The 57,671-nt window shown below is 48.6% G+C and carries 61 protein-coding genes (2 of these 61 cut by a window edge); 48 read left to right on the forward strand and 13 right to left on the reverse strand.

The genetic code is table 11. The features are described 5' to 3' along the window. The 5 genes from FC96_RS07930 to FC96_RS07950 form a co-directional block, all read left to right on the forward strand. Positions 1–60, forward strand: the final stretch of a protein-coding gene (locus tag FC96_RS07930) for a hypothetical protein (protein WP_156403195.1). 423 nt of this gene lie to the left of the window's left edge; the window shows 60 of its 483 coding nt (coding positions 424–483); the start codon falls outside the window, past its left edge; the stop codon is at positions 58–60. Positions 61–223: 163 nt separating this feature from the next. Then, positions 224–799 carry a DUF2975 domain-containing protein gene (locus FC96_RS07935; protein ID WP_054660917.1) on the forward strand — a complete coding sequence of 192 codons (576 nt, stop codon included), beginning with the start codon at positions 224–226 and terminating at the stop codon, positions 797–799. A 40-nt stretch (positions 800–839) separates the two neighbouring features. After that, positions 840–1,037, forward strand: coding sequence for a helix-turn-helix domain-containing protein (locus tag FC96_RS07940; RefSeq protein WP_056942668.1), 198 nt, complete (start codon positions 840–842; stop codon positions 1,035–1,037). Positions 1,038–1,080: 43 nt separating this feature from the next. Continuing rightward, entirely contained in the window at positions 1,081–1,767 is a 687-nt protein-coding gene (locus FC96_RS07945; protein ID WP_056942610.1) for a YjjG family noncanonical pyrimidine nucleotidase, read from the forward strand. Positions 1,768–1,783: 16 nt separating this feature from the next. Further along, complete coding sequence (locus tag FC96_RS07950) at positions 1,784–3,157, forward strand: DUF2252 domain-containing protein (RefSeq protein ID WP_056942611.1); 1,374 nt, start codon at positions 1,784–1,786, stop codon at positions 3,155–3,157. A gap of 47 nt (positions 3,158–3,204) precedes the next feature. Here the strand turns inward: FC96_RS07950 and FC96_RS07955 are convergent, their stop codons facing one another. The 5 genes from FC96_RS07955 to FC96_RS07975 all read right to left on the reverse strand — a co-directional run bounded on the left by FC96_RS07955 (position 3,205) and on the right by FC96_RS07975 (position 5,497). Continuing rightward, on the reverse strand, positions 3,205–3,606 hold the full coding sequence (locus FC96_RS07955; protein WP_054660915.1) for a pyridoxamine 5'-phosphate oxidase family protein: 402 nt from the start codon (positions 3,604–3,606) through the stop codon (positions 3,205–3,207). A gap of 79 nt (positions 3,607–3,685) precedes the next feature. Beyond that, complete coding sequence (locus tag FC96_RS07960) at positions 3,686–4,081, reverse strand: iron-sulfur cluster biosynthesis family protein (protein WP_054660913.1); 396 nt, start codon at positions 4,079–4,081, stop codon at positions 3,686–3,688. Positions 4,082–4,114: 33 nt separating this feature from the next. Next, complete coding sequence (gene yaaA, locus FC96_RS07965; protein WP_056942612.1) at positions 4,115–4,879, reverse strand: peroxide stress protein YaaA; 765 nt, start codon at positions 4,877–4,879, stop codon at positions 4,115–4,117. 1 nt (position 4,880) lies between these two features. Beyond that, positions 4,881–5,123, reverse strand: coding sequence for a YdeI/OmpD-associated family protein (locus FC96_RS07970; protein WP_054660911.1), 243 nt, complete (start codon positions 5,121–5,123; stop codon positions 4,881–4,883). Positions 5,124–5,296: 173 nt separating this feature from the next. Then, positions 5,297–5,497 carry a cold-shock protein gene (locus FC96_RS07975; RefSeq protein WP_054660909.1) on the reverse strand — a complete coding sequence of 67 codons (201 nt, stop codon included), beginning with the start codon at positions 5,495–5,497 and terminating at the stop codon, positions 5,297–5,299. Between the two features lie 301 nt (positions 5,498–5,798). Here FC96_RS07975 and FC96_RS07980 point away from each other — a divergent pair, with 301 nt between their 5' ends. The 13 genes from FC96_RS07980 to FC96_RS08040 all read left to right on the forward strand — a co-directional run bounded on the left by FC96_RS07980 (position 5,799) and on the right by FC96_RS08040 (position 17,591). Beyond that, a complete protein-coding gene (locus FC96_RS07980; protein WP_054660907.1) occupies positions 5,799–6,173 on the forward strand; it encodes a fluoride efflux transporter FluC in 375 nt (124 codons plus the stop codon). Next, the gene (locus FC96_RS07985; protein ID WP_056942613.1) at positions 6,167–6,517 is read left to right on the forward strand and encodes a fluoride efflux transporter FluC; all 351 of its coding nucleotides are present in this window, start codon (positions 6,167–6,169) and stop codon (positions 6,515–6,517) included. The genes FC96_RS07980 and FC96_RS07985 overlap by 7 nt, the downstream gene beginning before the upstream one ends. A gap of 140 nt (positions 6,518–6,657) precedes the next feature. Next, a complete protein-coding gene (locus FC96_RS07990; RefSeq protein WP_054660903.1) occupies positions 6,658–7,128 on the forward strand; it encodes a glutathione peroxidase in 471 nt (156 codons plus the stop codon). A 98-nt stretch (positions 7,129–7,226) separates the two neighbouring features. Next, positions 7,227–7,784, forward strand: a complete 558-nt coding sequence (locus FC96_RS07995; protein ID WP_056942614.1) for a TetR/AcrR family transcriptional regulator C-terminal domain-containing protein — start codon at positions 7,227–7,229, stop codon at positions 7,782–7,784. Positions 7,785–7,917: 133 nt separating this feature from the next. Next, complete coding sequence (locus FC96_RS08000; protein ID WP_056942615.1) at positions 7,918–8,475, forward strand: TetR-like C-terminal domain-containing protein; 558 nt, start codon at positions 7,918–7,920, stop codon at positions 8,473–8,475. 110 nt (positions 8,476–8,585) lie between these two features. Beyond that, entirely contained in the window at positions 8,586–10,280 is a 1,695-nt protein-coding gene (locus FC96_RS08005) for an oleate hydratase (protein ID WP_056942616.1), read from the forward strand. Between the two features lie 179 nt (positions 10,281–10,459). Then, the gene (locus FC96_RS08010; protein ID WP_056942617.1) at positions 10,460–11,071 is read left to right on the forward strand and encodes a cation efflux transmembrane domain-containing protein; all 612 of its coding nucleotides are present in this window, start codon (positions 10,460–10,462) and stop codon (positions 11,069–11,071) included. A 61-nt stretch (positions 11,072–11,132) separates the two neighbouring features. Next, positions 11,133–12,110: an aldo/keto reductase gene (locus FC96_RS08015; RefSeq protein ID WP_054660895.1), complete on the forward strand. Its 978-nt coding sequence runs from the start codon at positions 11,133–11,135 to the stop codon at positions 12,108–12,110. A 331-nt stretch (positions 12,111–12,441) separates the two neighbouring features. Continuing rightward, positions 12,442–13,809 (forward strand): Nramp family divalent metal transporter, encoded by a 1,368-nt coding sequence (locus FC96_RS08020; RefSeq protein ID WP_056942618.1) that lies wholly within the window; start codon positions 12,442–12,444, stop codon positions 13,807–13,809. Positions 13,810–13,862: 53 nt separating this feature from the next. Beyond that, positions 13,863–14,477 (forward strand): TetR/AcrR family transcriptional regulator, encoded by a 615-nt coding sequence (locus FC96_RS08025; protein WP_056942619.1) that lies wholly within the window; start codon positions 13,863–13,865, stop codon positions 14,475–14,477. Between the two features lie 127 nt (positions 14,478–14,604). Continuing rightward, positions 14,605–14,949 carry an ArsR/SmtB family transcription factor gene (locus tag FC96_RS08030; RefSeq protein WP_252192326.1) on the forward strand — a complete coding sequence of 115 codons (345 nt, stop codon included), beginning with the start codon at positions 14,605–14,607 and terminating at the stop codon, positions 14,947–14,949. A gap of 430 nt (positions 14,950–15,379) precedes the next feature. Beyond that, positions 15,380–16,762 carry a branched-chain amino acid transport system II carrier protein gene (gene brnQ / locus FC96_RS08035; protein ID WP_082593461.1) on the forward strand — a complete coding sequence of 461 codons (1,383 nt, stop codon included), beginning with the start codon at positions 15,380–15,382 and terminating at the stop codon, positions 16,760–16,762. A 226-nt stretch (positions 16,763–16,988) separates the two neighbouring features. Next, positions 16,989–17,591, forward strand: coding sequence for a hypothetical protein (locus FC96_RS08040; protein WP_056942621.1), 603 nt, complete (start codon positions 16,989–16,991; stop codon positions 17,589–17,591). 89 nt (positions 17,592–17,680) lie between these two features. Here FC96_RS08040 and FC96_RS08045 read toward each other — a convergent pair whose 3' ends face one another. Together FC96_RS08045 and FC96_RS08050 are read right to left on the reverse strand one after the other, a co-directional pair. Next, positions 17,681–18,331: a phosphatase PAP2 family protein gene (locus FC96_RS08045; protein WP_056942622.1), complete on the reverse strand. Its 651-nt coding sequence runs from the start codon at positions 18,329–18,331 to the stop codon at positions 17,681–17,683. A 20-nt stretch (positions 18,332–18,351) separates the two neighbouring features. After that, entirely contained in the window at positions 18,352–18,762 is a 411-nt protein-coding gene (locus FC96_RS08050) for a peptide deformylase (protein ID WP_054660883.1), read from the reverse strand. Positions 18,763–18,915: 153 nt separating this feature from the next. On the opposite strand from FC96_RS08050, the gene FC96_RS08055 reads away from it, so the two are divergent. Continuing rightward, entirely contained in the window at positions 18,916–19,872 is a 957-nt protein-coding gene (locus tag FC96_RS08055) for an aldo/keto reductase (protein ID WP_056942623.1), read from the forward strand. A gap of 95 nt (positions 19,873–19,967) precedes the next feature. Here FC96_RS08055 and FC96_RS08060 read toward each other — a convergent pair whose 3' ends face one another. Then, positions 19,968–20,957: a ketopantoate reductase family protein gene (locus FC96_RS08060; RefSeq protein ID WP_054660881.1), complete on the reverse strand. Its 990-nt coding sequence runs from the start codon at positions 20,955–20,957 to the stop codon at positions 19,968–19,970. A gap of 547 nt (positions 20,958–21,504) precedes the next feature. On the opposite strand from FC96_RS08060, the gene yjeM reads away from it, so the two are divergent. The 3 genes from yjeM (at position 21,505) to FC96_RS08075 (ending at position 25,487) form a co-directional block, all read left to right on the forward strand. Further along, positions 21,505–23,001: a glutamate/gamma-aminobutyrate family transporter YjeM gene (yjeM, locus tag FC96_RS08065; protein ID WP_056942624.1), complete on the forward strand. Its 1,497-nt coding sequence runs from the start codon at positions 21,505–21,507 to the stop codon at positions 22,999–23,001. Positions 23,002–23,137: 136 nt separating this feature from the next. Beyond that, a complete protein-coding gene (locus FC96_RS08070) occupies positions 23,138–23,905 on the forward strand; it encodes an ABC transporter ATP-binding protein (protein ID WP_056942625.1) in 768 nt (255 codons plus the stop codon). Next, positions 23,898–25,487, forward strand: coding sequence for a hypothetical protein (locus FC96_RS08075; protein ID WP_056942626.1), 1,590 nt, complete (start codon positions 23,898–23,900; stop codon positions 25,485–25,487). Before FC96_RS08070 ends, FC96_RS08075 begins: the two co-directional genes overlap by 8 nt. Positions 25,488–25,583: 96 nt before the next feature. Here FC96_RS08075 and FC96_RS08080 read toward each other — a convergent pair whose 3' ends face one another. After that, entirely contained in the window at positions 25,584–26,303 is a 720-nt protein-coding gene (locus FC96_RS08080) for a hypothetical protein (protein ID WP_054660874.1), read from the reverse strand. 30 nt (positions 26,304–26,333) lie between these two features. After that, on the reverse strand, positions 26,334–26,810 hold the full coding sequence (locus tag FC96_RS08085) for a GNAT family N-acetyltransferase (RefSeq protein WP_054660872.1): 477 nt from the start codon (positions 26,808–26,810) through the stop codon (positions 26,334–26,336). Positions 26,811–26,968: 158 nt separating this feature from the next. Between FC96_RS08085 and FC96_RS08090 the strand changes: the two genes are divergently transcribed. From FC96_RS08090 to FC96_RS08110, 5 genes are all read left to right on the forward strand, one after another. Beyond that, positions 26,969–28,087 carry an aminotransferase gene (locus FC96_RS08090; RefSeq protein ID WP_056942627.1) on the forward strand — a complete coding sequence of 373 codons (1,119 nt, stop codon included), beginning with the start codon at positions 26,969–26,971 and terminating at the stop codon, positions 28,085–28,087. 208 nt (positions 28,088–28,295) lie between these two features. Further along, on the forward strand, positions 28,296–30,185 hold the full coding sequence (locus FC96_RS08095) for a glycoside hydrolase family 2 TIM barrel-domain containing protein (protein WP_056942628.1): 1,890 nt from the start codon (positions 28,296–28,298) through the stop codon (positions 30,183–30,185). Further along, entirely contained in the window at positions 30,166–31,122 is a 957-nt protein-coding gene (locus FC96_RS08100; protein WP_056942629.1) for a beta-galactosidase small subunit, read from the forward strand. The genes FC96_RS08095 and FC96_RS08100 overlap by 20 nt, the downstream gene beginning before the upstream one ends. 185 nt (positions 31,123–31,307) lie before the next feature. Next, the gene (locus FC96_RS08105; RefSeq protein ID WP_054660870.1) at positions 31,308–32,009 is read left to right on the forward strand and encodes an ABC transporter ATP-binding protein; all 702 of its coding nucleotides are present in this window, start codon (positions 31,308–31,310) and stop codon (positions 32,007–32,009) included. Positions 32,010–32,018: 9 nt separating this feature from the next. Then, on the forward strand, positions 32,019–34,574 hold the full coding sequence (locus tag FC96_RS08110) for an ABC transporter permease (protein ID WP_056942669.1): 2,556 nt from the start codon (positions 32,019–32,021) through the stop codon (positions 34,572–34,574). 175 nt (positions 34,575–34,749) lie between these two features. Here FC96_RS08110 and FC96_RS08115 read toward each other — a convergent pair whose 3' ends face one another. Together FC96_RS08115 and FC96_RS08120 are read right to left on the reverse strand one after the other, a co-directional pair. Further along, positions 34,750–35,454, reverse strand: a complete 705-nt coding sequence (locus tag FC96_RS08115; protein WP_054660868.1) for a matrixin family metalloprotease — start codon at positions 35,452–35,454, stop codon at positions 34,750–34,752. A 235-nt stretch (positions 35,455–35,689) separates the two neighbouring features. After that, entirely contained in the window at positions 35,690–36,004 is a 315-nt protein-coding gene (locus FC96_RS08120; RefSeq protein ID WP_054660866.1) for a DMT family transporter, read from the reverse strand. A 216-nt stretch (positions 36,005–36,220) separates the two neighbouring features. Here FC96_RS08120 and FC96_RS08125 point away from each other — a divergent pair, with 216 nt between their 5' ends. The 4 genes from FC96_RS08125 (at position 36,221) to FC96_RS08140 (ending at position 41,376) form a co-directional block, all read left to right on the forward strand. Then, positions 36,221–36,835: a CBS domain-containing protein gene (locus FC96_RS08125; protein ID WP_056942630.1), complete on the forward strand. Its 615-nt coding sequence runs from the start codon at positions 36,221–36,223 to the stop codon at positions 36,833–36,835. A gap of 245 nt (positions 36,836–37,080) precedes the next feature. Further along, entirely contained in the window at positions 37,081–39,723 is a 2,643-nt protein-coding gene (ppdK, locus tag FC96_RS08130) for a pyruvate, phosphate dikinase (protein ID WP_056942631.1), read from the forward strand. A 291-nt stretch (positions 39,724–40,014) separates the two neighbouring features. Further along, the gene (locus FC96_RS08135) at positions 40,015–40,476 is read left to right on the forward strand and encodes a GNAT family N-acetyltransferase (RefSeq protein ID WP_056942632.1); all 462 of its coding nucleotides are present in this window, start codon (positions 40,015–40,017) and stop codon (positions 40,474–40,476) included. A 165-nt stretch (positions 40,477–40,641) separates the two neighbouring features. Further along, the gene (locus FC96_RS08140; protein ID WP_055679803.1) at positions 40,642–41,376 is read left to right on the forward strand and encodes a glucose 1-dehydrogenase; all 735 of its coding nucleotides are present in this window, start codon (positions 40,642–40,644) and stop codon (positions 41,374–41,376) included. Between the two features lie 122 nt (positions 41,377–41,498). On the opposite strand, the gene FC96_RS08145 is transcribed toward FC96_RS08140, so the two are convergent. Further along, complete coding sequence (locus FC96_RS08145) at positions 41,499–42,503, reverse strand: aldo/keto reductase (protein WP_056942633.1); 1,005 nt, start codon at positions 42,501–42,503, stop codon at positions 41,499–41,501. A gap of 135 nt (positions 42,504–42,638) precedes the next feature. Between FC96_RS08145 and FC96_RS08150 the strand changes: the two genes are divergently transcribed. From FC96_RS08150 to FC96_RS08230, 17 genes are all read left to right on the forward strand, one after another. After that, positions 42,639–43,346 carry an AzlC family ABC transporter permease gene (locus FC96_RS08150; protein WP_056942634.1) on the forward strand — a complete coding sequence of 236 codons (708 nt, stop codon included), beginning with the start codon at positions 42,639–42,641 and terminating at the stop codon, positions 43,344–43,346. Then, positions 43,333–43,659: an AzlD domain-containing protein gene (locus tag FC96_RS08155; protein WP_056942635.1), complete on the forward strand. Its 327-nt coding sequence runs from the start codon at positions 43,333–43,335 to the stop codon at positions 43,657–43,659. The genes FC96_RS08150 and FC96_RS08155 overlap by 14 nt, the downstream gene beginning before the upstream one ends. A 387-nt stretch (positions 43,660–44,046) precedes the next feature. Continuing rightward, positions 44,047–45,243, forward strand: coding sequence for an ABC transporter substrate-binding protein (locus FC96_RS08160; RefSeq protein WP_055679804.1), 1,197 nt, complete (start codon positions 44,047–44,049; stop codon positions 45,241–45,243). A gap of 22 nt (positions 45,244–45,265) precedes the next feature. Continuing rightward, a complete protein-coding gene (locus FC96_RS08165; protein ID WP_055679805.1) occupies positions 45,266–46,144 on the forward strand; it encodes a branched-chain amino acid ABC transporter permease in 879 nt (292 codons plus the stop codon). 51 nt (positions 46,145–46,195) lie between these two features. Then, positions 46,196–47,113, forward strand: coding sequence for a branched-chain amino acid ABC transporter permease (locus tag FC96_RS08170; RefSeq protein ID WP_191976662.1), 918 nt, complete (start codon positions 46,196–46,198; stop codon positions 47,111–47,113). Continuing rightward, positions 47,110–47,892, forward strand: coding sequence for an ABC transporter ATP-binding protein (locus tag FC96_RS08175; RefSeq protein WP_056942636.1), 783 nt, complete (start codon positions 47,110–47,112; stop codon positions 47,890–47,892). The genes FC96_RS08170 and FC96_RS08175 overlap by 4 nt, the downstream gene beginning before the upstream one ends. Further along, positions 47,886–48,596 (forward strand): ABC transporter ATP-binding protein, encoded by a 711-nt coding sequence (locus FC96_RS08180; RefSeq protein WP_055679806.1) that lies wholly within the window; start codon positions 47,886–47,888, stop codon positions 48,594–48,596. Before FC96_RS08175 ends, FC96_RS08180 begins: the two co-directional genes overlap by 7 nt. A 2-nt stretch (positions 48,597–48,598) precedes the next feature. Continuing rightward, positions 48,599–49,222, forward strand: coding sequence for a CBS domain-containing protein (locus FC96_RS08185; RefSeq protein ID WP_055679807.1), 624 nt, complete (start codon positions 48,599–48,601; stop codon positions 49,220–49,222). Positions 49,223–49,315: 93 nt separating this feature from the next. Continuing rightward, positions 49,316–50,002 carry a DUF975 family protein gene (locus FC96_RS08190; RefSeq protein WP_162253152.1) on the forward strand — a complete coding sequence of 229 codons (687 nt, stop codon included), beginning with the start codon at positions 49,316–49,318 and terminating at the stop codon, positions 50,000–50,002. A 260-nt stretch (positions 50,003–50,262) separates the two neighbouring features. Further along, entirely contained in the window at positions 50,263–50,781 is a 519-nt protein-coding gene (locus tag FC96_RS08195) for a TetR/AcrR family transcriptional regulator (protein WP_055679809.1), read from the forward strand. A 149-nt stretch (positions 50,782–50,930) separates the two neighbouring features. Next, the gene (gene deoC / locus FC96_RS08200) at positions 50,931–51,581 is read left to right on the forward strand and encodes a deoxyribose-phosphate aldolase (RefSeq protein WP_056942637.1); all 651 of its coding nucleotides are present in this window, start codon (positions 50,931–50,933) and stop codon (positions 51,579–51,581) included. A gap of 12 nt (positions 51,582–51,593) precedes the next feature. Next, positions 51,594–52,787 carry a phosphopentomutase gene (locus tag FC96_RS08205; protein ID WP_056942638.1) on the forward strand — a complete coding sequence of 398 codons (1,194 nt, stop codon included), beginning with the start codon at positions 51,594–51,596 and terminating at the stop codon, positions 52,785–52,787. A 12-nt stretch (positions 52,788–52,799) separates the two neighbouring features. Further along, complete coding sequence (deoD, locus tag FC96_RS08210) at positions 52,800–53,516, forward strand: purine-nucleoside phosphorylase (RefSeq protein ID WP_056942639.1); 717 nt, start codon at positions 52,800–52,802, stop codon at positions 53,514–53,516. Positions 53,517–53,541: 25 nt separating this feature from the next. Next, positions 53,542–54,498, forward strand: a complete 957-nt coding sequence (locus tag FC96_RS08215) for a sugar-binding transcriptional regulator (RefSeq protein WP_056942640.1) — start codon at positions 53,542–53,544, stop codon at positions 54,496–54,498. A 22-nt stretch (positions 54,499–54,520) separates the two neighbouring features. Further along, positions 54,521–55,819 (forward strand): pyrimidine-nucleoside phosphorylase, encoded by a 1,299-nt coding sequence (locus FC96_RS08220; protein WP_056942641.1) that lies wholly within the window; start codon positions 54,521–54,523, stop codon positions 55,817–55,819. A gap of 123 nt (positions 55,820–55,942) precedes the next feature. Further along, positions 55,943–56,884 (forward strand): Dyp-type peroxidase, encoded by a 942-nt coding sequence (locus tag FC96_RS08225; RefSeq protein WP_055679810.1) that lies wholly within the window; start codon positions 55,943–55,945, stop codon positions 56,882–56,884. Between the two features lie 99 nt (positions 56,885–56,983). Then, positions 56,984–57,671, forward strand: the 5' portion of a protein-coding gene (locus FC96_RS08230; RefSeq protein WP_056942642.1) for a VanZ family protein. 437 nt of this gene lie beyond the right edge of the window; the window shows 688 of its 1,125 coding nt (coding positions 1–688); the start codon lies at positions 56,984–56,986; its stop codon lies beyond the right edge, outside the window.

Genomic DNA, 57,671 nt, shown 5'->3' on the forward strand with positions numbered 1-57,671 from the left:
CACACTTACACGAAGACCCCCAAGTTCACGGTCGTTAAAGCAAATCACGCGTTGAGTTAAGCGCAGAATCAAGACAGGTAATCAGCGATGGTTGCCTTTTTTTGTGCGTTCCACAAGATCCAATAAAATGATAAGGTTAGCCTGTATAATCGAAAAACAATACTTGATTATCGATAAACGATATATCATAATGAGGATATAAAAGTTCATTGGAGGGATTTTTATGTCTAAGAAGTTAAAGATTGGGTTGCAAATTGTCTCATTTTTTCTGTATTTTGGGTTGATTGGTGCGGCCTTGCAGTGTTTGACGCCATTGGGGTCGTTACTTCAATTATTTTCTGGTAGTGCGGCAAATGATATTTTGCATGATAGCGATTACTTAGTTATTGGTAATCATGCCCATTTATCGGCAACGACCATTAGTCATTTCCCTGAAGTGCCCTATGGTATCTGCACCACGATTGGGTCAGCGCTTTTAGGGATTGGCTCATTGTATGTGACCTGGGCCCTTCTTCAAATTATCGCTAATATGAATCGAGGAAAATATTTCACGGTTGAAAATCAACATTGTATCAAAAATATTCTAATTTCATTGGGCTTCTTCTGCGGTGCAACCACTTTTCTAGCTGCTGCGAACCAGATGACGGAGAGCTATTTATTCCGGACCAATGTTGGTTACCAAGCGGCAACTTGGTCTGATATTGGAAGCTATTTATTTTTAATTATTGTGGTTGGTTTAATTTACACCGTTTTTAATCAAGCCCTTTCTATGAAAAAAGAACAAGACTTAACGATTTAGGTGGTGATGATGGGTGATCAAAATTACGCTGAACGTTGTCATGGCGAAACGCAACATTAATACTGGTGAGTTGGCAAAATTGGTCGGGATAACGCCGGCTAATATTTCAATTTTGAAAACTGGTAAAGCGAAAGCAGTTCGGTTTAGCACGCTCGAAAAAATTTGTCAGGTTTTAGATTGTCAGCCTGGCGATATCATGGTATATGAACCTGACCCTTTTAAGTCGGTCGAAGAATGAAGTTTTGTGCTACACTAACAACAAACAAATTCGGAGGCTAACCATGGCATATAACACCCTGTTATTCGATATTGATGATACCCTGCTTGATTTTCAAGCTTCGGAAGCGGCGGCACTGCGGCAGTTGTTCGTTGAAATGGAGCAGCCGTTGACAGCGGCAGACGCAGCTTACTATCACCGCGTCAACGCTGAGCTATGGCAGCGGTACGAAAGGGGCGACATTACCCGCCCAGCGTTACTCATTGAACGGTTTAACCGGTTGTTTGAGCATATGGGGCAATCTGGCGTGGATGCGCGTCAAGCAGAAGCGACTTATCGCCGCCATTTGGCAGCAGGGCACACGGTGTTGCCATACGCCCGAGAGGTGTTGCAGACGTTGACGCGTGATCATCAGCTTTACGTGATAACGAACGGGGTTGCTGCAACTCAGCGGCGCCGGTTGCGCGAGTCAGGGTTAGTTGACTATTTTAACAAAGTCTACATTTCGGAAGTGGTGGGGGCTAAGAAGCCGGATCCCCAGTTTTTTGAATCGGTTGCGGCCGATATTACGCACTTTGACAAGCAACGGGCGCTGGTGATTGGCGACTCGTTGTCCTCAGACATTTTGGGTGCGGCGCAGTTTAACGTGGATTCCATTTGGTTCAATCCTGCGCGTACGGTAAATGCCAGTGATGTGCAGCCCACCTTCGAAGTGGCTGATTTACGTCAGATTCCAAAGATTGTTGGCTAAGGGTGGAGGATGAGTGATGGCAAAGACGACGAATGCAATGTTTGATATCGAACAGGTCACGATGAACACGCCCATGGACGTGTTGATCAAAAGGGGGCGGGATAACGCGATCCAAACCGATCCGGCAAAGTTAGCCCAGATGATTCCGGTAGCGCGTGATCCCTGGAAACGGATTCAAAAAGTGGAAAATAAACTCATTAAGGGCTTAATTCCCATGCGTCATGAAAAGATGGGTGCTGATATTTTTTCCTTTTACCGCGGTACAGCGGAGCTCATGGCGGGGGATTTAAAACAGCAGGTGAACACCAATATTCCAGTAGTAGCCTGTGGTGATGCCCATCTGGGTAATTTTGGGTTCTACGCCAGTCCTGAGCGGCAGTTAATTTTTGATTTGAACGACTTTGATGAAGCACACATTGGGCATTGGGAAAATGACCTCAGACGATTGTTAGTCAGTGTGAAGCTAGCTGGAAGTCTGAACGATTTTGCGGGTGAGCAGTTGGATCATTTGGTGAAAAAAGCGGTCAAGAGTTACTGTAAAGGCATTGATTATGCGATGTCGTTAAGCACCCTGGACCGGTTTAATTTTTCGAGTGAAATCGGCAACCTTGCGGAGAATCTCATGGGGTTTCACGATTCAGATGATATGATTGAAGCCATCACAAAACAAGCGACGAAGCGCACATCGTCGCAGGTGATCAAAAAATACACGACTACGGATACGACTGGTGAACTGCACTTTGTCGAAGACGCGCCCCAGACGGTTCACATTGATGAAAAAACCTATGCCCAATTGGTCGCCGGCTATGAAGAATACCGCCGGACCGTGGCAGACGACGTTGCCCTGTTGCTCACTCAGTATCATTTAACCGATATTGCCCGGCATAGTGTGGGGGTCGGGAGCTTTGGGACTCGCTGTTACTTACTGCTGCTAACGGCTAACGATGGCAGTCACTTGGTCTTACAAATCAAGGAGGCGTTGCCGGTGAGAGATGCGTTTATTCCTGAAGCAGCCGATCTTGAGCTTCACCGGGAACTAAGCGAGGGCCAACGAATTATAGCGGCTCAAAAAATTCTTCAAACCGCGTCGGATGCGTTCATTGGCTACTTCAACGCCGGGAAACGGAGCTATTATGTCCGTCAGTTCCGGGATATGAAGGCTTCGGTGAAGCTGAATGAACTGTCTTGGAAATGGTATAAAAAATATGTCAAAACCACCAGTTTCCTGTTGGCGGTCGCCCATAGTCAGAGTCCAACGGCCCCGATGATCAAGGGGTATTTGGACAACTGCGATGGTCTGCCGGAAGCGCTCGCCAATTGGACGATGCAGTACGACGAACAAGTCAAGACGGACTACCAACGATTTTTGAGTCAGGTAGCGGATAGATAACGATACTAAAAGCCCCTCGTCGGCAAATGTCGATGAGGGGCTTTTAGTTATTCGTGATACAACTCGCCAGCTTTTGGCCCGGCATCGAGGGTCCAGATGGTGTCAATGTCGATGACAACAGCGGCAATCGGTGCGGGCAAATTGTTGGCCTTGGAGAAAGCGACGGCATTGTCGAAGTAGTCGCCTTCCGTGTAAGGCGTTGCGTGACCGCCAAACCGATACCCTCGCAGGTTTGCCTTATTAGCAAAGGCGGCCAAAATCTTGCCGTTGGCCTTGATGTCTGAAAAGATGACTTTACCCGTCATTTCATTGTAAATTAAGCGGTGATCATCCAATACTCGCAGACTCATCTTGGGTCCAAGGTCTGGTTCCCCGTTCTCATCGACGGTTGCCAGGTACCCTAAGTTGTCACTCACGTATTGCTTCATTTCATCAGTTAACGTTGCCATGTTTAATTCGCTCCTCACTATTCATGATTGATGTTGCCACCATCATAAGGGCTAGCGAATTAAAGTCAAGAAAAGCGTTCTAGCAACTTTCGCCCTTGGCGACGATCCCTTGGTTGAAGGCGGCAAGGACTGCGGCGCCATCCGCAATCTCAACGGCACTGTCAAGCAGGCCAGCGTTATCTCGTAGCTGGATTTGATGATTTTTGTAGTCCAATACAAGGCCAGGCCCCATGAATGCCGCATCATAATCGGAAGTCTTCAGAGACCAGTCCGCATCATTTTGAATCGAGAGGGGGTAGCGCGCGTCCGGAGCGGTTAGCACAATGAGAGAAAACTTAGCCCCAATCGTGCACGCGCCGCCGGAAAGAGAGTATCGGCCACCACCATCATCGGTAATGAGCAATAACGGTCGGTCGCTGAGTCGTTTGTCAGCCATCAGCTGTTGCATCGATGGCGTCACGTGTAAGTTGAGCATGGTGAATCCTCCTCTGACGTTTTTTGGCGCGATTCACCGCTGGTGGTAAGGGGCCGCCGGTTCAACAAACGTGAGGGTGGTCGCAGTGGATCGGGTCGGGTCGAATTGAAAGTGTGCGTGGTGAAAGGCTCGGAGTTGGTCGACAGTCGTGACGTTGTTTTCGGCCATGTACCGGACCATTTCACCCCGGGCCATTTTAGCGTGAGTCGCGCGGGTCTTGAGCTGACCGTCAATGAGGCTACCGAATTTGACGGTGATGAGTTGGTCGTCAGCCTGCATGTACGGCGTAATTGCGGCGGCGTATTCTTTAGACGCTAGGTTCACGACCGGCCCCTGATCAAAATGCAATGCGGTGTAGAGCTTAGCGCCCCAGAAATCATAAAGGTTGGCGCTGTGATCAATCTGAATGGCTGACCGCATCTCTAAACGATAGGGCACAATCCCGTCGAATGGCCGCAGGATGCCGTAAAATCCACTAAGAATGCGGAGGTTTTCTTGAACGTAGGCTAAGGCTGGCGCCGTAAAAACTCCAGGTGCCATGTATTGGTATTGAATACCAGAGTAGGCGATGAGTGCCGGGGTCAATTGACGGGTCAAATCGGTGTGTTGGAGCACTTCAAAGGCCGGTTGGGCGAGTTTGTCACTGGCATGCCACATCGTTTTCGCCTGTTCGTAGGTTAGGGTCTGCATGACGGCCAGAATGCGTTGCGCCTCTGCCAGGTATTGGGGGTGGTCCGCAACGTCGAAGCTATCCTGATCAACGACCATTTTCTTGGCTGGCGCAATGATGATCTTCATCTTACTTTGCCCGCTGATCGTAGGCGCGCTTTGACTTGAATCCGGCGTTAAAGACCGTCTTCATTTGGTCAATATGGCGTTGCTTTGTTGCCTCGGTTGCGGTACCGAAAATGAAGCGGGCCCACTCGCGTTGGTAGCCGGGTGTTAAGGCGTTGAAAAACTGTTGCATAGTGGCGTCATCGCTGAGTAACTGGGCGACGTCAGGGATGTTTTGCTCGTATTCTGAAAGTGGTTTTTGGGCCACGGGAGTCACGTCCTTTCTCGTTGAATTTACTGTAGCAATTTACCGGTGATTGGTCAAATCACTAAAAAAAGCCCAAAGGTGGGCTTTGTTGGGATAAAATAGGCGGCTGCGCTTAAAAAATGACGTAAAAAAACACCCGGGCTCAAATGAGCTCCGGGTGTCCCAGCTAATCATTAAGCTGGCGTAACGTTAACAGCTTGTGGGCCACGATCGCCGTCTTCAACGTCCAAAGTAACCTTTTGGTTTTCTTCAAGCGTCTTGTAACCATCAATGTTGATGGCGCTGAAGTGAACGAATACGTCTGAACCGTTGTCCAAAGTGATAAAACCAAAACCCTTGTCGCCGTTAAACCATTTAACAGTACCTTGTTCCATAAGAATGAAACCTCCGTTGCGCATAGCGCGAAATATTTTGCATTGATTACTCTGAATAAAGGAGTCATTCTCGCGAACAAAAGCCTTGTTTCGAAGTTAATGAATACATTACTAAGTAACTTAACATGGTTAGCACTAAATAGCAAGGCCGGACGCTCGCATTTTTGTGGGTCAGTTTGTTGTAACGTGACTGGGACGCTCTTTTGGCAGCCTAACAATTAATTAACTTTATTTTGATATTGCGCATGGGGTGGTCGCGCGATACGCTAACTAATGAGAAAAATGGAATGGAGGAACACGAGTGAAAAAGATAATTGCAATTGCGGGGTTCGGGTTTTTAGGCGCTTTGTTACGCCTCACCCTTACTCAGTTAGCGGGTTCTCATCACGCACTCATGACAATTTTGATCAACGTGGCCGGGTCGCTGTTACTAGCCGTTGTGACCGGGTTGTTACCGCTCTGGCTACCGGTATCTGACACCATTTTAACCGGTTTAAGCGTTGGCTTTGTCGGGACCTTCACGACTTTTTCGACCTTTTGTGTGGACACCGTCACTTTGCAGCAACCGTGGGGAGCAGTTTATTGGCTGATTAGTCTTGCCCTTGGCTATGGCGCCGCTTGGACGGGGGTTACTTTAACGGACCGGGCAATCGCCAGGAGGAAGACTCAATGGTAATGAACGTTATCGTCATGAGTTTGGCTGGCACCGTTGGCGCGGTCCTTCGATACGGGGTCACCCGGGCCGGAAATGTGTTGTTCAAGACGGTTCGGCTGCCAGTTGCCACGCTAGTGATCAACCTCGTCGGGGCCTTTTGTCTGGGACTAGCAGTGAGCCACTTGAATTCGGCGAGTTTAAGCTGGCAGTTGAGTAGTGGATTTCTTGCCGGGTTCACCACGTTTTCAACGTTTACCAATGAAGTCGTGACCCTGCATAAAAAACGCCCCTCAATCGCCTTCGGGTACTTTGTTTTATCATCTGGGTTAGGGGTGGCGGCGGCCGTCGTTGGGCTGATCGTTTAAGAAAAACACCTGTTAGGGTTAGGCCCCACTGAACGTCACTGGCTTGAAAAATAAATCTTAATTGTGGTCAATTGAATTGGCTTAAAATGGTCAAAGTAGGGTAAACTACCATTAAGAAATAATACGAGAGAAGGGTGACAATGACAACAATTTATGAGTTTAAGGAAACTGAGATGAACGGCGACGTTTTGGATTTGAGTCGCTATCGTGGTCAGGTCGTGTTAGTTGTGAATACCGCTAGCAAGTGTGGCTTGGCCCCACAGTTGGAAGGGTTAGAACGGCTCTATCAGACTTATCAGGACCAGGGGTTAGTTGTTTTGGGGCTGCCGTCAAATCAGTTTAAGCAGGAGTTGGCTACCGACGCGGAAGCCAGCGATTACTGTCAGGTTCACTACGGTGTCACCTTTCCCATGACCAAGCGAGTGCGGGTCAATGGTGCCGAAGAGGACCCGCTATTCACGTATTTAAAAGCCGAGTCTGGTCACGGCAAAATCAAGTGGAACTACACCAAATTTTTAATTGGTAAGGATGGCCACTTGCGACACCGATACGCACCAATGGCCAAGCCGGCAAAAATCGAGCCGGCGATTCAACAAGCGTTAAGGGAGTAGGGGCCTTAGCAACATGTTGGTACAAGTAACTGGGTGAATCTAAGATTAAATCTGGGGGGATTGCGACAAATTATTAGGAGTCCGGGGGGACAGTAGATATGAGGAGTGCACAAACAAGACAGCGATTAGCTGAAGCGTTGAAAGAATGTATGACAACAACGGATTTAAAGAAGGTCACAATTGAGATGATCGTCGAAAAAGCGAAGGTGACACGGACAACTTTTTATTATCATTTTGGCGATGTTCATTATCTGTTAGCCTGGATATTTGATCAAAACATCGTTGATCAACTGCAGCAGTCAGCCGAAAACAGTCGGTGGCAGGATGATTATCAATTGATGCTTGACTACGTGGCCGAGCATCGGCAATTTTGCTTGGCCTGTTTTCATTCTGCTGACCGTCAATTGTTAATTAATTTTTTGTGGACGTTGGCCAAACAGTTGATCCGAAAGACGGTTTCGGAGGTGAAACAGCACCCCGATAAAGAGGTCGAAGAGGCGGTTGCCGATTTTTTGGGTGGTGCCCTTGTGATGCAAATCGAGCAGTGGCTGACAGATGAGTTAACAACTAATCAGGCAGTGTTGATGCGGCGGGCTGAAATTGTCATGGCGGGGACGGTTCACCGAATAATCAGGAGAAAGCGACAGCCATCATAGCTAATTTCAGAAAATTTGACCTGGTATTGACTGACCGGCGCATGAGCTCGATTCGACGCACAGTTTCAGAAGAATTGTGCATTGTTCAGCCAGTCTTGACCCGATAAAATGAATGAGCAAGGGGGCGATCACCGTGACGGTAGATTCCACCAAACGGCGGTTGGCGGCCGCGCTAAAAAAATGCACGGAAACGACGCCGCTAAACAAGATCACAATTGAAATGATTGCCGAAACGGCACAGGTGACACGCAACACCTTTTACTATCACTTTAGCGACCTCCACGACTTATTAGCTTGGACGTTAGACAACGATGTGATTGTTGAATTGGAACCCTACACGAAGCTCAGTCGGTGGCAGGATGGTTATCGACGGATGTTGGATTATGTGGCGTTGAACCGGCACTTTTGCTTGCAGTGTTTTCGATCATTAGACCGGCAACTTTTGGAAGATTTTTTAGTCTCGGTAGCGCGGCAAATGGTTCAAGGCGTTGTTCGGGATGCAGCCGTCAGCGTCGATGAAGAAGTTGAAGCGGCCATTATGGACTTCTATGGCGGGGCCATTGTGATGCAATTGGTCCAGTGGTTGGCCACGGGGCTGCAGGATGATCAAGAAGTATTGTATCACCGTGCGGAAATCGGTCTGGATGGGGCCATTGAAAACGCAATTCGACAGGCGACTAAATCTGAATAACGGGGTTTTTGGGCAAACCGGCAAGGTTGCCCATTTTTTATTGGCTGAAACGGTCCTATAATGAAGGTGTAAAAGGTTGAATTGTCAATTAATTATCTGGAGGGATTCCTATGATTAAACATAAAGCCGTTATGATTGGTGCCGGGCTAGCGAACCTGGCCGCTGCTGTTTACCTGATTCAAGAAGGTCACTGGCAAGGTGACCGCATCACGTTTTATTCGATTGATGATCACGGGTCAAACGACGGCGCGACCGTGGCCGATTTTAAAGATAATTATTGGAATGAGAACCATCCACTCGAAAACCAACACGGGTTCATTGCTCGTGGGGGACGGATGCTGAACTACCGGACGTACGTTGACCTCATGGACCTGTTGGACCGAGTCCCATCCGTGACTGAACCGGGGATGACGGCAGCTGAGGATACTCGTGATTTTGATCGAAAACACCGGACGTTTGACAAGGCACGCTTAATGTCAGCCGACCAGGGAATTATCAATGGTGGTCATTTGGGGCTAAATAATCATGACCGCCTCCTATTAAGTAAGCTGGTGTTAATGCCGGATTCAAAGGAAGAACAACTGGATAATGTGTCGATTGCCGACTACTTTAAGCGGTCCCCGCACTTTTTTGAGACGAACTTTTGGTTGATGTGGGAGACCACCTTTGCCTTTCGGACGCAAAGTTCAGCTCAGGAATTACGCCGATACATGCATATGATGATCTATGAATTTACGCAAATTGAGCATTTGGTCGGGGTCAATCGGACCCGGTATAACCAGTTTGAAAGTATTATGAATCCCATCATTAAGTACTTGGAAGCCCAGCACGTGACGTTTGTGTTGAACCGCCGCGTGATGGACTGGCAGTTTGCCACAACGGCCATGCAAGACGAAATCAAGGTGACGGGGTTGGAAATGCAAAATATTGAGACCGGTGAATCAGAGCACGTGGCGGTGGATGACGATACTGCAGTGTTCTTCACCAACGGCTCAATCACCGATTCGGCGACGTTTGGTGATCTCACGCATCCAGCTGCTGAAAACATGGACTATGGCGCAGCGTCAGGTCTGTGGAAAAAGGCGACGGATCATTTCTACAATCTTGGCAATCCAGATAAGTTCTTTGCGGACCGAAACGCTAGCGAGTGGGTGAGCTTTACATTGACGACGAAGAACCACTTGCTGTTAAACGAAATTACTAGAATTACGACTCAGGTCCCAGGCAACGCGCTTAATTCGTTTGTTTCTACGCAACCCATTACCCCACTTGGACAACGGGACGTTAACATGTCGATTGTTGTCCACCACCAGCCCCACTTTACAAGCCAAAAGCCTAACGAGTCAGTCATTTGGGGTTACTTCTTGTACCCACGGCGGCGTGGTGAATTTGTGGATAAGGCTTATATTAAGATGACCGGCGAAGAAATGGTGGCCGAATTGCTGGGTCAGCTATCGAAAGTAGATCCTGGTCCTGGTAACATCATGGACAAAAAGGCAGCGATTATGGATAGTGTTGTCAATAACATCCCGGTTTACATGCCATATGCGTCGGCCCTCTTTAATAACCGGGCTAAGAGCGACCGACCAGAAGTGATTCCAGCGCATTCCAACAATCTGGCGTTTACCGGTGAGTTTGTTGAACAACCGTATCAGATGGTCTTCACGGAACAAAGTGCGGTGCGGTCGGGTGAAATTGCCGCCTTTCACTTTGCTGGTATTCCGATGAGTCAGCTGGTTGAGACGCCACGATATGACCGCGATCCCAAGACTTTGGCCCGGGCAACTAAGAAAATGATGATGTAAGGGACACACAGAGATTTAACAAGTCACGGCATAAAAGCCGAGGTCGATTTGAGTAGGTTCTCAAGTCGACCTCGGCTTTTATCTGGAACCAAGGAGACCCGCCAAAAAGCAGTTGCACCCACGTTACACATGTTGTAATATTCATATGAATAGATAATCATATATAACGGGGGTAAATCATGACAAATTCTGGACAAGCAAAACTCGTCACGAAAAGTTTAACAATCGAGTATTTATCAGTTGGCTGGATGACATTTGAATTCTTAGTTGGGTTCTGGTCGGGGTTAAAGGCTGGCTCGATTTTACTCATTGCTTTTGGGTTGGATAGTTTGTTGGAAATCATTTCGGGTGGGGCGTTAATTTGGCGACTCAAAAAGGAGGCCAATGGGGCTGGTCAACCTGAAATCGAGCGAGCAGAGCGGCGGTCGGCTCGCATTGTGGGCAGTGTGCTACTATTATTGGCGGCTTATGTGACCATTGTGTCGATCACAAACCTAGTCACTCATGCGGCTGCAGATACAAGCTTTTCAGGGATGGCTATCGCGGTGGCGTCAGTCATCTTGATGCCAATCTTGACCATTCAAAAGCGCCGGTTGGGCCAGGCCCTTCATTCGCCAGCGCTCATTGAAGACGGCCTGTGTAACATCACTTGTGCGTACATGGCAGCGACCGTCTTGATTGGCGCCATTCTCACGGCGTTACTTGGCTGGTGGTGGACTGATTCTCTGGCTGCTTTAGTCCTAGTCTACTTTATCGCTAGCGAAGGCTGGGAGGCCTTTTCAGGCGACTAGTTGTTGACGGCAATCGGAGAGCATGGTATGACAGAGGAAACAAATCTATGGAGGCGTCGGCATGCAAACACGGCATTTTGGAAAAACCGGCTTTGAAATTAGTGAGGTTTCGTTAGGAACCTGGCAGTTAGGGGGAAAATGGGGTGCTCCGTTTGACCCGCAGGATGCGCAAGCAACACTTCAGGCCGCCTACGACCATGGGGTTAACTACTTCGACACCGCTGATGGTTATCAGGATGGTGAAAGTGAAAAGGCGGTCGGCCAGTTCGTTAAGACCCATCCTGATGTGCATTTTTCAACTAAAATCGGCCGTAAGGAGATGCCACTAACAGCAACGCATTTTGATCCAGATCACATTAAACGCTACGTCGACGCGTCATTGCGCAATATGGGCCTCGATAGTCTGGATCTGGTGCTCTTGCACTGCCCGCCAACGAGCGTTTACTACCAACCTGAAACGTTTGAAACCCTTGAGCAGTTGAAGCGTGAGGGTAAGTTGAAAAACTATGGCGTCAGCGTTGAAAAAGTCGAAGAGGGGATTAAGTCGTTAGACTACGGTATTTCAGCTGTTGAAATTATCTTCAACATGTTCCGGTTGCGGCCCGCTAACCTGTTCTTCGATCTTGCTAAGCAACATGACGTGGGTGTCTTGGCCCGGGTACCATTGGCTAGCGGTCTGTTGACGGGCCGTTACACACTGGAAACGGCCTTTGACAAAGCCGACCACCGGAGCTTCAACCGGGACGGGGCCGCCTTTGACAAAGGTGAAACCTTCTCTGGAGTGGACTACGCGACGGGGGTGAAGGCAGCCGATGAGCTAAAAGCGCGTCTTGGGACGGATGACTTAGCTGGTATGGCGCTTCGCTATATTCTGATGTACGATGCAGTGTCGGCAGTTATTCCGGGAGCTAGCAACCCGAATCAGATTAACCGAAATACAAGTGCCGCAGCATTACCGGCCTTGACGAGCGAGCAAATGGCCGTTGTTCAAGACGTGTATGATCACTATATTAAAAATCCGGTGGCGTATTTGTGGTAAACCGCGTCACAACGGGTACCGACCGACTTCTGAGGAGGTCGGTTTTTTTTATTGTTGAAAAAAGTTTGGTACCGACAACTTTTTATTGGAAACTGATGAAAAATATTTTTAAATGCTTGTATTATTTGAAAATGGGTGTATATTGAGTGTTGGAAATTGAGCGAGCGCTCAAAATTAGAATTAGCCCTGACATTTGAGCGTAGCGAAATAGCCGCATTAATCAGGTTTCAATCCGTGCCGATATGGATTGAAAGTCGATTAATTCGTCCATTTCACGAGTCGTTTCAAATTAGTGCCGAATTTCTAAACCAATAGAAAAGAGGTTTTTCTCATGAAGGACACCACAATGAAGACGAAGCACCTGACCACGACTGACGGGACAAACAAGAGTCTCGATGAAGTGAACGGTAGTGTTGAAGTCCCTAAGAATGCTGGCTTTTTCAAGACGTTAGCGGCTTACACTGGCCCTGGCATTTTGATTGCCGTTGGTTACATGGATCCGGGGAACTGGATCACCTCAATTGCCGGTGGTGCGCAGTACAAGTACCGGTTGTTAGCTGTTATTTTGATTTCAAGCTTGATTGCCATGATGCTTCAATCCATGGCAGCTAAGCTGGGTATTGTCACGGGTAAGGATCTCGCCCAAATGACGCGGGAAAAGACCAGCAAGTCGATGGGGTTCATCCTCTGGATTATCGCTGAATTGGCCATTATGGCGACCGATATTGCCGAAATTATCGGGTCTGCGATTGCCATCAAGCTGTTGTTTAACATCCCATTGATTGTGGGGATCTTGATTACCACCGCAGACGTTTTGATCTTGTTACTGTTGATGCGGCTGGGGTTCCGTAAGATTGAGGCTATTGTGGCCACTTTGGTAGCGGTCATATTGATGGTTTTCGCTTACGAAGTGTTCTTGGCCGAACCAAGTATTGGCGGTATTTTGAGCGGGTACATTCCCACCAGTGATATTTTGACGAACCATTCGATGCTTTACTTATCACTTGGGATTATCGGCGCCACGGTCATGCCGCACGACTTGTACCTGGGGTCATCCATTTCACAAACCCGGAAGGTGGATCGGCGAAACCGCGATGAGTTAGCCAAGGCTGTGCGGTTCTCCACGATTGATTCTAACTTACAATTATTCTTGGCGTTCATCGTTAACAGTTTGCTGCTGATTTTGGGAGCTGCTCTGTTTTATGGCACGCACAGTTCACTGGGCCGCTTCGTTGACCTGTTCAATGCGTTAAATAACAGTCAGATCGTCGGCGCTATTGCCAGTCCAATGTTGAGTATGTTGTTCGCGGTTGCCCTGCTATCGTCAGGCCAGAGCTCAACGATTACCGGGACTTTATCCGGTCAGATTGTGATGGAAGGCTTCATCCGAGTTAAGGCTCCGCTGTGGTTACAACGGCTCATTACGCGACTGCTCTCTGTGACGCCGGTCTTGATCTTTGCCATTTACTACCACGGCAACGAAGCTAAGATTGAAAACCTATTGACGTTTTCTCAAGTATTCTTAAGTGTGGCCCTGCCATTCGCCATTATTCCGCTGGTGATGTTTACGAGTAACAAGAAGGTCATGGGCGAGTTTGCGAACCACGCTTGGATTAAGTACGCTTCTTGGCTCTCTGCCATCGTTTTGATCATCCTTAACATTTACTTGATTCTCCAGACGTTGGGGGTCATGGCTTAACAAGAAAATCGACGCACAAGTCGTCGATTTTTTGATATTGTCAGGAGGTTATGATGAAAAAAAGTGAAGCCCAACGGACGCTGATTTTAAAAACTGCTCGTGAGTTGTTTGCCAAAAAAGGGTACAACGCGACTACAACCCGGCAAATTAGTCGGACTGCCAAGACAGCTGAAGGGTTGTTGTATTATTATTTTCCCCACGGCAAACAAGAAATTTTGGAAACCATTGTTCAGTCAGGAGTGAGTCATCGGCTCAGCTTGTTTAAAGCAGCTGAGGTCAAAGCCGAAGGCCAGTCGTTAACGCAACAAATCATGGGGATTTTTGAAGCGTTATGTGACGCATTTCAAAGTGAAGCTAGCTATCAATCGTTCATTATTACCATTCGGGAGCGCTCGGTTTTATCGGGGACCCAAGCAGAATGGATAACGCAAGCCATTGAGATGGTCGGCAATCATCTCAGCCACTTATTAGCGACCGATCAGGCCTATGCCGGCCTCCCCGACCAGACACGTCTGAACCTTGCCAGCATTATTGCCGCTATCTTTCAAAAGGTGTTTTACGATGAGCTTCTCATTCGAAATCTCCAGACGATTTCGCCAGCCGCTCGGCAGACGGTTGCGCATGAATTAGCATGCCTGTTTCAAATGATGCCTCGCGCCAGTTCGTGAAAATTAGGGTTGGTTAGCCAGAAGTTTTGGTGCTAACCGACCCTTTACTATTGCCAGGATTTGGCGCAGGTGGGGCCGATAAAATGCTATAATGAGTGACAACGTTATCGGTAGCGGAGGGATCAAATTGACGAAGGAACAATCGTTATCAGAAATTGATTTAATTGATGATCAGCGCTTGAAAGAATCGGAACGAATTTTTAAATTGTTGAGTAATCCGACTCGGCTACAAATGTTAAAAGCGCTAGAAGAGCGAGAATTAAACGTTAGCGAGCTCGGCGAACTGTTGGGCCTGGAACAGTCAGCCGTCTCACACCAGTTAGCCGCGTTGCGCAAACACCAGCTAGTTTCGGCTGAGCGCGTGGGCAAGGCCAACTATTACCAACTAGATGATCCGCACATCTTAGACGTGGTTAACGAGATGTTGGAACACGTGGATCACGTGATTCGGGGGAAACGGCACGGGCAGTAACTCTGAGAAGTATTGTTTAAGCAGGAATTCGGGATATGATGAAATTTAATTTAAATTTCTCATTGACATCTCATTAATTTCGAGTATTATTATCACCATACAATATTTAAATATTTTTGATTAAAGACTACGCGTAGAAGAGTAGTTATCAGGAATGTTCAAAGGGAGCCCTGATTAGTGAGACGGGGTAACTGAACTGATAATGAAAGTAATCTACAAGTCGTGGCCGCGACGGAATTCCGAAGTGGCCGCTGGGAGTGCGCCCATTACAGCAATGAAGTATCGTCAGCGGATTGCGCATCCGATTGACTGTACTTTCTAAGCTGACCATCGTGAGGTGGTCAGAAAACAAGGTGGTAACGCGTGAAAACGTCCTTAGCGAAAGCTAAGGGCGTTTTTTAGTTATCCCCCACTAACAGGAGGAATCAATATGAATAAAACGTTAACCAAACGCCAATACTTAATTTTAGGATCATTACTTTTCGGTTTATTCTTCGGTGCTGGGAACCTGATTTTTCCCATTCATTTAGGTCAGTTAAGTGCTGGTAACTGGGGACCAGCCACCATTGGATTTTTGCTTACTGCTATCTTATTGCCCCTTTTATCCATTCTTGCGATTAGTCTGACGCGGAGCAACAGTGCCTACGACTTGGCCTTACCCGCAGGCAAGAAGTTTGCGTTATTCTTTTTGATCCTGATTCACCTGACGCTTGGAATCCTAGTGGCCTCACCACGGACGGCAACCACCACGTTTGCCATTGGCATTCAACCGTTTTTACCAAAGCAATTTGACCAAATCGGGTTACTGATTTTCTCCGCTTTGTTCTTCGGTATCGCTTACCTGTTGTCGTTTAACCAGAGCAAAATCACAGATTATGTGGGAAAGCTATTGAACCCAATCCTGCTTGCCTTGTTGGCCTTTATCTTCTTCATGGCCTTCATTATCAAAGGTGATCTGCGACACATCAATATTTTACCCACTGGAACCGGGGCCAATGCTAATCTGATTAACGGGTTTCTACAAGGGTACAACACGATGGACGCGCTAGCAGGTCTTGGATTCGGGGTCACGATTATTGCAGCCTTGAAACTGTTCGGACTGACCAGTGCCAAGGATCGTTCCAAAGCAGTCGCTAAGGTTGGGGCAATCAGCATGGGCCTCGAGTCCCTCATTTACATCTTTTTAATTGCGCTGGGTGCTTCGAGTTTGAAATACCTTAAGCTAACGCCTGAAGGGGGCTCAGCCTTCACCCAAATTATGACCCATTATACGGGGCTCGCTGGGACCGCGATTTTAGGAGCTGTGACGTTTTTGGCCTGCATCACCTCATGTATTGGTATGATGGCGGCGCTGTCGCAGGACTGGGGAAACCGGTTCCCACGGTTGGGGTACCACTTTTTCCTAACGATCAGCTGTCTCGGTGCTTTTATTATCGCTAACTTTGGGTTAACCCAAATTATTTTATATTCGACACCTTTGCTTTCATTTATTTATCCGTTTGCCATGGCGCTCATCTTCTTAGGTATGTTACACCCGTTTATCGGCAAGAACCCGTTGATTTACAAAGCAACGATTGCCTTAACGACTATTCCCGCCATTTTAGATGGCATTCATACGTTACCACCATTCTTTGCTAACATGAGCTTTTTCTCTTCAATCAACACTTGGGCCGGCCATACGGTGCCACTCTTCAATGTGGGCTTGGATTTCTTCCCATTCATGTTGGTTGGCCTGTTGGGGAGCTGGATTATTGCCAAGTTAATGAACTTGACGCCTGCTCCAACTTTAGGCTCTGAGAAAAACAAGATCTAGTTGTGATCACACATAGAACATCATTTGCCAAGTTTTGGCACACATACTGGCGGTTCGCCAGACTGAACAGCGTAGCGATCGACTTGCCTGCAAGTCGGTCGCTATTTGCAGTTAAGAGCTGAGTTGTCGGGCCTCGTGGGGTCACAGTTTCGCCCATTGTGTGTATTTACTTCGGGCCCAATTATCCTTAGGATGGAAGGGAGACTTCAATCCAGGAGGCGTTAACGTGATAACCTACAGTGATATTGATTCAGAATTTGTCGCCCTTAGCCAACAAGACCGTTGGCAACTATTGGTTAAAATGTTTCGGGACCGCGATTTGCGGCGGCAAATTAACCAAACAACGCTTATCAATAATGATCGCCAAAAACGGTGGCGAGAAGCCCGTCGACTTGCAAGTCAGGCGGCTGGCCGATGGGCCCTGATTTTCACGTTACTGGTCATTTTGGCCTATCTTGTCATTTCACGGAACTGGGCTGGTTTGACTCAATTAACCAGTGTGGCTGCCGTACAGACGGTTAGCCAGTCAACGACGTGGGCCATTGTTGGTATCTGGGGGCTTGGCCTCGCGCTGCTAGTGGCCTACGGTTACTTGATGAAGGATGGGTTTAAGGTTTACTACCTGATGTTTGCCAACCAGGAAATTAAGGCGCTGGCCCAGTTGCAAACAAACGCGGTGGATAGTGAGTCCGTCTACGCGTTATTTGCGGAGTTGAATGCCAGCGGTTATCCTAAGTTTGCAAAATTAGTCAAAGAAAACCCGTATGAAACGGGCCGCCGTCCTGCGAATAATGGTCCTGATTCTCTATTAGACCGTTTGAAACGGTAAAAGATTCTTCAAATAAAAGGGGTGCCCTGCCAAACCGATGACGGTTTATAGCAGGGCGCCCCTTTGTTTTACTGATTCAGTTGGCGTTCTTAAAACCGGTGGGTGCCAAACCGGGACGGAATGTGGAGAAGTTCAAACATTAATTCCGTTGTTTCAAACCAGGCCCAGCCAAAGAAGAGTCCCCCGATAATATCGGACGGAAAGTGAACTTGTAAGTACATTCGCGATAGTCCGACCAGCCCGACCCAGACAATCAATAGGGCGGCTACTATTACACGGGTACTTTGGTGTTGTAGCACGATGGCGATAATTTCCCAAAATAAAATAGCAATGAGCACTGCATTGAACGTGTGGCCGCTCGGGAAACTGAAGCCGGTAGCTGGCACCATTTGTTGAAGCGGTCGCGGTCGGGCGACTAAGACTTTGACGCCGTGGACAACAAGATTTCCTAAGACGATAAAGACGATGGTTTTGAGGGCGAGCGGATTTTGCCGCATTAGCCATAGTGCGATGGTAATGGTCAGTCCTAAAATCATCACGGTCGTCGGATCAGCCATTGCTGTCACCACGTTAAAGAATGTTGTGAGGCCAGGCCGGCCATTGGCCCTCAGAATCCTTAAGAATTGATGATCCAGATGCCGAAGCGGTTGAAAGCGGCTGACGACAATCGTTGTCCAGACGGCTACCGCCAGCCAGCTAAGGCCAAACACACTTAACCGGTACTTTGATATTTGTTTCAAGATAATGCCCCCCAGAGATGTTAGATTAAGATACCGTTGCAGTGGTCGAGCTCGTGTTGAATGATTTGGGCTGTAAAATCGGTAAACGTTTGGTGCTGCGACGCAAAGGCGGTCGTTTGATACGTCACGGTGATTTGTTGATAACGCGTCGTCTGGCGTTGTCCAGCCAGGGATAAACACCCCTCAGTGGTTTGGTACGGGCCACTTTTAGCCGTGATGGTCGGATTGATCATGGCGACCGGGAGTGGGCCGATGAACAGCGCAATGATGCGTTTATTTTGACTAATCATATTCGCTGCTAAGCCGACTGCTTCGGCTTTGTGGGCAACTAAGGTATCGAGTAAATCAGTGACAACTTGGCGGTCAGCTGGTGTTGCGACCACGGATGGTTGTTGTAATGTCAGGGTGTTTTTATTAATGGGTCGTTTCATAGCGCGCCTCCCAGAGTGAACTAGGTCTATTATAGGGGGAGTGATTCGGCAAAAGCAATTTAAATTGGGGTAAAGATGGTGGGCATTAATCGGCGGAATGCGTGATATACTATGGGTGTTGTAGCTAAGCTATTTTGAGAGGAGCGGTTATCAATGAAACAAGTAAAACTTGGTGGGCTTGACGCTTTAGAAACGTCGGCCGTTGCTTTAGGGATCATGCGGATGACGGCACTTGATAGTGATCAGGCGGCTAACGTCTTGGAAACAGCGCACGACCACGGCATTACCATGATTGATTCAGCTGATATTTATGGTAATGGGCACTCTGAAACCGTCTTTGGCGAAGCCCTTAAAAAGACGAGTCTGAGCCGGGATGACTTTGTCATTCAATCCAAAGGTGGCATTGTTTTGGATCCAGAGCGCAGCCACGGTGATTTGGTATTTGGCCAACGTTATGATTTTTCAAAGCAACATTTGATTGACGCTGTCGATGGTATTTTGAAACGGATGGGGGTCGATTACCTGGATAGTTTTCTCCTTCACCGGCCTGACACCCTAATGGAACCTGAGCAAATCAGTGACGCTTTTGACACGTTGACGCGGGCCGGGAAGGTTCGGTATTTTGGGGTATCCAACTTTAACCCCCGGCAAGTTGATCTCGTTCAGGCCGCGCTTAACCAACGATTGATCATTAATCAGTTGCAATTTAGCTTGATGCACAGTGGGATGGTCGACTTCGGCATTCACACTAATATGAAGGATGACGGCAGCGTTGATCACGACGGTGGAATCCTTGAGTATAGTCGGTTGAAACAGATGACCATTCAAACCTGGTCACCGTTCCAGTTCGGGATGTTTGGCGGGCCGTTCATCGATAATCCTAAGTTTCCAGAGTTGAACACCAAGTTGCAAGCCTTAGCTGATAAGTATGGTGTCTCTAAGAACGCCATTGCCACGGCGTGGATTCTTCGCCACCCAGCTAACATGCAAGTGTTACTGGGGACCATGACGCCAGCGCACATTACGGATTCGGCTAACGGTGGTGACATTGTGTTAGACGCGCAAGAGTGGTACGACTTGTACTTCGCGGCTGGGAATACGTTACCGTAAGCCTTAGCAAAACAAACAACAAAAGAATGCGGAAAACTTGGCGCCACCAAGCTTTTCGCATTCTTTTTAGGGTTGCAAATGGCGTTGACCAGTCGTTACGCCGTTAACTGGCGCTTCTCAGCCGCTGATAGTTGAGCTAGTTCGCGTTGCTTGCCCCGCTCAGCCAAGTGAACTTCGTGAGTTAAGAACGCGTGGGTCTTAGCCTCATAGCGGTACTTGCGCCCGAGCTTAACGAGGTAGCCGTTGATATAGTCGACTTCGGTTGGCCGGTAGTGGTGCATATCCTGATACATGGATGGGTAATGGAGGGGGTTGGCAACCTTGCTGACATAGTTAACACTGTCCAGTTCCTCCTGGCGGGTATTGAGCATCTGAACGCCGGCCCGTTCGCACACGTCGTAAGCTTCATCGATGAGCTGACGGCTCATGTCATTGGCACCTTCATAATCAGCATATTCACCCATGGTCATCTCAAACATGGTGCACAGCGTGTTCACCACGGAGTTGAAGACGACTTTGGCTAATAGGGTGCCCATGAAGTTCGTGGTCAGGTTAGGGTGAAAATGAGCTTTATCCAATTGACCCACAAGTTGGTGGGTAAAATCATCGGGTTGTTCGGTGTAGTTTGCTAGGTTCATGGACCCAGCACCGGGCTTACCAATGAAGTCCACGTCGCCGGGGCCGTTAAGAACGGTGGCGACTAGCGCTGTGCCGGCGATCACCTTGCTGGGTTTGAAATAATTTAAGAGCTTTTCGACGTGGCCCATTCCGTTCATACAAGTAAAGGCGTACTGGTTGGGCTTAAAGAAGTGCGCACAACGCTTCAGCATGTCGTCAAGTTGCATTTGCTTCATAAAGAAGATGTAGCAGTCTGGATTGCCTGCGTATTCTTCAGGATAGTAGACGTTGACGGGGACTAAATGGCGGTCTTGATGGTCCCGTGACACATAAACGCCGCCTTGCTGGCGCATCTTTTCCACGTGAGGCTGCCAGCCATCCACAAAGTCCACGTCATTGCCTGCTTCCTGTAACAAAACGCCGTATCGTAGGCCCATTGCGCCTGATCCCACTACCGTAAATTTCATATGTTGTCACTCCCAATCAATAATTTCAATAAAACGAAAAAGTGCCCTTTAAGTCATACTGACTTAAAGGGCACTTGCGTACGTTACCACCTTTAATTTTACCCACTTGTCGCCAAGTGAGACTTAATCTGCCAACACAGATTCAGGATGATATCGGAGGATGACTCCGTCTTTTGTTACTAGCATGGCGTTTACAAAAGATGCTACGAGGTGATTAACCATGTCGGTTTCCCGCTCTCACTATCCGGGATCGCTTAAATGACTGGTATGGGTCCTCGTCAACGCATTCGTTTTATTAAGTTGGGTTCAGTTTAACACGAGAATGAGAGATGTCAAATCTTTTTTTAATCTTTAAGCCATTTATTTGGTTGTTTTTCACCGGAGACGGCTTTAATTAAGACAAACGGGGGAACCTTAAGTTCTTAAATGGCAGTGCGATAAAATACTAAAAGTTTTGCCATAAGGATTGCCTGTCGCACCCCAGGGGATTAACCTAAATGAGTTAGAATAAATATGCAAAAAACTTGCAAAATAGGGGAAGACGTTAATGACCGAAAAAACAAAACAGATTTCGCTGCTTGGCTTAATCATGATGCTGTTTACAACGATTTATGGGTTTGCGAACACAACCGTTGCCTACGACCAAATGGGCTACGCAAGTATTATATGGTATGTAATTTCAGCGTTATTATTCATGATTCCAAGCTCACTCATGTTTGCTGAATACGGGTCTGCATTTAAGGATGCTAAAGGGGGAATTTATTCCTGGTTAGCCGCGTCAATTGGGGAGCGCTTGGCCTTCATTGGCACGTTTATTTGGTTAGCTTCCTGGGTCGTTTGGATGGTGTCGACTGCCGCCAAGATTTGGATTCCATTTTCAACCGTTTTTGCGGGTCACGATGCCACGCAAAGCTGGACGGTCATGGGATTGTCCTCCACACAGGTCATTGGTGTATTGGGGATTTTCTTAATTCTTGGGCTCACCTGGTCGTCCGTTCGGGGCGTTGAGACGATTACTAAGTTTGCGTCTGTGGGGGGGTTTTTTGTTAGTCTGTTGACGGTGGTCTTTTTACTGGCAAGTCTCATTGTCTGGTTCAGCAATCATGGTCAGTTAGCGGAGCCAATTCACGGCATGAAGAGCTTCCTTCAATCACCGAGCACCGCCTTTCAGTCACCGATTGCCCTTGCTTCCTTTGCAGTGTACGCTGTCTTTGCCTATGCTGGAGCAGAATCTTTGGGTGGCGTGATTGATAGCGTGAAGCACTCGGAAAAAAACTTCCCTAAGGGACTCATTATCGGGACCATTTTCATTACAGTTGCCTATTCGCTGATCATCTTCATGTGGGGTGTCAGTGCAAATTGGCAGTCAGTGGTCGGTGCAAAGGGGGTTAACCTTGGAAATATTACTTACGTGTTGATGAGTAATCTGGGGTCGATGCTTGGTCACAGTCTTGGCCTGTCAGCAACGGCAGCGATGGGATTAGGTGCTGCGTTTGCTCGGTTTACCGGCCTAAGCATGTTTTTGGCTTACATTGGGTCGTTTTCTGTGCTGGTTTATTCACCTTTAAAATCGTTCATTATGGGCTCGAATCCTGATTTTTGGCCGAAAAAAATGACGCAGGTTAACCAAAATGGCATGCCAGCCTTTGCCATGTGGGTTCAAGCTGGGGTGGTCGTTATTTTGATTGCGCTAGTATCCTTCGGTGGTGCAGCAGCAGCCCAATTCTACACGATTTTAACGGACATGGCGAACGTGTCAACGTCGTTTCCATACCTGTTTTTAATTGGGGCTTTTCCGTTCTTCAAGCGGCGTCAAGATCTCGATTACAGTTTCCACGTTTACAATAATCGATTCGTGACCAACCTTATCGTGACGGTTGTGATGATTGTGCTAGTGGCTGGGATTGGCTTTAGTTGTGCGGAACCGTTGATTCAACACGACTACGTCACCGCCTTTTGGACCATTATCGGACCGGTCTTCTTTGGCTTGGTAGCCTGGGGATTCTTACAGTATCAGCAACGGGCCAAGCGCCAGTCGCGGTAACTAAAAAAGTAATGGGCGGCCAAACCGGCTAGTAATAACCGGTTTGGCCGCCTTTTTATCGTACTAAGCAGGGATTGAGCATTTACAGGGTGGCGCCCATCTGGCACAATGAGCGTCAAAGGAAGGAAGCGATCTCATGATAAGGTTCCAACATCTTAGTAAGCATTACGGTGATAAAGTTGCCTTGGCTGACTTGAGTCTGACGATTCCAAGCGGGGAGATTTTTGGCTTTCTTGGTCATAATGGGGCGGGAAAATCAACGACATTAAAAAGTTTAGTGAGTGTGATTGCGCCCACTAGTGGGACGATTAGCGTTGACGATTTGGATTTGGCAGGCAACCGGTTAGCGGTTAAACGCAAAATTGGCTACGTGCCGGATAGTCCGGACTTGTTTCTGGAGTTGACCGCTGGTGATTACTGGGACTTGCTAGCGTCGGCCTATGAGGTGGATCCAACGGCTCGGGCGCAGCGCCAAGACGAACTGGTCCGGTTATTTAATATGCAAGATAGCATTAGTACACCAATGGCCGATTTTTCTCATGGGATGCGCCAAAAAGCAATCATCATCGGGGCGCTGTTGCCAGATCCCGATGTTTGGATTCTAGACGAACCAATGACTGGCTTGGATCCCCAGGCCGCTTACGATTTAAAACTGCTGATGCGCCGCCATGCTGATGAGGGGAAAACGGTGGTGTTTTCAACCCACGTTTTGGCGACTGCTCAGGAACTTTGTGATGAGCTAGCGATTCTAAAATCGGGGAAGTTGATCTACAACGGGCGAGTTGATCAATTACTAGCCACGATGCCTGATGAAAATCTGGAAAGCATTTACCTCAAGCTAGCTGGGCGCCCCGAAAATGACGAAGTCTGGCGGGAATTGGAAGGGGCGGACCAGCATGAATAAAAGTGTCTTGGGTCAGTTGATTCGAATCAATTTACTCTACGCCAATCCGCAATCAACCCAAAAGCTTCGGCAACGATCGCGTAGTAATCGGCGACTGACATGGGCGTTGGTTCGGCAGTACGTCTTAGCGGGGTTGATGCTAGCGGTGCTGTATGGTTTTTTACTGACGATGGTTGATCTGGTTCGTAATAAGGGCCTGTTCGATAACTTTCTTGGCGTGTTTGCAATTTTTTCCCTGAGTCAGGGCATTTCAATTATTAATAACGTCTTTTTTGAGAGTAAGGATCAGGCGGCCTACTTGCCGCTCCCCATCAGTGCTCGGCTCGTTTTTCTCGCCAAAATGATGGTGGTGCTGATTGCCGTGGCGCCGATGACACTGCCAATTTTGTACGTATTTGTGGCCACCGGTTTCAAAGCGGCAGTTAACCCAGTTTTAGCCGTTGTCGTTGGTCTGTTATTGTTTGGATTAGTGGTGGCGCTGATGACGCTGCTTGGGGCCTTTATCGTTTTTGGGCTAGCGCGAACCAAGTTGTTCCAACAGCACCAAAAGTTGGTCACATTCGGGCTTTTATTCATCTCATTTGCGGCCATGATGGCGGGCATTTTGATGTTAAACTTTTCGACGGCCAGCACTACAAGCGTGACGGCGGGGATCCCAGTTTTGAATTGGTTCCACGACGCGGTCACCAATCCGCTGTCGCTGGCAAGCGGTGGGCTGATTGGTAGCCTGGTTATTCTTGTCGCCGTGCTGGCATGGGGGACGGATCGATGGTTGCTTAACCAGTTTTTGGTTGGGCCAACCCGGTCGACAATGGTTACCCGGAAGCCACACCAAGTGGTTCAGCGGAGTTTTCGGCAACGCTTGGTTCGGTATAATCTAGGCCTTTTGCAAAGCCCAACGCTCCTGCTTCAAGCTGTTTCGATGACATTATTGCCCTTTATTATGATGGGAGCGGGGCTCTTGACGGATAGCCATTCCCGAGCGGCCATTGCCGCACTACCAATCCGTTTTAGCGGTCTATTTCTTGTGGTTGGTGTGCTGGCCGGCGCGATTACGGTTAATAGTAGTTCGTTAGTGAGCGTCAGTATTTCACTGGACCGGGCTAATTTAGAGTATATTTTGGCGATGCCAATTAGCCTGAAACGATATCTTCGTATCAAGTTCTGGACCGTCTACGGGGTTCAAGCGTTGATGGTCGCTGTTTTAGCAGTAGCCGTCGCTGTATTTTTGCAACTTCCAGTCTGGCATACCGCTGCGCTGATAGCGGGGTTACTGGTTGGCGTTTATCTGATGAGCGTGGTTTATTTTGCCCGCGATTGGCGGCTTCGTGATCTGGATTGGAGTAACGTGACCACCTTGTTCAACCGCGGGGGCGGCAACTTTTTGACCTTTGCCGTGATTTTCGGCGGATATATTATTGGGGCTATAGTGGTGTTCATGGATTATATGGCGATTTCAGTAATGGGCGGTCTGGTAGCAACCGGATTAGTTTTGCTGGTGTTACTTGCAGTGGGCGCGCTCGTCGTCTGGTGGTTTGATTGGCACTATTGGTCAGCTCACCTCACCGAAAATTTGCACTAACTGTGACACAAATAGGACGCATCCAAAAAGGCGGTAACGAGCCCTTTCGGATGCGTCCTATTCGTGACGGCGGGTAATAGGGAACCAGCGACTGATTTAGAAGGCGTCAAAATACACGCCGCGTTGATAGGCCATACTGCGAGCAGCTAAAAATCTAGTGTAACGGCGGTCTGACCAACGTTTAGGGTCATACGCTGTTCGTTGCCAACCGCGATGTGGCCGTCGGGATTTGGTCACCCGAAACGCCTGAAGCTCGACAAGTTGGTAGTCCCGGTGTTGCGGAATGGCCAGGCGTGGTGCCAATTCGCGATGGGGCTCTTGGTCCTGGTAGGTGCGCTGGTTTTCGGCTTTGATGGTCTTGGCCTGCTCATCTGAAAGTGTGCCGGCCGTAACAGCCTGATCAACTAGTGCGTTTGTGTCGAGCAAGGTTTGTCGGAGCACTTCCCAGTCATGATATTGGGCTCGAAAGGCAGCGCTAGCGCGTTGGCGACGGTCATGATTTGCGGTCGCGACTTGGTGTTGTTGCTCGGTAATGTTGTCCCGGTGAATGCGGTAGGTGGTAATTTTGGCCGTAAAAGCAAGTTGGTCGTTGGTGAACAATTCGTGACCCACGGCGGCGGCCATCTGGGCTGTAAAAGGCACCCAGATGTGGTCGGCCACTTGTTCACCGGTTGATTGATGGTGAACATCGGTCAGTAATAGGACGGGTTCGCTTGCCCCGTGATGATTATGATGGTGGGTCATTTTGCCAACGACTGCTGTAAACGGTTGGCGAGTTTGAACAAATGGCGCTAATTTTATCCGAGCGTCAGCCAAACGCTCATCTCCTTTAGGTATCAGATTAAGTTAACCATTTGGTAAGTGGCCAAATGGGTCGTCTTTGGGAAACGACCGAGCCAGTAGCCGCATTTCACGACCAAAAATGTCGGGTTCCCGGGTAAATTCAGAATAGCCCAGTTTTTCATACAGCCCCATGTGTTCGGTTGCAATAAATGTGGACTTGAAATGCGCAGCCTCGGCTTCCCGTTCGGCCCGAATGACCAGTTGCTGGCTGATATGGTGACCGCGGTAGTCGGGGACGACGTACACGGTACTGATGAACGGGGTCGCGGTGGTGTTTTCAACGATGTCCTTAGCCAGCAGGGCACAACAGCCCACTAGCCGATCGCCGTCTTCGGCGACAATGACCCGTTCCCATGGCAGAAACTTGGTCGTGGTCATTTTCTTGGCGAGGTACGCGCCAGCGGCCCAATCGATGCTGGCAATTTCTTTTGCCCAATATGCCCAATCAGGTGATTCTTGCGTTAAAGTGTGTAAGTGCATGACGGATTCCCCCTGTTTTTACTGAATATTATACGTGAAAAATGCAGTGGTGTGGTGAGAAGTGCGTGAATGATGGCCCGCGGTTCAACTTAAGGGTGCCACTGGCCGGCGAAGTATCGTATGATTAAAATAACGAATGATCCTCTGGAGGTAGTGGTATGGAAATTGCGGGATTTGGTGTTGAAGAGTGGCTAAACGAATGGGAAACAAAAGCAACCGTTGATATTGCTCAAAGTACGATCGCGTCGATGACGATGAATGAAGCACTGAACCTAGATGGTCAAGGTGGGGCCACGTTTTACGAAAAACTTGATGCGGCGAAAATGAATTACGGCTGGATTGAGGGGTCACCCGCCTTTAAGCGGGAGGTTGCAAAGTTGTATCAGCACGTTGATGTTGATGGCATATTGCAGACCAACGGCGCAACTGGGGCGAATCACCTGGCCTTATACGCCCTCATCAAGCCGGGTGACCATGTCATTGCAGAGTACCCCTCCTATCAACAGCTTTATGATATTCCCAAGTCGTTGGGAGCTGAGGTCGATTTTTGGCACATTCGTGAATCAGCTGACTGGTACCCTGATATTGAAGAATTGAAGCGATTAATTCGCCCAGACACGACCATGATTTGTTTAAATAATGCCAACAATCCGACTGGGACGATTTTAGACCGGGCCTTTTTACAGCAGGTTGTGGATTTGGCGTCATCGGTGGGGGCGTACGTCTTAGTTGATGAGGTCTACTATCCATTGACGCACTCTGAGCAGTTCGCGTCAATCGTTGACCTGTATGATAAGGGAATTGCCACAAATTCCCTATCCAAAACGTATTCTATGCCCGGTATCCGGGTGGGCTGGACGGCGTCGAACCTGTCGATTGCCAATCGGTTCCGAAAATACCGGGACTACACGGTGATTTGCTGTGGGGTATTTAACGACATGATGGCAGTTCACATCTTGGCCCATCGCGACCAAGTTTTAGCCCGTAATCGGCGCTTGGTGACGGAGAACCTGGCCATTTATAAGGATTGGATTGCCGCTGAGCCCAAGGCGAGTGTGGTGTTGCCAGAAGGGGTGTCCACCTCGTTTCCGAAACTAGAGATTCCAGCCGATCAAACGGAAGCCTTCTGCATTAAGATTCTGCAGGAAAAAGGTGTCCTTTTGGTCCCTGGCAACCGGTTTGATATGCCTGGGCATGTTCGACTAGGCTATTGTGCACCCAAAGCGACCCTTGAACGGGGGCTGTCGCTCCTATCTGACGCCCTCCATGACGTTTAAACTGATTTAAGCCACATCACAGCGGGTGATGTGGGCTTTTTTTCGGACATTTTAGTTTATTTGTCCCGTGTTTGTCTAAAAGCCTGTTCATTTGTTGATAAAAGTGTACTCTAAACTTGGGTGAATCTTCCTGGAGAAATGACGCTATCCAGTGGCGGGGGGCACTGGTGGCGGTCAATGCGTGAGCATGTCCAAGGGAGGTAACGAAATGGAACCATCAATTAACTGGTTGGACGATCCCCAAGTTTTTCGGGTGGGAACTCTACCAGCACACAGTGATCATCGTGCTTACCGTAGCGGTGAAGAAATTGAACGCGGTGTTAGCAGCTACATACAATCGTTGGATGGTGATTGGCAATTTCAATACGCTAAAAATCCAGCAGAACGACCGGTGGGCTTTTTTGAGCCGGACTATGACCGAGACCATTTTTTCACGATTCAGGTCCCTGGCCACATCGAGTTAGAGAATTTCTCACAGATTCATTACATCAATACCCTGTACCCGTGGGAGGGGAAAGTCTACCGACGGCCAGCATATGTGTTAAGCGATGCTGATACGGGTGCCGGGATGTTTAGTGCGGCCGACAATAACTGTGTCGGCGCCTACGCCAAACGTTTTGACTTAGAAGAACCGCTGCGAAACAACCGCGTCACCGTTCAATTTGATGGGGTGGAGCAGGCCATGTACCTTTGGTTGAACGGGCACTTTGTTGGCTATGCCGAAGACAGTTTTTCCCAGTCAGAGTTTGATTTAACACCCTATATTCAAGATACTGATAACGTGATTGCTGTTGAAGTTTTTAAGCAGAGTACGGCCGCCTTTCTTGAAGATCAGGACATGTTCCGGTTTTCTGGTATTTTTCGGAGTGTCCGGTTGACTGCCCAGCCTGAGATTCACGTCAATGATTTGGCCATTCACTCAACGGTGACAGCTGATCTGACGACCGGTCACTTAGCGGTGACACTTCAGCTTAACGACCATCCAGCCGCAGGAACGGTGAGTCTGACCGTGACCGATGACCAGGGTGAAATGGTGGCTGAAGCTAGCGAAAAAGCGACAGAACAGGTGCATTTTGGTGACTTTGAAGTGGCTAACGTCCGTTTATGGTGCCATTCTGATCCATACCGCTACCACTTGCAGCTCACGGTTCGCGATGCTGATGGCGCCGTTCTTGAAGTTGTTCCCTACGACTTTGGTTTCCGGCGGTTTGAGCTGGTCGATAAGGTCATGATGCTGAACGGTCAACGGTTGATTCTAAATGGTGTGAACCGTCACGAATGGAATCCGGACCGTGGTCGGGCGATTACCCAGGCTGACATGGTCGCTGATTTGCAGGTTTTCAAGGAAAACAATATTAATGCGGTGCGCACCTGTCACTATCCCGACCAAATTCCGTGGTACACAATGTGCGATGAGGCGGGCATCTACATGATGGCTGAAACTAACTTGGAAACGCATGGTAGCTGGCAAAAAATGGGAGCCGTTGAGCCATCATATAACGTCCCTGGCAGCGTTTCACAGTGGCGTGACGCCGTTCTTGACCGGGCTAAAAATAACTACGAGGTTTTTAAGAATCATCCATCAATTTTATTTTGGTCGCTTGGTAATGAGTCCTATGCCGGTGAGGTGTTGGCTGAGATGAACGCTTATTACAAGCGCGTTGATTCAACCCGGTTAACCCACTATGAAGGGGTTTACCGAAACCGCGCGTACGCGGACCGAATCTCTGACGTTGAAAGTCGGATGTATGAAACGCCCGAAAATATTAAAGCCTATCTGGATGACCACCCGGAAAAGCCGTTTCTTAATTGTGAGTACATGCATGATATGGGGAACTCACTCGGGGGAATGGCCAGTTACGTCAACTTGATTAATCAGTACCCAATGTATCAAGGGGGCTTCATTTGGGACTACATCGATCAGGCCTTGTATGTGACTGACGAAGTGACTGGTAACCGGGTTTTACGCTACGGGGGCGACTTCGATGATCGCCACTCCGATTACGATTTTTCCGGTGACGGGCTGATGTTTGCCAACCGGCAACCAAAGCCAGCAATGCAGGAGGTGCGCTACTACTATGGCCAATACAACAACTAACTTACGCGTCATTTTTGGCGACGGGACGCTTGGAGTTGCCGGCCCTGCCTGTCACTATATTTTTAGTTATGAACGAGGCGGCCTTGAGTCTCTCGTGCAGCATGGTAAAGAATGGTTGTACCGGACGCCGATGCCGACTTTTTGGCGGGCAACGACCGATAATGATCGGGGTAACGGCTTCTCACAGGACAGCGCCATGTGGTTAGGCGCCGACTTGTTCAGTCATTGTGTAGCCGTAGCGATTAACGTCGATGACCAAGACTTAGGCTGGCCAATTGCGCCAGAAACGAACCGGTTTAGCAATCACGAGTGGGCGGAAAAGGTTCAAATTGCTTTTACGTACCAGACGACCACCGTCCCAAAAACAAACGTTACGGTGACCTATCAGGTGTTTAATGATGGTCATCTTGGGGTGACAGTGCACTATGACGGTCAGCCAGGATTGCCGGAGTTACCAGCACTTGGACTGCGGTTTATCATGCCGACGCCGGCCGTCGGATTCGACTATACCGGACTATCTGGTGAGACGTATCCGGATCGGATGGCTGGCGCGGTTGCTGGGACTTACCACGTGGTGGGCCTTCCGGTGACACCATACCTGCGACCACAGGAAAACGGGATGCACATGGCGACGGAAGCAGTGACGGTGACTCGTCATACAACGCTCAATAACACGGATGTGGATGCCACTGATTTTAGCTTGTCCGTGGTTCAAACGACTGCACCATTTGCGTTTAGTTGCCTGCCTTACACCGCCGAACAGCTCGAGGCCGCTGACCACATTGAAGAGCTTCCTGCCGTTCGAAGAACCGTCTTAGGGGTGTACGGCGCTGTTCGTGGCGTTGGTGGCATTGATAGCTGGGGCGCGGATGTCGAGCCGGCTTACCACATTTCTGCGGAAGTGGATCACGAGTTTAGTTTTGAGATCCGTGGCTAGTTTTAATCGGGCCAACACTTGTTTAACGGTGCTTTGACAAAAATATCACGATGCAGACTGTTTTTTGACGGTTTCGCTTGAAGATGAAAACCAATTGGCACAAGAGCCAGTTGGTTTTTTACTTTGGTCTATTGACCGTGGTTCGGCTATAATTAAAGACAAGTGTGAACGGGAGGAAAACGGGCATGAGTTATATCAAAGTTGAAAACGAAACGAAGCAGTATCAAATGGGCGAGACGACCATTACGGCAAATCACCAGGTTTCTTTTGAGGTGGAAAGGGGGCAACTCACCGTGATTTTGGGTCCCAGCGGCGCAGGAAAATCCACGGTATTAAACATCCTGGGTGGCATGGATTCGCCAACCAGTGGGCAAGTCATTGTGGACGGTGTTGATATTGCGACGTTTAACGACCGCCAATTAACAGCCTACCGGCGAACGTCAATCGGCTTTATTTTTCAATTTTATAACTTGATCCCTAACTTGACAGCAAAGGAAAACGTTGAATTGGCATCGTCCATTGTGCCAGACGCGTTGGCGGCGACGACGGTGCTTGAGGCAGTGGGACTGGGTAATCGGATTGATAATTTTCCCTCCCAATTATCGGGTGGTGAGCAGCAGCGGGTTGCGATTGCACGAGCCCTAGCAAAGAATCCGGATATCTTACTGTGCAACGAGCCCACCGGTGCACTTGATTTTAAAACCGGTAAGCAGGTTTTGAAGTTGCTAGAGCGGGCTGGTCGCAAAGATGGCAAGACTGTGATTATCATCACGCATAACTCGGCGTTGGCCGCGATGGGCGACCGGGTGATCCACATCAATGACGCGCAGGTTCGTGATGTCGTAGATAATCCGGCGCCAACACCCGTTGATGAGATTGAATGGTAGGTGACTGATATGAAGCCGTTAACAAAGAATATGTGGCGGGAAATTGGTCAGTCAAAGGGCCGATTTATCGCCATCGTGTTGATTATTATGCTTGGCGTCTTGATCTTTGTTGGGGTTAAAGCGGCTGGTCCCGCCCTCAATGATTCGGCGTCTAAGACCGTCACGGATGCCCATTTAAGCGATGTGCAGGTGCTGTCAACGACGGGGTTCACGCAGCAAGATGTTGCTGCTGTCAAACAGGTGCCCGGCGCTCAAGTGGAAGCCGTTAACTTTAAATACGCCGTTGGGGGAAAAACGGACGACACAGTTGCCGTGTATGGTGACGACCGGACATTGTCACAAAATCAATTGACCATCGTTAGTGGTCATCGGCCGCGGCATGCAAACGAAATCGTTTTGGATAATCAAGCCAAAACCCAGTACCACTATCGACTAGGCCAATTGTACCGGTTCAGTCGGGAGGCGGGGCTGAAGCAGCGACAGTATAAAATCGTTGGGTTTGCCAATTCACCAAGGTATCTTGATAATACTCAGCGGGGCTCTGCCAACGTTGGCGACGGCACTGTTCGGTATTTTGCGGTTGTCCCCAAGCAGCAAATGGGCCTCAAGGTCGCAACAATGCTGACGATCCGATTTAAAGCCCTCCAAAATAAGCAGACCTTTAGTCGGGCGTATCGGCACGCGGTCGCAGATAAGTTGGCAGCGTTAAAACGGCAACTTGCACCCCAAGCAAAGCGCCGTGAAACCGCGCTGCTACGGCCGATTGAAGCACGGTTGAATCAGATGCAAGCAAAGCTAAAGGCGGCGGCTGTGACCGGTGCGATGCCGGCTTCGGTGATTGCGCGGCAGCAATCTCGTTTGGCCGCCCAACGCAGGGTAGCGAAGGCCAAAGCGACCACAACGTACACGTGGCAAACCCGCGATGATTTACCGGGACTTCAAGCTTATGGTGAGAGCTCCGAACGAATCGCTGCGATTGCAAACGTGTTCCCCGTCTTCTTTTTCCTAATCGCCGCCTTAATTACGTTTACGACAATTACGCGAATGGTCGAAGAAGCCAGGAGCCAGATTGGGACGTTCAAGGCCCTGGGTTATACGCGTTGGGCGATTGCCCGTAATTACCTGCTGTATGCTCTAACAGCCGGTGTTTTGGGAACCGTCTTGGGCGTGATGATTGGAAATATCACTTTGCCCCGGATTGTATTGAGTTTATATAAAATGTACATTCCGTTAACCGTCGTTGATGATTTTCAGTGGGGCGTTATTTTACTAGCCGCACTTTTTTCGCTACTGGCCACGGTTGGCGCGGCCGCGCTAGTGGTTCGACGACAGCTATCTGAAGGGCCGGCGACGTTGATGCGGCCAAAATCCCCGAAATCAGCTAACCGGATTCTGATGGAACGTATCACGCCATTGTGGCAGCGACTGAGTTTCAACCAGAAGGTGAGTTATCGTAACTTGTTTCGGTTTAAGTCCCGAATGTTGATGACGATTATTGGGATTGCGGGCGGCACCGCGTTGATTTTAACGGGATTTGGGATTCGTGATTCAATCAACGCCACGAGCCGCTTGCAGTACAGCCGGGTCAGCCACTATCAAGCCGTGGTACGTCTGAATAGTGAGGCCGGCTCGAAAGCGGCAACAAAAACGCTAGCACAGCACGCGCAATACAAGCGGCGGGCGCTGGTCGCAATGGATACCGCAAAGGTATCAGCCCACCAGCAACAGGTGACAGACGTTAGTGTGACGGTTCCCAAATCGGTTCGCTCGTTCAACGACTACGTTAAGTTAACCGGTCGAGACGTGGCCAACCGGGGAACGTTGCCTACCAACGGGGTGTTATTGACAAGTAAAATGGCCAAGCTACTACGCGTTAGCCGTGGTGACCGCGTGACAATTCGGTTGGCGGCAGGCACCACTCGGCGCGTAAGAGTAGCGGGTGTCGCGGAGAATTACGTGGCGCACACCGTTTATTTGACGCCCAGTGTCTTTCGCTCAACCTTTCAGCAAGCGCCCGTTTACAATACGTTACTGGTTCAGTTAAGACCCCAAACGGCAGCGCAACAAAAGCAGTTGGCGAACGACCTGTTGAAGAGTGGCACAGTTGCGGGAACGAGTTATACCAAAGACCAGGAAAAGACAATCCAGACTATGTCAGCAAGTTTGACCGGCGTTGTGGCAATCTTTGTGTTATTATCAGGTGTTTTGTCCTTTGTTGTTTTGTATAACTTAACCAACATCAATGTTTCGGAGCGGATTCGGGAGCTGTCCACAATCAAGGTGCTCGGCTTTTTTGACCGGGAAGTGACGATGTATATTGTCAGGGAAAACGTCGTGATGACCCTCCTAGGCATCGTCGTGGGGTATGGACTCGGCTGGCTGTTAACCCTGTATATTATGCAGCAAGCGGCGACCGCGTTGGTCATCTTTCCCGTGACCATTCACTGGCCTGGGTTTGCAGCAGCCACCGGTTTGATGCTGTTATTTACGGCAGTCGTCATGGCCGTTACCCACCGGCGCTTGAAACGGATCGACATGATTGGGGCGCTTAGTGCCAAGGAATAAAATGAAAAACTGGCGCACAATGGGCGACGCTGGGTCACCACCTCGCTCCGAGCACTGTCCAGTTGGCCGATCACCGTTGAAAATTAAGCATTAAAAAACCAGCGACGCGTTAAAAAGCGGTCGCTGGTTTTTAACGTTTTCCCCCTTAAACGTCGGGTTGGGGCCGACGAATGGGTTATTCCGTCATAAAAATAGACGAAGCAGTCCACGGAACAAAGGTCCGGTGCATCAAAACAAAGTGCGGTGGCCAGCCAAACTCACCTAGTCCACAAATGGTGGTGTGGAAGCCAGTGGCCTGCGCCGCAAGGGTCCGGGTTGGTCCAAGTGGTAACGGTGTCCGGTAGTGTTCCCTGACACTTTGGGTGTCAACGGCTTGGATACCAACGTACCGGTTTTGAAAGTACATGACGCTGTTTTTGCTGGGATTGTGTTGTAAGCCAATCACGTGGCCGAGTTCGTGCTCAGCCACAATGGCCCACGAGCTTTTACTGTAACGATAAAACTTTAAAACCGCCGTGTTAATGCCGGTGACAGCTGAATCAATGGTCACGCCGTTGTTCGATGAGAGTTGCGTGAGCCCGGCAACGTTCTTATCGGTTGTGAGATTCGACCATGAATCAGCTTTAATTTGGGCCTTTCCAGTAACTTTGGTGAAGGTAAAGACGCCGGTTTTATTCCACGCCTTAATCGCGGTATTCCAAGCGGTCAGCGTTGCCGCTGGACCGGAAACGTTGATGGTGGCTGTGGGTTGAGGGAAACGGAGCGAACCGAATGGCGTGACCGCAGCGCGCGCTTGTTGCGGTATCAGGAACGAACTAATCAGGATTAGTGAAGTGAGCATAATTCGGGTTATCCAACGGCCTAAGCAAAAGTGTAACATTGGTCACACTCCCTTTCCGAATTGTATTACCTCCCAAACGTTATATTAACAGAATGTTTGGTAATAGCTAATGAAATGTACGATATTTCAAAACTTGTGGAATGTTTGCTAAATCAAGAAATGAAATCGCTTACGTGACTAAGTCGCCACGATGTTTGACCAAATGGACAGTTTTAAAGGGAGACTGTTGACCGTTGAAATAGTTCGCCACGTTGCCAATTGATCCTAACGCCGGTTAAGCAGTGAACTTAATGCCCAAAATGCCGACAAGTAACATCACAATAAAGACCCAGGTTAGTGGCGAAATAACATCTTTAAAGAAAAAGACGCCGACAACAATGCTACCAACGGCACCAATTCCCGTCCAGATCGGATAGGCCAAGCTGAAGGGGAGTTGTTTTGTTGCTAGCGATAAAAAGTAAAAACTAAGGGCCATCCCAACGAGGGTCGCAATGGAGAAGCCAAGCTGTGAAAACCCGTGACTAAGCTTCATCATTGTCGCCCAGAAAACCTCAAAAAGTCCTGCGATAACTAGATCAAACCATACCATGTCATCATCTCCTAAAAATAAAGCGCACCCCTGAACCTCCAAAGACCTAACGAAGTTCAGCGATGCGTGTTGACGCCCGGTGGCGTTTTGTTTAATTAATTTAAGTCTAGCACAACTTAGAAGCTAGGACAAATCAGCTCAATTTGAATTTGCTGAAATGAAACGTTGTATTTAATGCTATAATCAAGTGGAATACTTACAAACGAGGTCGATATGATGGATTTTACCAAACGCCAAACGACAATTATTGAGATGCTAAAGCAAACTAGCCCGATGACAGGCGACGCCATTGCGCATCGTCTCGGCCTTAGTGTCCCCACGATTCGGGCTGATTTGCGATTACTGACCGCCGTTGACGTGTTGGCAGCCCGGCCCAAGGTTGGGTATGTTTATCAAGGTGATCAACTCATTAACGTCGATTATGACGATCTTTACGAAAAACCGATTAAAGACATCATGTTGCCCGTCACCGAAATCAGTGACGATGCGGCGATGCAGGAGGCGGTTAGTAAGTTGTTTCTGAAGGATGTGGGCTCGCTGTATGTGACGGATGCCAACCATCAATTGGTGGGCTTGATTTCGCGAAAGGACCTACTACGGGCAAGCTTTTCGAGTCCCAATCCAGAGACAATGTTGGCCAGTATTGTCATGACCAGAATGCCCAACATCGTGACGGCCACGCCTGAGACCACCGTCCGGGAAGCTGGCGACCTGCTGTTGAAGCACAAGGTGGACTCACTACCGGTCGTTGCGGCCAAGGGCAGTCATGAAGCCATTGGTAAAATTACGAAAAACAGAATTTTTCAACACTTTATGGAAAGTGCGAAGTAACGGGATGGTTTTGTTCAAGGTGGCCCACTATCAAGACTAGGACCATCACACACAAGCTGCTGAGGGATTGCCTCAGGGGCTTTTTTTGTGATGACGTCATTAAGACGTCACAATTGATCGTGCCGATTAACACAAGATAGATTAAATGTAACCGATTACAATAAAAGGGTTGTTTTTTAAATTGATTTAAGATACATTATTAATCGGGTAATGTGATGTATTATTTATAGGAAAGAGTGACTAATATGACAAAACAAATCTATTCATTTTCCGAAGGTAACATGACAATGCGCGACTTATTAGGTGGCAAGGGGGCGAATTTGGCAGAAATGACCCACTTGGGGCTCCCCGTACCGCCTGGGTTTACGATCACAACTGCGGCTTGTCATGAGTATCAACAAACGGGCAAGTTAAGTGACGCGCTTTTAGCAGAATTGAATCAGGCACTGATGGCGCTAAGCCAACAGACCGAAAAACGGTTCGGCGGCACCTCACACCCGCTGTTGGTCTCGGTCCGGTCTGGGGCCGCCATTTCAATGCCCGGTATGATGGATACGATCCTCAATATTGGTTTAAACGATGAGACGGTCGCCGCACTGGCCGCCTTTACGCATAATGAACGGTTTGCTTTGGACAGTTACCGGCGATTGTTGGCCATGTTTGGTAACGTGGTTTACGGAATTGATGAGGCTGCGTTTGACCAAGTGTTGACAACGGTCAAGACTCAAAATGGGTACCATTCCGATTTATCGCTCACGGTAAACGATTTACAGTCAATTATTACGGCATTCAAGCAACTCTATCTAGAATCGGGCCGAGGCGCCTTTCCTCAGGATCCAAGCGACCAGTTGTTGGCGGCCATCAACGCCGTTTTTGAATCGTGGCATAATCACCGGGCTCAGGTTTATCGCCGCCAAAACAATATTTCAGAATCGTTAGGAACTGCGGTCAACGTTCAGGAGATGGTGTTTGGCAACGCTGGGGCAGATTCGGGGACTGGAGTGGCCTTTACCCGAAACCCAGCGACCGGGGAACCGGCCCTTTTCGGCGAATATTTGTTGAATGCCCAGGGCGAAGATGTTGTTGCGGGGATTCGAACGCCGCAACCGGTTGCGGTTTTACAGGAAGATATGCCAGCGTTATACGAGCAATTAGTCGAAACGGCGGCCGTTCTTGAGACCCACTATCATGACATGCAAGACCTTGAATTTACGATCGAAAAAGGCCAGATGTTCCTATTGCAAGCAAGAAGTGGAAAACGAACCCCCACTGCGGCGGTCAAAATTGCAGTTGATCAGGTGGCGGAGGGGTTAATCTCAAAAGAAACGGCGCTGCTTCGGGTCAAACCAGAGTCGGTGTCAGAAATGCTTCATCCAGAATTTGACACTGCTGACTTAGCCCGTCAGACGCCCTTAACCAAGGGACTCCCTGCTTCGCCAGGGGCGGCAACCGGTCAAGTCTACTTCTCAGCAGCGGCCGCCAAGCAAGCAGCTGAGAATGGACAAAAAGTCGTGCTGATGCGCCAGGACACGTCACCTGAAGATATTGAGGGCATGATTGTGAGTCAAGCCATCGTCACGTCGCGGGGGGGGATGACGTCGCACGCAGCCGTTGTGGCCCGCGGGATGGGAGCGACCGGCGTCGTCGGGACTCACGACCTCGTCGTTGATGCGCCTAACCAGTGCGCACGAGTCAACCAGCAAGAAATTCATGAAGGAGACTGGGTTTCCGTCGATGGGACTTCGGGTGCTTTGATGCTGGGGCAAATCAAAACCACGCCAGCCGCGGTTAAAGGCGAGTTATCCACCCTATTGAATTGGGCCAAGGATATCGCTGACATGGGGGTCTATACGAATGCCGATACGCCAAGCGATTTTCAACGGGCCCTGGATTTTGATGCGGACGGGATTGGACTGACCCGAACCGAGCACATGTTTTTTAAGCCGGAGCGCCTCTTACAGATGCGCCGGTTAATCCTCGCCACTGATGCGGCCGACCGGAAGGATCCGTTATCCAAGTTATTAACGATGCAACAGGCTGACTTTTACGAGCTATACCAATTAGCGCAAACCAAAGAAGTGACGATTCGACTACTCGACCCACCACTCCATGAATTTTTACCCCATGATGAAAAAGAAATTCAGCTTGTTGCAACGCAGATTGGGGTTTCCCCTGACGAGCTTCGTGATCGCGTGGCCGCGTTAAAGGAGCTTAACCCAATGTTAGGTCATCGGGGGGACCGGTTAGCCGTGACGTTCCCTGATATTTATGAGATGCAAGTTCAAGCTATTATGACGGCCGTGTTGAGACATCGAAAACAGGGGCTTGAGGTCCAGCCGCACATTATGATTCCGTTGACGGATTCCAGGGCAGAAATGGCCTGGGTCCGGGCTCTGGTTGAAGGTCAAATTCAGCGGATGCAGCCTGAAACGGGGGCGAAAGTTAGCTATACCATTGGTACTATGATGGAGATGCCGCGGGCCTGTGTGACGGCTGATCAAGTGGCCAGGGAGTCGGACTTTTTCAGTTTTGGGACGAACGATTTGACGCAACTGACGTTTGGTTACTCCCGTGACGACGTGGGCGCCTTTCTGCCAGAGTACCTTCGACAGGGAATTTTACCGGCTGATCCGTTTCAGACCATTGATACGCAAGGCGTTGGTGAGTTAATGAAAATGGCCGTCAATAAGGGTCGACAGACTAAGCCCGACTTACCAATTGGGGTCTGCGGAGAGGTCGGAGGTGACCCCGCCTCAATCGCGTTCTTCGAAGAAATCGGCGTCACGTACGTGTCCTGTTCTCCATTCCGGGTACCCGTCGCAAGGCTGGCGGCGGCAAGGGCAAAATTAAACAAAGTGCGGACCCAAACGGGTGACCACGGCGGATAAGGCAGGAGCTCAAAAAATCCCGGGTTTGGATTTTATGAGCTGATGACTTATCCAGGAGTGGACAGTTTGGGGGAGCCGGATTAAACAAAGTGTGGACCCAAACGGGTGACCACGGCGGATAAGGCAGGAGCTCAAAAAATCCCGGGTTTGGATTTTATGAGCTGATGACTTATCCAGGAGTGGACAGTTACACGGATCGAATGAGGTTGGTCTCGGCCCTCGATTGCCCCTTGTTTTCACCACGGCCGTTAAGGCATAATGGTCCTAGTGAACAGGATGGAGGGCGTTAAATTGATTATCCGAAACGATCAACTTACCGAAGCGGATTACAATCAAATAGCCGATATTTGGCTGGCTGATAACCTTAAGAGTCACCAATTTATTGAAGCCAGTTATTGGCAAGAGCATCTTGAGACGGCGGTTGCGGCTTTTCCCAAGGCTAATTTGTATGTGGAAAAAACTGATGGTCAGGTGCGCGGTTTTCTCGGCATGACCGGGGATGCGATCGAAGGGCTGTTTGTTGCTCAGACGGATCAGCGCCAAGGGGTCGGTCAAGCGCTGATGGAGGCGGCGAAAGCTGAACACGACGTCTTGACGTTACAGGTTTATTGGAAAAATCATGCTGCACTGAAGTTTTACCTAGCCCAAGAATTTAAGGTGGATGACGACCATGTCGAGGAAGCGACGAAACAAGCGGTTTATGACATGGTGTGGCGGAAAAATAAGGATAACCTGCATGGCTTTGACGCTTAGAAATGGTTGAAGTAGGGTGGAAAGTGAAGTGCCCCATAATCGTTAGCTCAAGTGGCCAACGGTTGTGGGGTTTTTAGATAGCCAAAGCAAAAGCATTGAAAAATAAGCCTCGAAACGATACACTGCTTGTTGAAAGCGGTAACAAAATGGATCGGAGGGCTTAAGATGGGACAATTAGATGGTAAAGTAGCGATTATCACGGGTGCCTCCCAAGGAATGGGGGCAGCACACGCTAAGTTATTTGTAGCGGAAGGTGCTAAGGTGGTCATTACGGATATTAACGCGGAAAAGGGCGAAGCCTATGCCGATGAATTAGGTGAAAATGCTATTTTTGTGAAGCAGGATGTCGCGAGCGAGCAAGATTGGCAAACGGTTGTGGCAGCGACCCTTGAGAAGTGGGGGCAAATTGATATTTTAGTCAATAATGCCGGTATTACGTACTCTAAGTCGCTGTTTGACGTGTCACTGGCTGATTATCAAAAAATCGTCAATATTAATCAGGTCAGCGTCTTTCTTGGTATGAAGACGGTCGCGGCTAAGATGAAAGAAGCGGGTCGTGGTAGCATTGTTAATGTTAGTTCTCTAAATGGTTTAGTGGGTGGTGCAATTGGGTATACTGATACCAAGTTCGCCGTTCGGGGCATGACTAAAGCGGCTGCACTAGAACTCGCCCATTACGGGATTCGGGTCAACTCGGTGCACCCAGGGGTCATTTCGACGCCGATGATCCACCAAGGGGATACGGATGCAGCTGTGGCTGAATTTGCAAAGTCAATTCCACTAGGCCGCATTGCGGAACCCGAGGAAGTATCTAAGATGGTCCTGTTCCTGGCCTCTGATAATTCAAGTTATTCCACTGGTTCTGAGTTTGTGATTGATGGCGGCATATCGGCCCAATGACTGGTTCGCAAAAATAAGTATCAGAAAGACAAAAAGGTGTTAGCCGCTTGAAAGTTTCAAGTAGCTGACACCTTTTTTTGAGGGTCAGTGTTTCAATTTTGACCTTGATAGCCGCACCGATGTTACCGGGACCAGTCAATCTGGGTTTGACGGTCCAAAATTCGGTCAATTTCGGCGAGTTCGTCGGTCGTGAAGTCGAGGTGGGCGAGTGCTTTGACGTTGTCGTCAAGTTGGCCTGGTCGACTGGCCCCAATTAAGACGCTCACTAATTCGGGCTCCCGCAGGTTCCAGGCCAGGGCCATTTCAGCCAGTGTCTGGTGGCGACTGTGGGCGAGGTCGTTGAGCGCCTGAACAGTTTTGATTGTTGAGGCCACCTGCTTGGGTTGTAAGAACGGACTGGATGAGCGAGACGCTCTGGAGTTGGCTGGAATGCCGTTGAGGTATTTATCCGTCAACAGTCCCTGTGACAGGGGACTAAAGCCAATTGCTGCCTTACCAGCGCTTTTAAGAACGGGGAATAAGTCGGTTTCAGGTTGGCGGTTAAACATGTTATAGCGTACTTGGTGGATGATAAACGGGGTCCTCAATTTCTCGAATTCAGCCATCATGGCCGCCGTTTGCGCGCCATCGTAGTTTGAAATGCCAATGTAGAGGGCCTTACCTTGGCGCACCAAATCGTCCAGGGCACCAGCTGTCTCAGCTAAGTCGGTCTGGGGATCAAAGCGGTGACTGTAAAAAATATCAACGTAATCTAACCCCATCCGTTGCAGGCTCTGATTAGCACTCGCAATAATGCTTTTACGAGAGCCAAACGAGCCATACGGTCCCGGCCACATATCATAGCCGGCCTTGCTAGCAATCACAAGTTCATCCCGGTGGCCAGCTAGGTCGTTACGCAGGATGCGGCCGAAATTCTCCTCAGCGCTGCCGGGGATTGGCCCGTAGTTATTAGCGAGGTCAAAGTAGGTGATGCCAAGGTCAAAGGCTCGCTTGATGAGGGCGCGTTGGCTTGCCATGGGGTCCACGCTGCCAAAGTTGTGCCAGAGGCCAAGAGAAAAGGCGGGTAGCCGTAAGCCGCTTTTGCCCACGTGGCGGTAAATCATCTGATCATATCTTGAGCTTGTCATTGAATAACCTCCTGATGTTTCATGCCATTATTATACGTCCATTAAACAAACTTAACCGAATTATTTTGAAGTCGTTGACTTTAGCGAGCGCCATCGTTAACATGAGACTATTAGAAAAATGAGGGGATGATGAGAATGACGGATGACCTATCACCACGGGCTGGGGTGATGGAAGCCGTCCCGACGGCGTTTGGCTACATTGGTGTTGGGATAGCCTTTGGCATTATTGCAAAGGCGAACGGCTTTAGTTTGTTAGAAATCTTGTTACTGTCAATGGTTACATATGGGGGCTCCGCTCAGTTTATTATGGTGAGCATGATGGCGGTACACGCTAGCTTGCTGGCCATTTTACTCTCCGTCTTTCTGGTCAATTCACGGATGATTTTAATGAGCACAGTGGTGGCGCCCTATTTTAAATCGGAATCTATGATGCGAAATATCGTTATCGGGTCCCTGATTACTGATGAAACATTCGCGTTGGGCATGAATAAGTTGAATTATACGGACCACACCTTACGATTCGGGTGGTACAACGCCGCTAATTTATTCGCGTATCTCATCTGGGCTGTGGCGACGGTGGTCGGTGGGGCATTAGGGACTTTGATTGTTGATCCCCAGAAATTTGGGATGGATTTTGCGATTGTGGCCATGTTCATCGGATTGTTGTACCTGCAAGTCATTGCCGATAAGACGATTCGGCTAACGATTCAACTGGCTGTCATTGGCTTTGTCATCGTCATTATGGTGGTCGGCCTGATTTTTATTCCCAAAAATGCACTCTTGTTGTTAGCCGCTATTTTGGGATGTTCATTTGGGGTGGTGTTAAAACATGGCGCTCGATAGTTACGTTTTGGGGGTTATTTTAGTTAGTGGGTTAGTCACTTGGTTATCGCGAATTTTCCCTTTTGTCTTATTGAAACACTTTAGTTTACCAGCAGTGGTGATTAATTTTTTGAGCTTTGTGCCCATTAGTATTATGACCGCACTGTGGATTAATAGCTTGTTTATTCAACACTTGGGGCACTTTCCAGCAGTGGATTGGCCTAACTTTTTAGCGAGTGGGCCGACCATTTTAAGTGCCATGATTTCTAAGAACTTGATGGTAATCGTGGTTGTTGGCGTGATTTCTTTAGCAGTCATAAAGGCTGTCATGTAAGGGTTTTGAATATAATAGTGTGAATAATATTAAAAAAACGTTGACGTTTTCTCATTCGTATGGGTATACTCTAATCATTAAATCAAGCAATCTTAACGGGAGGTTACCAACATGTCAGCTCAATACACCATCATCGCGGTAACCACTACCGTTCAAGATTTAGTCTTATTATTAAAAACCAAGGACCCGACATTGACTGCGTTGTAGGACACGCCTACACCACATCAACAAGTTGAGCCCTTATTTATGTTTTTAATGATGAGGGCTTGATCAATATCAGCGGATTTCAAACCTCATTCATTAAAGAATGAGGTTTTTTTATTGCCTGACACCAAGGGAGGTCAGTTTGTCAGACAAGCTAATTACAGAAAGTGGGATGGAATAATGATGAAGAAAAGTATGATGAAGAAATTGACTGGGTTTGCCACAATTGCTGCAACAGCAATGATTTTTGCAGGATGTAGTACCGCTTCAACGACCGGTTCTGGGAATAAGCAAACCGGCAATACAATTAAAATTGGCGTCAACATGGAACTTTCTGGAGCTGCCGGGGGATATGGAAATCAACAAAAGCAAGGCATCCAGATGGCAGTTGATGAAATCAACGATGCTGGTGGGATAAACGTCAATGGCAAGAAAAAGAAAATTGATTTGATTATCAAGGATAATAAAACGGCGACGAGTACCAGTGCCTCGGTTGCTGCTCAGTTGGCTAACAACGATAAGGTTTCAGCCATCATTGGACCGGCGACGACCAATGCCGGGACCGCGCAGACGCCTAACATTACTAAGGCCGCTGTGCCAGCCTTGAGCCCATCAGCGACTGATCCTGACTATACGTTGCAAAAGAACGGCAAAGTTCAGCCCTATGTCTTTCGGGCCTGTTACCAAAACAACTTCCAGGGAGGCACAGCCGCTAAGTTTACATACAATAATTTGAAAGCTCGTCGGGTGGCCATTTTGGGAGATAACTCAACCGATTATGGGACTGGTTTGGCGAAGGCCTTTAAGAATCAGTTTAAGGGTAAGATCGTCGCCAACCAGACGTTTGCTGCGGGGGATAAAGATTTCAACGCTGTGTTGACCTCGTTTAAGAGCAAAAAAGCGGATGCCATTTTTGTCCCTGGTTACTACTCAGAAGTTGGACTGATCATTAACCAAGCTCGTCAAGCTGGCATCAACGTCCCAATTGTGGGGACTGACGGGATGGCCGATCCTCAGTTGGTCAAAATTGCGGGTGCCAAGAACGCGACTAACGTGTACTACACCACACCATTTTCAACAATGGCCTCGAAGAAAAACCCAACGGCCGCTAAGTTTATGAAGGCTTACCAAGCTAAATATCATCAAGTCGCCCCAACCTTCTCAGCTCTGGCTTACGATTCCGTCAACATGGTGAAACAAGCCATTGAAAACGAAAAGTCAGCAGACTCGAAGAAAGTGGCGGCCGGTCTGGCAAAAATTAAGAACTTTGACGGTGTCACTGGGACCATTACGATTGATAAGGATCACAACGCTCAAAAGCCAATTGCCATCGAAACTTTGAAGAATGGTAAGGTCGTTAACTCAGTTTCAATTAAGTAGGCTATGAATGGAGGCCAGTACATTGCAAACATTTTTCCAACAACTGATTAACGGCCTCTCCCTAGGTAGCATATACGCCCTTTTGGCGTTGGGCTATACGATGGTGTACGGCATTATCAAGTTGATCAACTTCGCACACGGGGACATTTACATGCTGGGTGCGTTTTGGGGCTATTACGTCATTAACTTTTGGCACTTTAACTTCCTGTTTGCCCTCCTTTCTGCGATGCTGGTGGGGGCTGTTGCTGGGGTGATTATTGAATACTTCGCTTATCGCCCATTACGCCACGCGCCACGGATTACCGCGTTGATTACCGCGATTGGCGTCTCATTTCTCTTGGAAAACGGGATGTCGTACCTATACGGGTCAACGCCTAGGGACTTCCCGCAAATTATCGAGCCCGTGAACTATCACGTTTTCGGAGTCCTGATTTCCAACATTCAGATCCTGATTCTGGTCACCGCCTGCCTGCTCATGGTGATCCTACAAGTGATCATTAAGAAAACCAAGATGGGAAAGGCCATGCGGGCCGTTTCTGTCGACCCGGATGCTGCCGAATTGGTGGGGATTAACCTGAATCGCACGATTTCATTTACCTTCGCATTGGGCTCTTCAATGGCCGGTGCCGCTGGGGTGCTGATTGGCTTGTACTACAACTCAATCGACCCATTGATGGGGATGACGCCAGGGATTAAGGCTTTCGTGGCGGCCGTCGTTGGCGGGATTGGATCCGTACCAGGGGCGTCAATCGGCGGCTTTTTGATTGGCCTTTTGGAAACGCTCGTTCAATCGGTCGGCCTGTCGGCATATAAGGATGCCGCAGTCTACTTCGTCTTAATTGTGATTTTGCTGGTTTTGCCGGCTGGAATCTTTGGCAAAAATATCAAAGAGAAAGTGTAGGTGACGATTTTGAAGGCCAATTTTAAATACAATGTGAGCTGGCTTATCATCATGGTCGCTGGCTTTTATCTGATGAACACTCTGATGTTGATGGGCATTATTGATTCCTTCATTGAAAATATGTTGGTTGTGATTGGCATCAACATTATTCTGGCGACCGGGTTGAATCTGGTCATCGGTTTTGCGGGGCAGTTTTCGTTGGGACACGCTGGATTTATGGCCATTGGGGCGTACGCGACGGCCATTATCACGACTAATTCTGCCACGGCCGGTGGGTTTTATACTTCCATCGTGGTCGGTGTCATCATTGCGATTATCGCCGCTATTATCGTTGGTGTCCCAACGTTGCGGCTTCGAGGGGATTACTTAGCCATTGCGACGATGGGCGCCGCTGAAATTATCCGAATTATCATTAATAATCTACAGATCACCAACGGACCGTCTGGGATGTTTAATATCCCACAATTCGCCACTTGGCCGGTTGTGTACATCATGGTTTGCGTCACGACAATTTTAATCGCAAACTTTGTCCGGAGTCGGGCTGGTCGCGCGATTAAATCAGTTCGGGAAGATGAAATTGCGGCTGAGTCTGCCGGAATTAACACGACCAATTGGAAGCTGGCTGCCTTTGTCTTTGGGGCCGCGACTGCCGCTATTGCGGGGTCGTTAGACGCCTCGTACCTCCAAACGATTGCCCCAACCAACTTTGGCATTATGGAATCCATTTCCATTTTGATTATTGTGGTCTTAGGTGGGGTTGGTAGCCTGACCGGAAGCGTTGTGGCCGCCGTTGTTCTGGGGATCTTGGATACGGCCTTGCAAAATTTTGGGACGTTGCGGATGGTGATTTATGCGGCTGCCTTGATCTTGATTATGATTTTTAAACCAACCGGATTACTGGGGAGTCATGAATTGTCATTTAAACACCTATTTTCTGGCACTAAGCGAAAGGGGCGTGTCCGCTCGTGAGTACGATTTTAAAAGTTGATGATTTGGTCAAGAATTTCGGCGGACTCACGGCCGTCTCAGACGTGTCGATGACCCTTAATGACGATGAACTCGTGGCCCTAATTGGCCCAAATGGCGCGGGAAAGACGACGCTGTTCAACCTGTTAACGGGCGTGATTACGCCTAGTTCTGGTGCCATTAGTTTTCGCGGTCCCAAGGGAACGGTGACGTTAAACGGCAAAAAGGCGTACCAAATCGCCAACCTTGGACTGGCCCGCACCTTTCAAAATATTCGGTTGTTTAAGGATCTGACCGTTTTGGATAACGTGCTCGTTGCCATGACAAGTCAGTACAAGGAGGGCTTGCTATCGACGTTATTCCGCCTGCCAAGCTACTATAAAAAAGAGGCTAAAATTGCCAAAGAAGCGACGGAACTGCTCGCAATCTTTGATCTACAAGAATCGGTCGATGTTTTAGCCAAAAACTTGCCGTATGGGATTCAACGACGGCTAGAAATTGTTCGAGCCTTGGCGATGAAACCGCAAATCCTGTTCTTAGACGAACCCGCCGCCGGGATGAATCCGGAAGAGACCGCTGATTTGACACGGTTGATTAAAAAAGTCCAACGGGAATTCCATATCACAGTGGTGTTGATTGAACACGATATGTCGCTGGTCATGAACTTGGCCGAACGGATCTACGTGCTCGATCATGGCGCCATGCTGGCTCAGGGAACCCCAACTGAAATTAAGCAAAATCCGGCTGTTATTAAGGCCTATCTTGGGGAGGAGGTATCTTGATGCTGAGCGTTGATCAATTAGTTGTAAACTACGGTGTCATTAACGCTGTTAAAGGCGTTAGTTTCGACATTAACGAAGGTGAAATCGTGTCGTTGATTGGCGCGAACGGCGCTGGAAAAACCACCATTCTCAAGACTGTTTCCGGCCTCTTACGGCCAGCGTCAGGAACAGTGACGTACGAGGGTCATGAGATTCAACGGGAAAAGGCGCCGAAAATTGTGGCCCAAGGAATCTCTCAAGTGCCAGAGGGGCGGCATATTTTTGCGGGCTTGACGGTGAAGGAAAACCTCCAAATGGGGGCGTTTCTCCAGAGCGATCGCGCAAATATTGCCACCACTTTTCAAACCGTGTACGACCGGTTCCCGGTGTTAAAGGAACGCCAAAATCAGGATGCGGCGACACTATCCGGTGGGGAACAGCAAATGTTGGCGATGGGGCGGGCGCTGATGTCACGGCCGAAGCTGCTGTTGCTTGACGAACCGTCAATGGGGCTTGCTCCCATTTTCATTAACGAAATTTTTGATATTATTACGGCCATTAAAGAACAGGGGACAACAGTGCTCCTCATTGAACAAAACGCCAAAAAGGCCTTGTCGATTTCTGATCGGGGTTACGTTCTCGCATCAGGTGAAGTCAAGATGAGTGGTACGGGCTCGGAGTTGCTGGCTAATGCGGATGTTCAAAAGGCCTATCTAGGAGGGTAAAAATGACGGTTGCAGATTACATGACAGATAAAGTGATTACCGTTAATCCAGACACGTTAGTCAGCGTGGCGGTTTCGATGATGAAGGACAACCAGATTCATCGGTTACCCGTCATTGAAACTGGGAAGTTAGTGGGGCTGGTTACGGCTGGCATCGTGGAAGCCGCGTCACCGTCAGCAGCCACTAGTTTGTCGATTTACGAGGTCAACTATATTTTCAACAAAATGACCGTGGGTGAAATCATGGAAAAAGAAGTCCAAACGATTTCTTACGACGCCATTTTGGAAGATGGAATTTACAAAATGCGCCAACACGATATTGGCGTCCTCCCCGTTATGGACGGGGAACAGGTTGTCGGTATTTTGACGACAAACGACATCTTAGATGCGTTTTTGGACATCACTGATTACCAACAGAAAGACACGGTGGTGCAAATTGTCATCGAGCAGGACAGCACTGGTATTATTTTTAAAATTGGGCAACTCATGGCGGACAATGATCTCAACATTCAAACGTTAATGGTGACCCGGCACATGGGCGAGATTGTGATTGAAATGCACGTTGATCCGTCTGATCAAATTTCGGTTCGAGCCGTCCTTGAATCAGCTGGGTTCACCGTCCGGTAGTTCTTGACGGGACTGCTGGGTTCTTCTATGATAGTTCTGGTATCATCACTATCAAAAGTTGCCCCCGGTTTATTGGGGGCCAAAGGAGAACAGATGACTTTTTCAGAGTTAAAGCGGCAGGCAAGGGAGTCGCTGAACCAGCATTTTCTTTATTACGTGATTTTATTCTTACCCACGCTTATCTTACAGATTGCGACGGGCACCTTCTATGCGATGTCAGAAAATAATATCAACTACAGTTATCCGGATTACACTGTAAATTGGTCCGTCACTATTTTGGCGTGGGCAGCTAGCTTACTACTCACAGGGGTTATGTTTGTCCTGATTGACCACGGTCGGCATTTACGGAACTATGAGCAACCGGTGAGCCGCTCCTTTACGATTTTTAATCGTGGCGACTATTTTATTGGGACCATTGGGTTAAGTGTTCTAATGTTTATTTACACCTTTTTATGGTCACTGTTGTTGCTGATTCCAGGGATTATCAAGGCGTTGAGTTATTCTCAGGCCTATTATATTTATCGTGATCACTTGGATCAGGGAACTAAGATCAGCCTTAATCAAGCCATTACCGAAAGCCGCCAGATGATGGTTGGCCACAAGTGGGAGTATTTTTTTCTGAATTTAAGTTTTTTGGGCTGGTATATCGCTTGTATCTTTGTGTTACCCGCCATTTGGGTGATGCCTTATGCTCAACAAACGTTGGCTAACTATTACGTGGTGTTGAGTGCTCCCGCAAAAGATGATCAACAAGATGATTTAATGACAATTGCCAAATGATTGATTGGCCTCAGCCAGCAAGCCCGTTTATAGGACCTGCTGGTTTTTTGATGGTCTGCTTTAGCTGGGATGGAATATGTTGCTAAATTTGAATTTTGTCCTTTTATTTAGCGTAAAAACTTGAAAGTCAAGCTTCTTTTCCTATATACTAAGACTAAGTCAAGTGTTCGACGTGGGGGTCGTTCACGGACAAAGTTATTTTGGGTGAATCGCCGGAAAGCAGGTAATTTAATATGGGGAGAATTCAGGAACGTACGCGAATGCAAATCATTACCGCGTTCTTGGAGCTTTTGAGTCGGGATTATTTTGATAAAATCTCGGTTTCACAAGTGGCCAAGAAAAGTTTCGTTACACGTAGTACATTCTATCGGTATTTTGATGATAAGAATGACCTACTGTTACAAGCAGCGCTGGAGACCCTTGATGGTAGTGAATCAGACGAACCGTTACTGGTTCAGTTTGCCACTTACGTTGAGAGTCACGCTGGGTTTTTGAAACATCTGTCACCGAGTCGGCAGAGTCGGATGAACTTAACCGACGTTGTGAGTGGTGTAATTGGGAAAATGGTGACTGATAAGGTCCAGTACGATGGGGATCAAAGTAACGATCCATTTGTTAACCTGATTAAAGCAGCTGACAATTCACCGTTGATGGTCGACGCATTAGTTGGCCTACTAATGGGGATGTTGGACCACTATCATCACAACGGGTTCGAAGTTGATGAAGACGAATTGAACCGTACCATGCAGCTGTTATCAAGTCACATGACAGTGAATTAATGCTTTTGGAACGAGCTAGGGAGCTCGTTTTTTTTTTACGGTTTTTTGGTGGTTTTACATTGTTTCAGTGGAAACGTTTACATATGTTCACACTCATGTTAAAATGAAAGCGTTATCAAAAGAACGATTATTAGAGGAGTGTTGACGTCATGGAATTAGCAAAATATATCGACCACACATTACTGAAGCCGGAAGCCACTCAAGATCAGGTGACGCAAGTCATCAATGAAGCTAAGCAATACGGATTTGCATCAGTTTGTATCAACCCGTACTGGGTCAGATTAACGGCTCAAGCCTTGGCTGGGACGGGGGTGAATACCTGCACCGTGATCGGGTTCCCACTGGGGGCGACCTCAACGGCTAGCAAGGTGTTTGAGGCCCAACAGGCCATGAAAGATGGCGCGAATGAACTGGATATGGTTATCAATATTGGCGAGCTGAAAGCCAAGCATGACACGGCTGTGTTGACTGACATCCAAGCCCTAGCAGACGCGATTCACGCGGCGGGACAACATTTGAAGGTGATAATTGAAACCGCTTTATTAACTGAAGAAGAAAAGGTCCGGGCCTGTGAACTATCCGAAAAAGCCGGCGCTGATTTTGTCAAAACGTCCACTGGATTCTCCACGGCTGGTGCCACGGTTGAAGATGTGAAACTCATGCGTGCGACGGTTGGAGATCGGTTAGGCGTTAAAGCGTCAGGTGGTATCCACACTCGAGCTGAAGCTGAAGCCATGATTGCTGCGGGGGCAAGCCGCTTAGGCGTCAGTGCTAGTGTTGCGATTATGAACGAGAAATAGGAGGAACCCATGATGGCTTTCAAACGAGTATTTGGCATTGTGTTAGATTCTGTCGGTATCGGTGAGGCTGAAGATGCTGCTAAGTTTGATGACGTGGGTAGCGATACCCTTGGCCATGTTGGGGCGTTCTGGAAGGGGGATTTGCAGCTGCCCAACCTGCAAAAGCTTGGATTATCCAATATTCGAGTAACCGCTCCGATTGAAGGGGTCCCAGTTACCGAGCAACCACTTGCGTACTACGGCAAAATGCACGAAATGTCGGTCGGCAAAGATAGTATGGACGGTCACTGGGAGATGATGGGGTTACCGGTCACAGAACCGCTTGGCTTTTTCCCGAACGGATTCCCGCAAGCGCTCCTCGATCAAATTACCGCTTTTAGCGGGCGCAAGTGTCTTGTCAATAAACCCTATTCTGGAACCGACGTCATTCACGACTATGGTGAAACGCAGATGCAAACGGGTGATTTAATCGTCTATACATCGGGAGATTCAGTTCTCCAGATTGCGGCCCACGAAGACGTGATTCCACTAGATGAACTGTATAAGATCTGCGAGTACACTCGGTCGATAACCATCGACCAACCTTACCGAATTGGTCGTATCATTGCGCGGCCGTACGTGGGACCAGATAAGGATCACTTTACCCGAACCGCCAACCGGCATGATTTTGCATTAAAACCAACGGGCACGACGGACCTAGACCTTTTAAAGGCGGCGGGGCTGGATGTTTTAGCGGTTGGTAAAATTAACGACATTTTTTCTGGTGTTGGGATTACCGACGGGGTGCACACTACCAGCAACGCAGATGGGATGACTAAAACAATTGAAAATGCTAAGCGTGATTTCCACGGGTTTAGCTTTACCAACCTCGTCGATTTCGATGCGATGTACGGTCATCGCCGAAATCCAGAAGGGTTTGGAGAGGCGCTAATGGCGTTTGACCAACAGCTTGGTGAGTTGCTGACGACCCTAAATGATGATGATTTACTGGTTCTAACGGCTGATCACGGAAATGACCCAGGCTTTAAGGGCACCGACCACACCCGCGAATACGTGCCGTTGCTCGTGTACTCCCCAAACTTCAAGACTGGGGGCCGCACGCTGGGCACTCGGGAGACATTTGGTGATTTTGGGGCCACGGTGCTAGCAAACTTTGATGTTGCTCAAACAACGCAGGGCCAGTCATTTTTGGATGACCTTAAATAGGAGGGTTAAACGATGAGTACACACATTGGTGCAGAAATGGGCGACATCGCCCCAACCGTTTTAATGCCAGGAGACCCGCTCCGGGCAAAGTACATTGCGGAAACTTTTTTGGATGATGTCGTTCAGTACAATGCCGTGCGAAATGCACTGGGCTTTACTGGAACTTATAAAGGCCATCGGGTGTCTGTTCAGGGCACTGGTATGGGGATCCCATCAATCTCAATTTATACCAACGAACTGATTAAATTTTTTGGCGTTAAGCACCTCATGCGGGTGGGTAGCATCGGTGGGTTTGGCGAAACCATTAAAATTCGCGATATTCTAATTGCCAGTTCGGCCAGCACTGATTCGGCCATTATTCAAAATACCTTTGATCACGGTGTTATCTATGCGCCAACGGCTGATTTTTCGATGTTACTGAAGGCCTACCAATCGGCCCAGGAAGCCAACGTTGAAGTGAAGGTCGGTAACATCTTCAGTGCAGACCGGTTTTATAATGACGAACTAGACATTCAGCAATTGATTGATTATGGTTGTTTAGGGACGGAAATGGAAACGGCAGCCCTGTATATGTTGGCTGCAAAATACGGCGTATCGGCGCTTTCTATCAACACGGTGAGTGACAATCTCACAACCGGGGAAGCTCTTTCTGCCCAGGACCGTCAGTCGTCGTTTGCTGACATGGCAACCGTTGCGTTAGAAACGGCCATTAAGTGTGACGAGGACTAATCAATAGCGAAGGTCGGATAGGTATATGGAAAAAGAACCCAATGAAAAGCGTATTTTCGATAGCATCAAGGTTGCTCGGCTCTACTATGAATCAGGGCTTGGCCAGGCAGAGATTGCGAGTCAGTTAGCCATCTCACGCCCGACGGTTTCTCGATTATTGCAGTTTGCTCAAGACCAAGGTTACGTGCAAATTAAGATTGTTGATCCGTACGCTAGCGTTCAAAACCTCGAACGCGCACTTGAAAAACGGTACGGGTTATCGTCCGCCCACGTGGTTTATACGAGCAGTAAGGACTATACCGAGTTAACGACGGCGTTAGGTAAATACGCGGCGGAGTATTTGAGTCAGACGGTTAAAGATAACGACATTATTGGGGTTAGCTGGGGTAAGACGATGTATCAAGTCGCGCGTCACCTTGGTGCGCAAACGGCTCAAAATGTTGCGTTAGTTGAACTAAAGGGTAGCGTGACCTACACCCCAACGCCGGTGTATGCCGAAGAAATTCTGATGACTTTTAGTCAGGCGTTTCACACTGCACCAAACGTCTTACCCTTACCCGTGATTTTTGGGACTCAAACCACCCACGACATTGTGGTTCAAGACCGGCATATTCATAAAATGATTGAGCTAGGACAGCGGGCTAACATTGCAATTTACACGGTTGGGACGGTTCGCGACGATGCGTTACTATTTCAAACGGGGTATTTTTCAGAGACTGAACAGGCGGGAATTCAAGCACATGCGGTCGGTGACATTTGTTCTCGGTTTTACGATGCTGCCGGAAACGTGGCCTGCCCCGAAATTGACCGCCGAACTGTCGGGGTTCAACTCGCCGACCTAGCTAAAAAAGAACACTCGATATTGGTGGCGGGTGGTGAACGAAAATTTGACGCAATTAAAGGTGCTTTGGCAGGGGGGTATCCCAACTGCCTCATTACCGATATTGGCACCGCTCACCGCCTCATAGACGAAGCAGATTAGAACGGGTCAGGAGGAACGAATGATGAGAATGGTCGACGTGATTGATCATAAGCGAAACGGTGGGACCTTAACAGCCGAGGAAATTCAGTTTTTTGTCGGCGGAGTTACTGATGGTAGCATCCCGGACTACCAGACCAGTGCGTTGTTAATGGCGGTTTACTTCAACGGCATGACCGATTCGGAACAGGCAGAACTAGCGATGCAGATGTTGAAGTCAGGGGACCAATTGGACTTGTCCGACATTCCGGGGATCAAGGTCGATAAACATTCGACTGGTGGTGTTGGTGATAAAACGAGTATCCCGTTAGCGCCAATGATTGCCGCTCTAGGGATTCCAATCCCCATGATATCGGGGCGTGGGCTAGGTCATACTGGTGGCACGCTTGATAAGTTAGAGGCCATTCCAGGGTTTAACGTGGAGTTGACAGAAAGCCAGTTCAAGCATCAGGTTAAGGCCATCAAAGTGGCAATTGTTGGGGCAACGGGAAATATTGCGCCGGCGGATAAAAAGATTTACGCACTACGAGACGTCACGGACACGGTTGACTCGATTCCGTTAATTGCGGGTTCCATTATGAGTAAAAAGATTGCTTCGGGAACCGATGCCTTAGTGCTAGATGTTAAGACCGGGTCGGGGGCTTTTATGAAGAGTGAAGCAGATGCAAAAGCCTTAGCGACCGCTCTGGTTTCAATCGGCCAAAACGTTGGGTTGCAGTGCATGGCGGTTATTTCGGACATGAATCAGCCCCTTGGCAACATGATTGGCAACGCCTTAGAAATTCAAGAATCAATTGATATTTTAAAGGGGCATGGCCCAGCAGACATTACTGATCTGGTCTTGACAATTGGAAGTCAAATGGTCGTGTTGGCTAAGCAAGCAGCAGACTTAGACGAAGCTCGCGGGCGACTGCAAGCAGTCATTGATGATGGTTCCGCGTTGGCGGTCTTTCGGCAAATGATTGAAGCTCAGGGCGGTGATGGTCAGGTTGTCTCAGACCCTACCCGATTACCACAAGCTCGCTACAAGATTGAGTTGCCAGCTAAAACGGCTGGCGTGGTCGCAAAAATAACCGCGGATGAACTGGGGATTGCGAGCCTATTATTGGGCGGTGGTCGCCAGACTAAGGATGACGAACTGGACTACGCAGTTGGGTTGGAACTTCACAAAAAGGTTGGTGACCCGGTGGCGGCTGGTGACTCACTGCTGACGATTCATAGTAATCGAGAAGCGGTTGATGATATTAAACAACTGTTGTATGACAACATTGAAATTGCGGACGATGCGCAGCCACTGACGTTAATTCACGAGATTATTAACTAATTAAAATGACCGGATAACCAATCCAAGGGTTGGACTTATCCGGTTTTTGATGACTGACAGCGGAATTTTTGTGCTATACTTTATTTAGAATCACTACAAACTAGGTAATGGGAGGCGACTTAAATGCCAATTGATTTAACTGATATTCAAGCGGTTTATAAGGACGCAGGAGAACATATTAACTTCACCACACTGGTTTTTAACCGGACTGACCAGGCCGCAGAACTGGCGGCTGTGCAGGCCTTTGCTGAGAGCTATCCCTCAATTGTCAACAGTATGAATATTCGCTATCCAGATGCCAAATTAGCGGTGGCAGTCGGTTTCAGTAACGCCGGTTGGACGTATTTGTTTCCCAATGCAGATAAGCCCAAGCAACTGGTTGACTTTGAACCCGTGGTCGGGCCAAAATACACGGCACCAGCAACGCCTGGCGATTTATTTTTCCATGTTCGAGCGGTGACCGAGGCCGTTGTTTACGAAATTATGGATCAGTTTAGTGAATTCTTCCGGGGCGTCACCACCGTTGAAGACGAAACGCACGGTTTTCGGTATTTTGAGGGCCGGGCAATTATCGGGTTTATTGATGGCACCGAAAATCCCAGTGTGTTGCAGGCACCAGAATACGCTGTAATCGGTGATGAAGACCCAGCCTTCATTAACGGGTCATATGCGTTTGCCCAAAAGTACAACCACAACATGGACGCGTGGAAAGACTTACCTACGGACCAGCAAGAAAAGGCCATTGGCCGGCACAAGTTTTCCGACCGGGAGCTCCCCGACGAAGAAAAGGCGCCCAATGCGCACAACATTGCGTCGCAGGATAACGAGGGTGGTGTGGAACATAAAATCGTGCGGATGAACGTGCCGTTTTCCGACCCTGCTTCAAACGTGACGGGGACCTACTTTATCGGTTATTCCCGTGAGTATGCCGTTGTTCGCCGGATGCTTGAAAACATGTTTTCTCAAAGCGACCGGTTATTAGATTTTAGTACCCCTGTGACGGGCAATTTATTTTATATTCCCTCCCTCTCAATGATTGACAGAATTGCTGACGGCGACCTGTAACGCCCAGCAGTTGTGTCGGGAATGCGTTGACAGGCCCACCCACATTCGCTACATTAAAAGTATTGTGAACAAATTTTGAATTTTGAGAGGTTGAAAACTGTGGGGGTCTATTTCTACGACATTAAACTAGCGGTGGTTTTCTTTCCGCTAGTGGCGATTTTAATTACGTTTCCGTTTTTACTAGTTCACTATCACCGGTTTGGGGCCATTTCTCGGTGGTCGATTTTAATGCTTTACAGCTTTGTGTTTTATATGATGTGCGCTTATTTCTTGATTGTTTTTCCACTGCCGTCCGTCGCAGCCGTGGCGAAGCTAACAACGCCAGAGTATAATTTGCGGCCGCTGTTATTTATCCATGAATTTATGGCGTACAACCCATTTCGACTGAGTGATCCGGCAACCTGGTTGGCGGCAATCAAGGCCCCGACGTTGATTCAACCGTTATTTAATATTTTTCTGACGGTGCCATTTGGCGTCTTCTTGCGCGTGTATTTTAGGCGGCCATGGTGGCAAGTGGTCCTGCTATCATTTACGCTATCGCTGTTCTTTGAGTTGACCCAGCTGTCTGGCCTCTACGGCATTTATCCGCGGCCTTATCGGTTGTTTGACGTGGACGATTTACTGCTAAATACCACTGGGGGTTGGCTGGGCTTTGGCCTTGGACGACTTGTTTTGCCACTGCTACCATCGTCAGCTCATACGATGGCCAAGTTGCAACGCCGGTCACACGTGGTTTCATCTTTTCGACACGCTACGGCGGCGGTGGTCGACTGGATCTTTGTTTTGG

Origin of the sequence: Secundilactobacillus kimchicus JCM 15530 (assembly GCF_001433995.1) — a bacterium.
Classification (GTDB): Bacteria; Bacillota; Bacilli; order Lactobacillales; family Lactobacillaceae; genus Secundilactobacillus; species Secundilactobacillus kimchicus.

Bases quoted from the DNA above. Each gene is read 5' to 3' on its own strand.
- brnQ (WP_082593461.1), top strand. From the start codon at position 15,380: ATGAATAAAACGTTAACCAAACGCCAATACTTAATTTTAGGATCATTA.
- FC96_RS08140 (WP_055679803.1), top strand. From the start codon at position 40,642: ATGGGACAATTAGATGGTAAAGTAGCGATTATCACGGGTGCCTCCCAA.
- FC96_RS07940 (WP_056942668.1), top strand. From the start codon at position 840: ATGGCGAAACGCAACATTAATACTGGTGAGTTGGCAAAATTGGTCGGG.
- FC96_RS08055 (WP_056942623.1), top strand. From the start codon at position 18,916: ATGAAACAAGTAAAACTTGGTGGGCTTGACGCTTTAGAAACGTCGGCC.
- deoD (WP_056942639.1), top strand. From the start codon at position 52,800: ATGAGTACACACATTGGTGCAGAAATGGGCGACATCGCCCCAACCGTT.
- FC96_RS08075 (WP_056942626.1), top strand. From the start codon at position 23,898: ATGAATAAAAGTGTCTTGGGTCAGTTGATTCGAATCAATTTACTCTAC.
- FC96_RS07990 (WP_054660903.1), top strand. From the start codon at position 6,658: ATGACAACAATTTATGAGTTTAAGGAAACTGAGATGAACGGCGACGTT.
- FC96_RS08015 (WP_054660895.1), top strand. From the start codon at position 11,133: ATGCAAACACGGCATTTTGGAAAAACCGGCTTTGAAATTAGTGAGGTT.
- FC96_RS08215 (WP_056942640.1), top strand. From the start codon at position 53,542: ATGGAAAAAGAACCCAATGAAAAGCGTATTTTCGATAGCATCAAGGTT.
- FC96_RS07945 (WP_056942610.1), top strand. From the start codon at position 1,081: ATGGCATATAACACCCTGTTATTCGATATTGATGATACCCTGCTTGAT.
- FC96_RS08125 (WP_056942630.1), top strand. From the start codon at position 36,221: ATGGATTTTACCAAACGCCAAACGACAATTATTGAGATGCTAAAGCAA.
- ppdK (WP_056942631.1), top strand. From the start codon at position 37,081: ATGACAAAACAAATCTATTCATTTTCCGAAGGTAACATGACAATGCGC.
- FC96_RS08085 (WP_054660872.1), bottom strand. From the start codon at position 26,810: ATGCACTTACACACTTTAACGCAAGAATCACCTGATTGGGCATATTGG.
- FC96_RS07950 (WP_056942611.1), top strand. From the start codon at position 1,784: ATGGCAAAGACGACGAATGCAATGTTTGATATCGAACAGGTCACGATG.
- FC96_RS08120 (WP_054660866.1), bottom strand. From the start codon at position 36,004: ATGGTATGGTTTGATCTAGTTATCGCAGGACTTTTTGAGGTTTTCTGG.
- FC96_RS08005 (WP_056942616.1), top strand. From the start codon at position 8,586: ATGATTAAACATAAAGCCGTTATGATTGGTGCCGGGCTAGCGAACCTG.
- FC96_RS08205 (WP_056942638.1), top strand. From the start codon at position 51,594: ATGGCTTTCAAACGAGTATTTGGCATTGTGTTAGATTCTGTCGGTATC.
- deoC (WP_056942637.1), top strand. From the start codon at position 50,931: ATGGAATTAGCAAAATATATCGACCACACATTACTGAAGCCGGAAGCC.
- FC96_RS08160 (WP_055679804.1), top strand. From the start codon at position 44,047: ATGAAGAAAAGTATGATGAAGAAATTGACTGGGTTTGCCACAATTGCT.
- FC96_RS08155 (WP_056942635.1), top strand. From the start codon at position 43,333: ATGGCGCTCGATAGTTACGTTTTGGGGGTTATTTTAGTTAGTGGGTTA.
- FC96_RS08195 (WP_055679809.1), top strand. From the start codon at position 50,263: ATGCAAATCATTACCGCGTTCTTGGAGCTTTTGAGTCGGGATTATTTT.
- FC96_RS08105 (WP_054660870.1), top strand. From the start codon at position 31,308: ATGAGTTATATCAAAGTTGAAAACGAAACGAAGCAGTATCAAATGGGC.
- FC96_RS08190 (WP_162253152.1), top strand. From the start codon at position 49,316: ATGACTTTTTCAGAGTTAAAGCGGCAGGCAAGGGAGTCGCTGAACCAG.
- FC96_RS08010 (WP_056942617.1), top strand. From the start codon at position 10,460: ATGACAAATTCTGGACAAGCAAAACTCGTCACGAAAAGTTTAACAATC.
- FC96_RS08100 (WP_056942629.1), top strand. From the start codon at position 30,166: ATGGCCAATACAACAACTAACTTACGCGTCATTTTTGGCGACGGGACG.
- FC96_RS08225 (WP_055679810.1), top strand. From the start codon at position 55,943: ATGCCAATTGATTTAACTGATATTCAAGCGGTTTATAAGGACGCAGGA.
- yaaA (WP_056942612.1), bottom strand. From the start codon at position 4,879: ATGAAGATCATCATTGCGCCAGCCAAGAAAATGGTCGTTGATCAGGAT.
- FC96_RS08220 (WP_056942641.1), top strand. From the start codon at position 54,521: ATGAGAATGGTCGACGTGATTGATCATAAGCGAAACGGTGGGACCTTA.
- FC96_RS08115 (WP_054660868.1), bottom strand. From the start codon at position 35,454: ATGTTACACTTTTGCTTAGGCCGTTGGATAACCCGAATTATGCTCACT.
- FC96_RS07975 (WP_054660909.1), bottom strand. From the start codon at position 5,497: ATGGAACAAGGTACTGTTAAATGGTTTAACGGCGACAAGGGTTTTGGT.
- FC96_RS07995 (WP_056942614.1), top strand. From the start codon at position 7,227: ATGAGGAGTGCACAAACAAGACAGCGATTAGCTGAAGCGTTGAAAGAA.
- FC96_RS07935 (WP_054660917.1), top strand. From the start codon at position 224: ATGTCTAAGAAGTTAAAGATTGGGTTGCAAATTGTCTCATTTTTTCTG.
- yjeM (WP_056942624.1), top strand. From the start codon at position 21,505: ATGACCGAAAAAACAAAACAGATTTCGCTGCTTGGCTTAATCATGATG.
- FC96_RS08150 (WP_056942634.1), top strand. From the start codon at position 42,639: ATGACGGATGACCTATCACCACGGGCTGGGGTGATGGAAGCCGTCCCG.
- FC96_RS07985 (WP_056942613.1), top strand. From the start codon at position 6,167: ATGGTAATGAACGTTATCGTCATGAGTTTGGCTGGCACCGTTGGCGCG.
- FC96_RS07960 (WP_054660913.1), bottom strand. From the start codon at position 4,081: ATGCTCAACTTACACGTGACGCCATCGATGCAACAGCTGATGGCTGAC.
- FC96_RS08185 (WP_055679807.1), top strand. From the start codon at position 48,599: ATGACGGTTGCAGATTACATGACAGATAAAGTGATTACCGTTAATCCA.
- FC96_RS08090 (WP_056942627.1), top strand. From the start codon at position 26,969: ATGGAAATTGCGGGATTTGGTGTTGAAGAGTGGCTAAACGAATGGGAA.
- FC96_RS08060 (WP_054660881.1), bottom strand. From the start codon at position 20,957: ATGAAATTTACGGTAGTGGGATCAGGCGCAATGGGCCTACGATACGGC.
- FC96_RS08170 (WP_191976662.1), top strand. From the start codon at position 46,196: ATGGTCGCTGGCTTTTATCTGATGAACACTCTGATGTTGATGGGCATT.
- FC96_RS08020 (WP_056942618.1), top strand. From the start codon at position 12,442: ATGAAGGACACCACAATGAAGACGAAGCACCTGACCACGACTGACGGG.
- FC96_RS08050 (WP_054660883.1), bottom strand. From the start codon at position 18,762: ATGAAACGACCCATTAATAAAAACACCCTGACATTACAACAACCATCC.
- FC96_RS08095 (WP_056942628.1), top strand. From the start codon at position 28,296: ATGGAACCATCAATTAACTGGTTGGACGATCCCCAAGTTTTTCGGGTG.
- FC96_RS07955 (WP_054660915.1), bottom strand. From the start codon at position 3,606: ATGGCAACGTTAACTGATGAAATGAAGCAATACGTGAGTGACAACTTA.
- FC96_RS08025 (WP_056942619.1), top strand. From the start codon at position 13,863: ATGAAAAAAAGTGAAGCCCAACGGACGCTGATTTTAAAAACTGCTCGT.
- FC96_RS08145 (WP_056942633.1), bottom strand. From the start codon at position 42,503: ATGACAAGCTCAAGATATGATCAGATGATTTACCGCCACGTGGGCAAA.
- FC96_RS08070 (WP_056942625.1), top strand. From the start codon at position 23,138: ATGATAAGGTTCCAACATCTTAGTAAGCATTACGGTGATAAAGTTGCC.
- FC96_RS08110 (WP_056942669.1), top strand. From the start codon at position 32,019: ATGAAGCCGTTAACAAAGAATATGTGGCGGGAAATTGGTCAGTCAAAG.